Genomic DNA, 53292 nt, shown 5'->3' on the forward strand with positions numbered 1-53292 from the left:
ACGTTGAAACAGTTGCGCAGCAAACTGCGCTCTCGTGCCCCGGATGCAGCGCAGCGCTTCTTAGCGGTGCGCTGCAAAGCCGGGGCCCACGTTGCAGCGGATGCTTGGCTTGCTGGGTCCCGGCTCAGCGCCGCAACGCAGATGCGTTGCAGCGCGTCCGGGACACGAGAGAGTCGCTCGCCATCGCCACACACTCCGTCATTGCGAGGAGCTCTTGCGACGAAGCAATCCAGACTGCCACCGCGGAGGGATTCTGGATTGCTTCGCTGCGCTCGCAATGACGACGTTGATGCAGTTGCGGCGACGCCGTCGCCAACGTCTCAGCACGCTTCGAAAACACAACCGTCATAGTCTCTAACGCCGACTAACCAATACCTGACTTAAAACTGTCATAATCACCGAACGGACCCCACGCCTGTGCGCTCTTTACACGCCGTTAAGCGCAGCTGCATTGGATGCGCCGGGATAGTGCGTTGGGGACTGCCATGAGTGCCGCGAAGAAAGTGTCGGGAAAACCGGCCGCCGAAATGTTCGATGACATCCCGGTGCTTCAACGCAAATGGCGTGCCGCGTTGAAGCCGGGCGAACGGCTGCCGCGCTATGAGGACGTGATGCTCGGCAGCCTCGGACGGCTCGCCGACCATATCGCGCTGCTCAGGGGTGACGGCGCGCTCGAACTGTCGCGTAGCGGACGTTACGTGCAGAAATGGCTCGGCGAGGAGCGCTGGGACCTTGCCGTCGCAGAGCTGTCGCCCGATTGCGCCACGGCGCTGACGGAAGCGGCGGCGATCGCGCTCGCAACGGGGCAGCCGCATCACGCGAGCGCGCATTGCGTGCGCGACGGCATGGTCAGGACCTACGATGTGCTGGCGCTGCCGACCGCCTCGCGCTGGGGCGCGACGCTGGTCGGCGCCTACATCAACGAGCGCGGCACGCAATACAATCTCCTCGACGCGATTTTCTCCGCGACCGAAGACGCGGTGATCTCGCTGGCGACGCTGCGCGACGCAAGCGGCAAGCCGTTCGATCTCCAGATCGTGCACCACAACAAGAGCGCGGCCGCGCTGCTGAAGGCCGCGACCGGAAGCCTGCTGTGGCGGCGGGTCGGTGAGGGGAGCACGCTGCTGGCCGCACCCGAGATCATGGACTTCCTGCTCAAGGCCGTCTCGGGCGGCCGCGGCGAGCAGCTCGAGATCGAGAGCGATGGACGACACCTCCGCCTCGGCGCCACCGCCTTCGCCGACGTGGTCTCGCTGACGATCTCCGACGTCACCGCGTTGAAACGACGCGACGCCTCGTTCCGCCTGCTGTTCGACAACAACCCGATGCCGATGTGGGTGTTCGACGCCGAGACCAAGGAATTCCTCAGCGTCAACGACGCCGCGGTCCAGCATTACGGTTACAGCCGCGCCACCTTCCTGCGCATGAAGCTGCACGAGATCTGGCCAGAGGACGAGTGGGAGAGCCACGCCGAGGCGCTCGAACGTCTCGGCGATGCCTATCATTCCTCGCGCAACTGGCGGCACTTACGCGCCGACGGCAGCGAGATCGAGGTGCTTACCTTCGGCCGCCGCGTTGCCTTCGATGATCGCGATGGCTATCTGGTCGCAGTGGTCGACATCACCGAGCGGCGCAAGGCCGAGGCGCGGATCGCCCACATGGCCCATCATGACGGCCTCACCGATCTGCCGAACCGCGAATATTTCCAGGAGCGGCTGAAGCAGGCGCTCGACCAGGCCGGAGGAAAGCGGGTCGGCGTGCTCTACATCGATCTCGACCTGTTCAAGAACATCAACGATTCCTTCGGGCATCCGGCGGGCGACCGCCTGCTCAAGCAAGTCGCCGAACGCCTGACCACCGCGATCCGCGGTGCCAATCTTGCGGCCCGGCTCGGCGGCGACGAATTCGCCGTCATCCTGGCGGCCGACGTCTCGCCGAACGAGGCCAGCGCTTGCGCGGCTTTGCTGATCGACATGCTGAAGGCGCCCTATGACATCGACGGCCAGGAGATGGTGATCGGCGCCAGCATCGGCATCGCGCTGTCACCGGGTGATGGCACGACGTCCGAGGAGTTGATGCGCAACGCCGACATGGCGCTGTACCGGGCCAAGTCCGACGGCGGCGGCGTGCATCATTTCTTCGAGCGCGAGATGGACCTTCAGGCGCAGAGGCGCCGCGACATGGAGCTCGATCTGCGCCGCGCCTTTGCCAATGGCGAGTTCGAGCTGCACTACCAGCCGCTGGTGTCGATCGCCTCCGACCGCATCTCCGGCTTCGAATCGCTCTTGCGCTGGCGCCACCCGGACAAGGGCATGATCTCGCCCGCCGAGTTCATTCCGGTCGCCGAGGACATCGGCCTGATCTCGCAGCTCGGCGAGTGGGTGCTGCGCGAGGCCTGCGCCGAAGCCGTGAAATGGCCTGTCGACATCAAGGTCGCGGTCAATTTGTCGCCGGCGCAATTCCGCAGCCGCAACCTGGTTCAGGTCGTGATCTCGGCCCTGGCGCAGTCCGGCCTGTCGCCGAGGCGGCTCGAGCTCGAGATCACCGAGTCGATCTTCCTGGCGGAGACCGAAGCCAACCTCGCCACGCTGCATCAGTTGCGCGAGCTCGGCGTCGGCATCTCCATGGATGATTTCGGCACCGGCTATTCCAGCCTGAGCTACTTGCGCAGCTTCCCCTTCGACAAGATCAAGATCGACCGGTCCTTCGTCAAGGATCTGGCGCAGCGGCCCGATTGCAGCGCGATCGTGCGCGCGATCTCCGGTCTCGGCCGCAGCCTCAACATCACCACCACGGCGGAAGGCGTCGAGACCGAGGATCAGCTCGACTGGCTGCGCGCCGAAGGCTGCAACGAGGTGCAGGGCTTCCTGTTCAGCGCGGCGCGGCCCGCCGCCGAGATCGGAAAGCTGCTCGCCGATTTCGGCCAGCGCGCCTCACGGGCGGCGTAGCGGAGGCGGGTAGCAATCGTAGACCAGCGCTTTGAACGCCGGCGTGATGCGGCCGCGCTCGCTCTGAGTCTGTTGCATCATAAGGTAGACCATGTCGAGCTTGGGATCGACGCCGAAATAGGTGCCGCTGCCGCTGTCCCATTTCAACTCGCCGATCGAACCCGGGGGCGGCGGTTTCGCGTTGCCGGGATCGGTGCGCACCGCAAGGCCGTAGCCATAGCCAAAACCGTCGCCGGGGAAATAGAAATAGTCGCGTCCGACGCCGGATCCGGGCCCGATGTGATCGGTCGTCATGGCCTTGAACGCAGCACGGCTCAGATAACGCTTGCCCGCGAACTCGCCGTCATTGAGCAGCATCTGCGCGAAGCGCTGATAGTCGGTGATGGTCGAGAGCAGCCCGCCGCCGCCCGACTGCCATTCGGGATGGTCGAGGCGCTCGCGCTCGGCGGCGAGCAGGATGAAATCGTTCGGCAACGGCCGCGCCATCCGCGCCAGCTCGTCCTCCGTCGCCAGCGCGAATTTGGTGCTGCTCATGCCGAGCGGATCGAAGATGCGTGCTTTCAGGAATTCGTACAGCGTCTGGCCCGAGATGATCTCGATGATGGCGCCGAGCACGTCGGTGGAATGACCGTAGCGCCACAGCGTTCCCGGTTGCCGCGCCAGCGGCAGCTTCGCGATGCGGTCGGCGAATTCCCTGTTGTTGAACTGATCCTCGAAAATGTTGGCGGCCTTGTAGGCCTGCTCGACCCATTTGCCGCCGATGTAATCGTAGCTGATGCCGGACGTTTGGCGCAGCAGATCCTCGATATTGACAGGACGGAGCGGCGGCACGAGATCGAGCTCCAGCTTGCCGTCCGGCTTGGTGATCTCGAGGCCCACCTTGGTGTCGGCAAAGAGCGGGACGTATTTCGATACGGGGTCGGCAAGTGCGAGCTTACCCTCGTCGATCAGCATCATCGCGCTGAGGCACGTGATTGGCTTGGTCATCGAGTGGATGGCGAAGATCGTGTCCGGCGTCATGGCAAGGCCGGTCGTGACGTCGCGTACGCCGAACGTCTTGAGGTAGACCGGCTTGCCGTGCTGCTGGACCAGGATGACGGCACCCGGCAGCCGGCCGCTCGTCACCTCGTTGTCGAAGAATGCCGTGATGCGGTCGAGGCCATCGGGTGTGGGGGCGGGAATATCGGCGGCGCGGCTTCGCGCCATGGTGCCGGCCAGCAGCGCAGCCCCGACCAGAAATTCACGGCGCTTCATCCGGGCTTCCTCCCTAGGCGGGATCAAAGCCGCAAGACGCTGAAGGCGTCAACAAGACATCGCTTAAAAACGCGTCACGATTTCCGAAAGGAACGGTCGCGGACGGTCTTCGCTCGGCTTGGTCGGCGTACCGATGTGGACGAAGCCGGCGAGCTTTTCGTCCGGCTTGAGGCCGAGGCCGTCAAGCACGTCGCGATCGAAGGCGAACCAGCCGGTCAGCCAGCAGGCGCCGTAGCCGAGGGCGGTTGCGGCCGTGACGATGTTCATGGCGCTCGCGCCGGCCGACAATTCCTGCTCGAAGGCCGGCACCTTCGGATGCGGCTTAGTGAAGCTGACGATGCCGATCACGAGCGGCGCGTCGGTGAGGCGCTTGCGCTCGGTCTCGACGTCGGCGGCAGGCGCGCCTGGGTTCTTCCGGGCGAAGACTTTTGCGATCACCTCGCCGGCGCGCTGGCGGGCATCGCCCTCGAAAATGATGAAGCGCCAGGGCGTCAGCTTGCCATGGTCCGGCACGCGCGCGCCGATGGTGAGGATGGTCTCGAGCTCGGCTGCGGAGGGGCCGGGTCCGGTCATCTCGCGCGGCTTGACCGAGCGGCGGGTCTTCAGGAGTTCGATGGCATCTCGCACTGCGATATCCTCTTCAACTGGTCGGCGGACGTACAGACCCGAGATAGGCATGCACGCCCGCAACCGGAAGCGAATTTAGATCGATTTCAGGGATCAGACGGTGCCACGCGCCCGCTGGACGTCCGGCGGGGTCGCCTCGTCGAGGAGGGCGGCGATCGCCTCCTGCGTCGTCATCACCTTCTGGCCGTCGCTGCCGAGCCGGCGGACCGAGACCGAATGCGTCTCGGCTTCCTTCTTGCCGACCACGAGCAGCGCCGGGATCTTGGCCAGCGAGTGCTCGCGGACCTTGTAGTTGATCTTTTCGTTCCGCAGGTCGATTTCGACCCGAAGGCCTGCGCGCCGTGCCTGTTCGACGACCTGCTTGGCGTATTCGTCGGCCTCCGAGGTGATGGTGGTGACCACCACCTGCACCGGCGAGAGCCAGAGCGGGAAGTTGCCGGCATAGTGCTCGATCAGGATGCCGATATAGCGCTCCATCGAGCCACAGATCGCGCGGTGCACCATCACCGGCGGCTTCTTGCCGCCGTCATGGTCGATGTAGAACGCGCCGAACCGCTCCGGCAGGTTGAAGTCGACCTGCGTGGTGCCGCACTGCCAGTCGCGGCCGATGGCGTCGCGCAGCACATATTCGAACTTCGGGCCGTAGAAGGCGCCTTCGCCTGGATTGATCTCGGTCTTGATGTGATTGTTCTGCGACTGGATCTCGCGCAGCACGGTCGCCATCACGCGCTCGGCGTGATCCCACATCGCGTCGGTGCCGACGCGTTTCTCCGGCCGGGTCGACAGCTTCACGGTGAGATCGCCGGTGAAGCCGAAGTCCGCATAGGTCGACAGGATCAGGTCGTTGATCTTCAGGCATTCATCGGCGAGCTGGTCTTCGGTGCAGAAGACGTGCGCATCGTCCTGGGTGAAGCCGCGCACGCGCATCAGCCCGTGCATGGCACCGGAGGGCTCATAGCGATGCACCACGCCGAACTCGGCAAGGCGCAAGGGCAGGTCGCGATAGCTCTTCAGGCCGTGCTTGAAGATCTGCACGTGACCGGGGCAGTTCATCGGCTTGAGCGCAAACCAGCGCTTGTCTTCGGCCTCGTCACCGGCGGACTGCGCCGCGAACATGTTCTCGCGATACCATCCCCAATGGCCCGAAGTCTCCCACAGCACCTTGTCGAGGATCTGCGGCGCGTTGACCTCGCTGTAATCGCCGGTCAGGCGTCGCCGCATATAGGCGATCAGCTGCTGGAAGATGGTCCAGCCCTTCGGATGCCAGAACACGACGCCCGGACCTTCCTCCTGGAAATGGAAGAGGTCGAGCTCGCGTCCGAGCTTGCGATGGTCGCGCTTCTCGGCTTCCTCGATCTGCTTGAGGTAGGCGTCGAGGTCCTCCTGCTTGGCGAAGGCGGTGCCGTAGATGCGGGTCAGCATCGGATTGTTGCTGTCGCCGCGCCAATAGGCGCCGGCCACCTTCATCAGCTTGAAGGCATTGCCGACCTTGCCGGTCGAGGTCATGTGCGGGCCGCGGCAGAGATCGAACCAGTCGCCCTGGTAGTAGATCTTGATCGGCTCGTTGCCGGGAATGGCGTCGACCAATTCGACCTTGAAGGCTTCGCCCTTGTCGCGGAACACCTGTTTGGTCTTTTCGCGATCCCAAACCTCTTTGGTGAAAGGTTTGTCGCGCGCGATGATCTCGCGCATCTTCTTTTCGATCGCGGCAAAATCTTCCGGGGTGAACGGCTCGTTGCGGAAGAAGTCGTAGTAGAAGCCGTTCTCGATCACCGGGCCGATGGTGACCTGGGTGCCCGGCCACAGCGATTGCACGGCTTCGGCCAGCACGTGCGCGCAGTCATGTCGGATCAGCTCGAGCGCGCGGGGATCCTCGCGATTGACGAGCTCGATCTTCGCGTCGGCCTCGATCGGGTCGTTGAGGTCGGCGAGCGCGCCGTCGAGCGCCAGCGCTACCGTGCGCTTGGCGAGCGACGGCGAGATGCCCTTGGCGATATCGAGGCCGGTGATGCCCTTGTCGAACTGGCGCTGGGCGCCGTCTGGGAAGGTGAGGGTGACCTTGGGGGCGGGGGACACGGGCTTCAGATTGGAGAGGCTGTACTGGAATCCGGATTCGGATTTTGGCTGGTCGGTCATGCTTTTCTCCTGAGGCTCACTCCTGCGAACGAGCGCAGGTAAGCGGGAACGAGCGATATATCAGGCGATTCGGCCTGCGCAATCCGGCATTTCCAAGAAAGTGGCGCGCAAAAGCTGGGACGGTGCACCAACTATTTCAAAACCGCGCCCTTTAACAGACCGCAGCTCTGCTCTACATGCACTTGCATGGAAAGATCGCCTACTGCCCGCCGCTTCGCGCCAACCGCCCTGATGCTCGGCAACATCGTCACCGGCTGCTCGGTGCTGGCGCCGGCGGGCATGCTGCCGGAATTGGCAACCGGGCTCGACGTCAGCATCCATGCGGCCGGGCTCCTGATCACCTTTGGCGCGATCACGCTGTGCATCGGCTCGCCGCTGACGGCCTGGCTGACCAGCCGCATCGAACGGCGCACGCTGCTCACGATCACGCTGGCCGTGCTTGCCGTCGGCAATCTCGCCTCGGCGTTTGTGCCCGACTATGCGAGCCTCCTTGCCATCCGTCTGGTGATGCTCGCCGTCGGCGCGCTCTATACGCCGCAGGCCGCCGGCACCGCGGCGCTGATCGTGCCGGCGGAGCGACGCGGCAGCACCATCGCCTACATCTTTCTCGGCTGGTCGCTCGCTGCCGCCGTCGGCTTGCCGCTGATCACCTTCATCGCCAGCCGCTATGGCTGGCGTGCCGCCTATGGCGAGATCGGCGCGCTCGGCTGCATCAGCTTCCTGTTGCTGCTGCTGCGCCTGCCGGCAGGCCTGAAGGGCGCGCCAGTGGATATCAAGACCTGGGCCGAGGTCGGCCGCAGCAAGACAATTCTGCTCCTGCTTGCGGTCACCATGCTGCAAATGTCCGGGCAGTTCGTGGTGTTCACCTTCATGGGCCCGCTGCTCAACAAGCTCACCGGCGCCGGACCCGATGCCATCGGCGTGGTGTTCGCGCTTTATGGCGTCTGCGGCTTCCTCGGCGTCGCCATCGCGGCCCGCATCGTCGACACCTCGGGCCCTTATCGCACCTCGGTGCTGTTCACCTGCCTGCTGCTTGCGGGGATCACCGGCTGGGCGCTTGGCGCCGGCGCGTTCGCATTGATGGCGGGCGCGGTCGCGGTCTGGGGCCTTGGCTTTGCCTCGACCAATTCGATGCAGCAGGTGCGGCTGGTCGCGGCCGCGCCGTCACTGGCATCGGCGACCGTCGCGCTCAACACATCCGTGCTCTATATCGGTCAGGCGGTCGGCTCGGCCATCGGCGGACTGCTGTTCGCCCGCGAGCTCCTGCACACGCTCGGCTTCGTCGCGGTCGGTTTCGTCGTGCTGGCGCTGCTCCTGGTGCTCCTGACCCGGCCCCGGCGGGTTGCCACCCTAACGGCCTGAATCTCGTGGTATCCCGTGCGCAAGGTGCTTGGCAAACCGCGCGGGAGAGCGCTAGAACGCCCGACATGGGGACCAAAGAGAGTTGACTGAAATGAGGATGATTCTGGCGGTTGCCGCGGTGCTCTATTCAGCGTCCGCATTTGCGCAAGCCGACAAGCCACCGATGGTGGGGGACAAGCCGCTGGTGCAGGTCAAGCCCAAAGGGACCAAAGAGGCCGCGGCCAAGCCCGCCGCGGCGGCGAAGGGCAAGCCGCAATCGATCGCGGCGCGGCTCCAGGCCTGCCTCGAAATCGATGACGGCACCAAGGACCGTCTCAACTGCTACGACGCCGTGATCCCGCCGGCGCCGAAGCCGAAGCCGGCGAAGGCCAAGGGCTACGCGGACTGCCGTTTCTTCAAGGAAGAGGACGAGCGGCTGGCTTGCTTCAACGGCTTTGCCGAGAGCATTCCGAAGCTGCCGAAAACCTAAGCGATAGACCGGGCCCTCAGCGCGCCACGGTCGCGTCCGTTTAACGGCTCGATGCGGATGGATTGGTAGAGGCGACGCGCGTGAGCGCGAGCGCGGGCGTCGCCGACATCTTCACCAGGACGTCCTTGAGCGGATCCCGCGTCCAGGCCCTCGTCACGTAATCGCGATGGGTGATGCCCTCGCCAGTCTCGACGAACACCACGCTGCCGGGCCGCAATGGCCCGTCCATGTCTTCCGCGACGCTGATGCCCTTCTGCCGCAGCATGCTCATCAGCTCGCGGTCGCGCCGCGCGGTGTAGCGGGTGTAGGCACTGACGAAGAAGCCGGAACGGTGGCTCTCGATCCAGGACGCGAACTTGTCCATTTCGCCATAGACCGCGTCGAGCAGCACGACGCCGCGGACGCGGTCGCTGATGCCGCCGACCTCCAGGCTCCAGGCCGTCGGCAGGAAGCCGCCGCTGTAGCCGACGATCGCGATCGGCATGTTGGCGAAGGCCCGCGCGCTGTTGGGATCGCCGGTCAGGCGGGCGAGGTGGTTGGCCGATTCCTCCATGAAGCGCTTGAGGCCGCCCGCCTGCCAGAACTTGCCGGCGCTGGAATCGGCGGCATCGACCGCCATCTGCGGCGCAAGCAGGATGGCATTGGCGCCGGAATCGGTGATCTGTTTCGGCACCAGCTGCCGGTCGCGCACGTCGCGCTCGAGCGTCGCGCCATTGCCGTGGAAGAACACCACGATCACGCCCGGCTTGCGGACGTCGAAATGCTCGGGGACATGCACCAGCACGCGGCTGTCGCTGTAAGTTTCGTCCTGCCAGTAGACGCGCCCCGAATAGCTGCGGTGGCCGCGGCGGTCGCCCTTGGAGATGTTGAGGAAGGGTGCGTCAGAGGCGGGGTTGTTGCCGAAATAGGGGAAGGCGGACGACTTCATGCTGACGAGCGTCGTCAGATCCTCCCGGGGCGGACGCTTGTAGGGGAGCTGCGGCTCGAGCGAAGCGACCTTGTAGGCCGCCTGCTCAGGTTGCGGCTGCTGGACAGCGCGCTTGGGCGAGAAGTCCGACATCTGCCGTTGCAGGAAACTCTCGCTCGCAGAGGGGAAGCGCTCCCTAAACTGCGGGGCAGGGAAGCGATCCTCGAACGTGTCGCCGCTTGCCACCTGCGTATTTGTCTTAGCGACCACCTGCACGTTGGCCTGCGAGTTCGCCGCGAGCGCCGCCGGATTGGGCGCCTTGCCGCATTGAACCAGCGTCAGCGACAGCGGCACCAAGGCTGAGATCAGACCGACCCGGAGCACGCGACCGCGCGCGCCGGACATCGTCCGGTCTGCACGAGAGTCAGCTCTCAATTTCGGAACGGCCCCGACCATCCACCCATGACCCCAAGTCACGTCCATCAAGTCACGTCCATCGGCGATCTTGAAACAATTGAGCCGACTGGCGTTTAGGCGACGTTAAGCGTCCGGTGAAACTTCCCCACATCCGGAACGCTCAAAGGGACCATGCAATCGTGTCCTGATTGTGGGGGAGGAGAACGGGATTGTCTGGGATTTGTGCAGGTTAATTGCCCAGCACCATGCATAAGAGGTGTTAAAATACCCGGTTCGCCTGCCTCATTTAACCCTTGTTAACCCTGCTTGAATTGACTGATCAATCTGCACGATGCTCCCCATGGGGCGAGACGCCTGAGGCTTGAGGACCCGATGACAGCATCAGATGCGGGTACCGCGCCCTGGACTGGCCGGCTGACCGGAAGCGGGTCGGGGGTCTCCGTTCTGGTCGCGACCGCCATTGTCGTCGCCGACATGATCGGGGTCGGCGTCTTCACCAGCCTCGGCTTCCAGGTCAAGGACATCCCGTCCGGCTTCTCGATTCTGCTGCTCTGGACGGTCGGCGGCATCGTCGCGCTGTGTGGGGTGTTCTCCTACAGCGAATTGGGCGCGATGTTTCCGCGCTCGAGCGGGGAGTACAACTTCCTCGGCCGCGCCTATCATCCCGCCTTCGGCTTTCTCGCCGGCTGGGTCTCGGCGACGGTGGGATTTGCGGCGCCGGTCGCGCTCGCCGCGATGGCGTTCGGCGAATACGCCAAATCGGTCGTGCCCGATCTGCCGCCGATCCCGCTCGCCATCGGCGTGGTGTGGCTGGTTTCGCTCGTGCAACTGACCGGCGTCAGGCACTCCTCGACCTTCCAGCTGATCTCGACGATTATCAAGGTCGTGCTGATCGTCGCCTTCCTGGTGGCTGGATTCATCATCGGCGTGCCGCAGCAGATCGCCTTCATGCCGCAGCCGGGCGATCTCGCCCACATCGTCAGCGCGCCGTTCGCGATCGGGCTCGTCTTCGTGATGTACTCGTTCTCGGGCTGGAATGCCGCGACCTACATCATCGGCGAGATGAACACGCCGCAGCGGAGCCTGCCGCGCGCGTTGCTCGCGGGCACGCTGATCGTGCTCGTGCTCTACGTCGCGCTGAACGCGGTGTTCCTCTACTCGACGCCTGTCAGCGCGCTGGCCGGCCAGCTCGACGTTGCCAGTGTCGCCGGCAGCGCCATCTTCGGCGGCCTCGGTGGCAGGATCGTCGGCGCGATGATCTGTGTCGGTCTGATCTCCTCGATCAGCGCGATGATGTGGATCGGACCGCGCGTGATGATGACGATGGGCGAGGACATTCCGGCGCTGCGCGTGTTCTCGCGGAGGTCGGCGAACGGTGCGCCGGCCTATGCCATCCTGTTCCAGCTCGCCGTCGCAACCCTGCTGCTGTTCACGCGCAGCTTCGAGGCGGTGCTCGACTTCATCCAGTTCGCGCTGCTGTTCTGCTCGTTCTTCACCGTCGCCGGCGTGATCAAGCTGCGCATCACCGATCCCGATTTGCCGCGGCCCTATCGCGCCTGGGGATACCCGTTCACGCCGCTGGTTTTCCTGCTCGTGACCGCGTTCATGATGTACTACCTGTTGACTGAGCGACCGGTGCAGTCGCTGTCGGGGATGCTCGTCATGCTCTCGGGCCTGCTGATATATGTTGTTTTCCGCAGGCGGCCGGTTGCCGCTGGCAATTCATCACATCGCGAATAAACATGCTTCGACCCCTGAGAATTGCAGCCGTCGCCCTTGCCGTGCTGGCTGCGGCCGTCTCGTCCGCATGTGCCGCCGAGGTCACCTTCGACGACACCGCGCGCTTCCTTGCGGGCATGCAGCCTTCGGCGGACTCGCCGCTGGTGCCGCTCACGAAAGATCCGGGCTGGCAGCGTCATGCGAAATTCTTCGATGGCGCCTTCGCCCAGCTCGAGCAACGGCAGCTCTCGAAGATCCGCAGCTGGGCCGACGTCAATCTCGCCGCGCCCCGGCCAACCATGTTCTACATGTTCAGTGGCCCGGACTTCCTCTACGCCAACGCCTTCTATGCCAAGGCCAGCACCTACGTGCTCGGCGCGCTCGAACCGGTGGGGGCGGTGCCCGACCTGACGCGGCTGCCGCGTGGTTCGGTCGGCACTGCGCTCTACAACGTCGAGCGCTCGCTCGCCTCGATCCTGAGTTTTTCGTTCTTCATCACCAAGCAGATGAAGGTCGACCTGCACGCCAATCAGGTCAACGGCACGCTGCCGATCCTCTATGTCTTCCTCGCGCGCTCCGGCAAGACCATCCGCAATGTCGAGATGATCGCGCTCGATGACAAGGGAGGGGTGCATACGGCCGGCGACAATCCGGGCCCCAACGCGACGCGCGGCGTCCGCATCACCTTCGCCGGCAGCGATGGGGAAGCGCGCACGCTGTATTATTTCTCGACTGATCTTTCCAATTCGGGTGCACGCACGGCCGGCTTCCTGAAATTCTGCGAGACGCTCGGGCCCGGCAACAGCCTGCTCAAGAGCGCGTCCTATCTGCTCCATTCCGGCAATTTCACCGTCGTGCGCGATTGGCTGCTCGCCAACAGCGTCACCATCATCCAGGACGATTCCGGCATTCCACTTGCGAATTACAGCGCGCGGCAATGGCGGTTCTTCCCGTTCGGCCGTTATCTCGGTCCGATCGATGAATTCCCAGGCCGCTACCAGGAGCGCTACGCCGAACTGTTCACGCGCGCCCAACCGATCGATTTCGGCGTGGGCTATCGCTGGCGGACGCACGAGTCGAACCTGCTGCTGTCGGTGAAGGTGCCGGGCAGCGAGGCCGCGCCGGCGGAGACCACTTCGTCCGCCGAGCCGTCGCCAAAGCCGCCACGGCCGAAGCGGCTACGTCCGCCGGAGTCGATCCCGCCGCAGTCCGGGCGCTTTTTCTGGTTCCGCTAGGCTATTCGCTGAGGCCCGGCGTCAAGGAGTCTGGGCGACGACGACCAGAACCTCAGCCTTCTGCCGCCCGAGGCTCCTGACCTCGTGCGGCGTCTCGCCTGAAAAGTAAAGGCAATCGCCCTTGCCGAGGACGAGTTCCTCGCCGTCCAGCTTGATCGCGATCCTGCCGTTGATGACGAACAGCAGCTCCTCGCCGGCGTGCGAGGCGCGCGTCGCCGCCTTGTGCGGCGGGCTGAGCAGGAACGGTTCCATCATCTTGCGGGTGCGGCCGGTTGCCAGTGGCACCACGCCAAACGTGTCCTGGAACAGCGGCACGCTGCCACCTTCGCGGCGGAACAACGTGTAGCGTGGCGCCGGCTCGGCGTTCGGGTCGAAGAAGTTCGCGACATTGACCTCGAGGGCGGCGGCCATCCGAAGCAGGGCGGCGAGCGAGGGGATTTTGAGGTTGCGCTCGACCAGCGAAATGTAGCCGCGCGTGAGGTCGCTCTGCTTCGCAAGCTGGTCCAGCGTCAGGCCCTTGGCGATCCGCGCCTGGCGGATGTTGGCTCCGACCGCTGTCGCTTTGCTGACGTCAAGCACGCAAGAATCTCCCGAACTGCTCGCGCCTGTTTTGCAACAGATGGCGCCCGACTGCCAGCCCGGCGGCCCAGGCCAGGCCACGCCGGTCGCCTGCAAGCGTATTCCAAGGGAAAACACAAGAGCGAAAATTTCAGGCACGGCCGCGGATATTATGAGCAAGTGAACTAGCATAGCCTGAAAAATAGCTGAATTTAAGTGCAAATCGTCAGCCTTGCCGCGATCGACGGCATTTGCCGCGTTCCGTGGCGTTGATTTCTAATAGTAAACATGGTCGATTTTACCGTCGTGGCTGCCGATGGGCTCCACGCACCTAACCAACTGCTTTTCCCTGGCGCCGGTACCTTTTGGAGAGATCGATGACCGTAGCAGACGACGTAACCCTGAACGTAGCGCCGGACGAGGCGGCGAGCTTACGACGGATCGTGTGGTCGAGCGTGATCGGCACCGCGGTCGAATGGTACGACTTCCTCATCTACGGCACGGCGACCGCACTGGTGTTCAACAAGGTCTTCTTCGCCGCCGGCAATCCCACGCTCGCCACCATTGCCGCCTTCGGCACCTATGCGGTCGGCTTCCTGGCGCGGCCGCTGGGCGCTGCGATCTTCGGCCATTACGGCGACCGGGTGGGACGCAAGGCGATGCTCGCGATCACGATCATGGTGATGGGCATCGGCACCTTCCTGATCGGCCTGCTGCCGACCTATCAGCAGATCGGTATCGCAGCGCCGCTGCTGCTGATCGGGCTGCGCTTCCTCCAGGGCATTGGCCTCGGCGGCGAATGGGGCGGCGCCGTGCTGATGGTGGTGGAGAACTGCCCGACGCATCGTCGCGGCCTGCTCGGCAGCATGGTGCAGGTCGGTAATCCCATCGGCAATCTGGCTGCTATTGGCATGTTCGCGCTGGTGGCGAGCCTGCCGGAAAGCGACTTCATGGCTTACGGCTGGCGCATTCCCTTCCTGATCTCGATCCTCCTGGTTGGCGTCGGCCTGTACATCCGCCTCAACATGGAGGAGACCGCGGCCTTCCGTCAGGTTCAGGCCAAGAAGGACGTTGCGAAGCTGCCGCTGGTCGAGATCTTCACGCATCACCGCAGGCCCTTCTTCACCGCGGTCGGTCTCAAGATTTCCGAGATCGCCTATGCCAGTATCGGCGGCGTGTTCGTGATGTCCTATGCCACCGCCAATCTGGGACTGCGCGGGCGGTGGTGCTGAACGGTGCCTTTGCCGCGTCGATGGTCGCGCTGCTTGCCATTCCGCTGTTCGGCTGGCTGTCCGATCTCGTCGGCCGCAAGACCATGTTCTATGCGAGCTGCGTGTTCTCGGCGCTGTTTGCCTTCCCGCTGTTCTGGCTGCTCGATAGCCGCGATCCCACCATCGTCATCTGCACCATCGTGGTCGCGATCACCTTCGGTCAGATGGTGATGTTCGGCATCGGCGCGCCCTGGTATTCCGAACTGTTCTCCGCGCGGCTGCGTTACAGCGGCGCTTCGCTCGGCTTTCAGGTCGGCGCAGCCCTGAGCGGTGGGTTGACCCCGCTGATCGCGGCCTCTCTGATGGCGTGGAGCGGCGGCGCCACCTGGCCGGTTTCGCTGCTGCTGATCGCGTGCGCTGGCATCACCGCGACGGCGACTAGTTTCGCGCCGGAGATGGCGAACAAGGAACTGACCTGATCCCGCGGCGCGCCGCTACCTGCGGCGCGCCATCGCTTCTGACAAGGATTCCATCATGCTCAATACCGTCAGCGCCGGCTCGGCGCAAAAGGCAGCACAGCTCGGCTGGACCGGGGTGGTGCGCTTCCTCCATCTTGCTCCGCGTGCGTTCCTGCCGATGCGCGCAGCTGAGACGGTCACCCTCGTCGCCGGCAAGGGGATCGAGGGCGACCGCTACATGATCGGCAAGGAGGAAGGGTTTTACTCGCACAAGCCGGAAGAGGGCCGGCAGGTCACCCTGTTCGAGCTCGAGACACTCGTAGCCCTCAAGCGCGATGCCGGCATCGGGCTCGGTCCCGAAGAGCATCGGCGCAACGTCTCGGTCGAAGGCGTGCCGCTCAATCACCTCGTCGGCCGCCGCTTCTGGCTGGGTGAGACCCTGCTGGAAGCGACGCGGCTGTCGGTACCGTGCCGGCATATCGAGGAGATCACCGGCAAGGCGATCTTCGATCCCCTGATCAATCGCTCCGGCCTCAACTGCAAGATCCTGCAGGGCGGCATCGTCAGGATCGGCGACACCGTGCGGAACGCGACATGAGCGCGCGCCCGATCACGACGGTCAAGACGATTGTCACCAGCATCGAGCAGGCGGGGGCAGACATCAAGCTGTTCACGCTGGCCGATCCCGACCGGTGGGAACTGCCGCCGTTCAAGCCCGGCGCACATATCGACCTGCATCTGCCGAACGGGCTCGTGCGCACTTACTCGCTGTGCAATGAGCCCGCGGACAACACGCGCTATGTCATCGCGGTCAAGCGCGAAGCGAATGGGCGCGGCGGCTCGCGGGCGCTGCATGATCAATTCGGCATCGGTGATGTCATCGGCGTTTCATTGCCGCGCGGCGGGCTGGAGCCCGATGCGCGCATCGGGCGCTACGTGTTCGTGGCGGGTGGCATCGGCGTGACGCCGTTCCTGTCGGTGGCGCGGCATCTCCAACGAACGGCGCAGGCCGAAGTCACGCTGCATCTGGTGGTGCGCGAGGAGGTGCCGCTCGCCGTGCCTCTCGGCTCACTGATCGAGGCGGGGACTGTCGTCGTGCATCGGACGTCGCGAGAGAGACGTCCTGATCTCGCGGAGTTGGTCGGCGATCCCGATCCGGAGACCCTGGTGGCTTGCTGCGGCCCGGAAGGCATGACCGCCGATTTCGAGCGCCTGACCACAGCCTGGCCAACGGCCAACGTTCATATCGAGCGCTTTGTCGCGCCGCCACCGATCATCGATCCCGATGCCAAACCATTCACATTGTCGCTTGCGCGCTCGGGTACCGAGATCCAGGTACGCGCGGGCCAGACCATGCTGGCCGCGTTGCAGGAAGGCGGCATCGATATCGCGATCTCCTGTTGCGGCGGCATCTGCGGCGCCTGCAAGGTCGGGTGGCTCGAGGGCAAACCGGTACACCGCGACCGCATTCTGTCGCCCTACGAGCGCCAGCGCTATCTCATGGTGTGCGTCGCCGGATCGGACGCGGAGCGGCTGGTGCTGGATCTCTGAGCTACCAGTGCACGCTCTGGCTCGGCACGATGAACGCCGTCGTGCTTGGCGGCGTTGCGAGGCTCGTCGCCAGATACCAGCCGGAGCCGAGCACGAGCGCCAGCAGGGCGACGATCGCGAGCAGATCCATGGTTCTGGGGTCGTGGTGGCCTCGCCGACCAGGATTTGGCTTAAGCCTGAAGGGAAAATGAGGGCTGATTTTCCAGCGCATTGTTGTTTCCTCCCCTGTGGGAGCATCACATCAACGCGAGCCGAGAGTTCCGGTTCCAGACAAGACAGCGATGCGCAAAGCACCGCAGCAACTTAGGATGCGTTGACCCCGCGCCAACGGCCGTAGCGCCAGGGCAGGTACCAGCGCGCGCCTTGCGGTGCGGTGAGCGGTACGTTGTCGATGCCTGAGGTGCCGAAGGGATTGCAGCGCAATAGGCGCGCAAGCGTCATCCAGCCACCGGCCCAGAGTCCGAACCGTTCGATCGCTTCGTCGCCATAGACGGAGCAGGTCGGCAGGTGCCGACAATTGTAACCGACCAGCGGCGAGAGCGTATGGCGGTAGAGCCAGATCAGAGCGCGTCCGAATCTGCGCGGGAGCCGGAGCGCGCCCGTGATCGGATTGGAACAATGCTCGCAGGCTGATTGCTTCATATGCGCTTTGCTGCGACTTTAAGCGACGGATTGCTCGGTTCCGGCGCAGGGAACTGTAAGCTGTTGTTTGCGCGCCATATTTTGCCTGCTTTCTGGGAGCAGTGCAGCAAGTATCTGTGGACGAGCTGTATTCGCCCGGATACCATTTTTATGACGCCCGTGTGTAGAAACATACGCCTGTATGATGGACTCAGAGGGCGCTACCGGGGATTGTTTGGGGACCTTTGGGGCTTGGGGAAGGAACCAGATTGAGAATTCTGAACTCCCTTAATCTTCGCGGCTGGTTGCTAGTGGGAACCGCCGTCTGTGGAGTCGCGCTGGCTGGCGCCGTCGCGACATTCGGGTCGTCAGCGCGAGCCGGTGCTGCCCTCGAAGAGCGCAAGCTGCCGATGAAGTTCAGCTGGGTGGCCTGTGAGCCGAACTGCCGCGGCTGGGTCAGCGCCGTCGGCATCATCACCGCCAATACGCCAAAGGATTTCGAGGAGTTTTCTCGCGGACGCCAGCTCGGCGGCGCCACCGTGGTGCTCGATTCCAGCGGCGGTTCGGTCAACGATGCGATCACGCTCGGCCGGCGCTTCCGTAATCTCGGACTTCTGACCACGGTCGGCATCAGCCTCCAGAACCGCGGCGGGCAAGGCGCCCGTCCGGCGGTCGCGTCCGGGGCCTATTGCGAATCCATGTGCGTGTTCCTGCTGCTGGCCGGCAAGAAGCGCTACGTGCCGGAAGCCGCCCATGTCCGTGTTCATCAGATCTGGATGGGCGATCGCGCCGACGATGCGAAGGCTGCCAGCTACAGCGCGCAGGACCTGATGATCGTGGAACGCGACATCGGCCGGCTGGCCAAATACACCTTCGACATGGGCGGCGCCGGCGATCTGCTGTCGCTCGCGCTCAGCGTGCCGCCGTGGGAAGATTTGCACGAGCTCGACGCCGGTGAGCTCAAGCTCACCAATCTCGTGACGACGGACCTCATGGCCGACGTGCTGCCGCATGTGGACATCTCCGCGCCGGCGATGGCGGAGCTTGCACCGAAGACGCAGGCCAGATTCGGCACGGAACCGGAGCAGCCTGCCAAGTCGACCAAGACCGCGGAAGCCTTGGTGCCGACCGCCGGCGGCGTGGCCACACCAGCCGCGGCGACGCAGAAGTAAGTTTCCTCTACCGTCGAAACGACGAACCCGGAATCTAGAGATTGCGGCACGAGATTCCGGGTTCGCGCTGACGCGCGCCCCGGAATGACATTGATGAAACTAGCCCTGCGCCGCCGCCGGTTGCTTCGCCTTGGCCTCGATCTGGCCGATGGCATCGACCACGGCGTCGAAGGTGAGAAGGGTCGAGGCATGCCGCGCCTTGTAGTCGCGGACCGGTTCGAGGAACTTGATCTCTTCCCATTTGCCTTGAGGAGGCGCACCGTTCTCCTTCAGCATCTTGCGAACGGTTTCGCGTAACTCACGGAGTTCGCTCGCAGTCGAGCCGACGATTTGACTTGCCATGATGGATGAAGAGGCTTGTCCGAGGGCACAGGCCTTCACGTCATGGGCGAAGTCCGTGACGGTATCCCCGTTCATCTTGAGGTCGACCTTCACGGTCGAGCCGCACAGCTTGGAGTGGGCGGTGGCGGAGGCATCGGGGTCCGACAGCCGTCCGAGGCGCGGAATATTGCCGGCCAGTTCGATGATCCGCTTGTTGTAGATGTCGTTCAGCATGTGATGGAGTCCAACACTTCCGCACCGGATCGGCCTTGGCGCGCGCCGTCCACGGTCCTATATAGGGGCGGAACCGGCGGAAAAATAGTCCAGCGGGGTGGCCCAGACCATGCGGCCGACGTTGGTGGAGAGGATCTTTTCCACCAGGTTCAATTATTCTGTTCAGGCGTCCGGCGGCTTGCCGCCCCGTCTGCCGGTGACACTCCGGCCGCAAGGCCGTCGAACGGAGTCGATATGGACGCCACGATCAAATCCATCCGCCCCAACAAGCCTTCCGACAGGCAGCCCGAGAGCCGCCCCGCCGAGCTTGATCCTGCCGAATTCCTCTCGGTCGCCGTCCGCGCCGACCAGCCGCGCCCGGCGCGCGCCGAGGCGGAAGCGGCGGTGAAGACGCTGCTCGCCTATATCGGCGAGAACACCGAGCGCGAAGGCCTGCTCGACACCCCGCGCCGCGTGGTCGAGGCCTTCGACGAGCTCTATCAGGGCTATCACCAGTGCCCGGCCGAGGTGCTCGACCGGACCTTTGGCGAGACGGCGGGCTATGATGATTTCGTCCTGGTGCGCGACATCGAATTCACCTCGCAATGCGAGCATCACATGATGCCGTTCTACGGCAAGGCGCACATCGCCTATACGCCGGTGGAACGCGTCGTTGGCCTGTCCAAGCTCGCGCGCCTGACTGATATCTTCGCCCGCCGGCTCCAGACCCAAGAGCATCTGACGGCGCAGATCGCGGCGGCCATCGACGAGATCCTCAAGCCGCGCGGCGTTGCGGTGCTGATCGAGGCCGAGCATACCTGCATGTCGGTGCGTGGCGTCGCCAAGCATGGCGCCTCCACCTTCACCAGCCGCTTCACCGGCATGTTTCGCGACAATCCCGCGGAGCAGGCCCGTTTCCTGTCCCTGGTGCGAGGCACGACGCGCTGACCTCGCAAGGCCTAATTTTTTGAGCTTTTCGGAAAACCGCTTCACACTTTTCCGGATCATGCTCGAGCGAGGGTCCTGTGTCCGCTCACTCCCATGAGATCGAGGAAGGCCTCGCCTTCCTGCCCAAGTTCGACGCGAGCGGTCTCGTGACCTGCGTCGCGACCGATGTCGCCACGGGCGATGTGCTCATGGTCGCGCACATGAACGAGGAGGCGCTGCGCAAGACGATCGCGACCGGCGAGGCCTGGTATTTCAGCCGCTCGCGCAATGCCTTGTGGCGAAAAGGTGAGACATCGGGTCAGACCCAGCGCGTCGTCGAGATGCGCACCGATTGCGACCAGGACGCGATCTGGATCCGCGTCGAGCAGATCGGCGCGGCGTGCCACACCGGGCGCAGGTCATGTTTCTACCGCAAGGTGGACGGAGAGGGCGGCGGCGCCAAGCTCGTCTTCGTCGATGCGGAGCGGCTGTTCGATCCGGACGCGGTCTATAAGAAATAAGCAAGCTGTCATTCCGGGGCGCGCGTAGCGCGAGCCCGGAATCCATTGCAGGGCATCACGCGGCTCAATGGATTCCGGGCTCGCACCTACGGTGCGCCCCGGAATGACCGTGAGGGCTAAATTAACCCGGCATTAACCATACCTGTCCCACGGTGAGACGACAGGGCGCCGAATTGCCGGCGCCGCTCAACGCCGCGCGGGGCGGGCACTTCATCATGTCGGTCGACAATTTCAGCGCGACGCAGACGGCCGGTCTGGATCCGTCGCGGGCGCGCGTCGCCGGCGCGATCAAGCAGGCCTCCAATATCTCCGGCGTCAGCTTCCAGTACATGTTGACCACTGCCAAGATGGAATCGGATTTCGATCCGACGGCCGGCGCCACCACCTCGTCCGCGCACGGGCTCTACCAGTTCATCGACCAGACCTGGCTTGGCACCGTGAAGGAGGCCGGTACCCAGCTCGGCTATGGCAGCTATGCCGACGCCATCACCAGGACCTCGTCGGGCACCTACAGCGTCGATGATCCCGTGATGAAGCGGTCGATCATGAAGCTGCGCGACGATCCGGACGCTGCATCCAGCATGGCTGCGGCGCTGACGCAGTCGAACAGTTTCAAGCTCACCGGCCTGCTCGGGCGCAGGCCGAGCGACAGCGAACTCTACATGGCCCATTTCATGGGCGTCGGCGGCGCCGCGAAACTGATCGCCAATGCGGAGGACAATCCGCAAGCCGTCGGTGCCCGGCTGTTCCCCAACGCGGCCGCCGCCAACCGCTCGATCTTCTACGCCAATGACGGCCGCGCCCGCAGCGTCTCCGAAGTCTATTCGGTGCTCGACGCGCGCTATGCCAGCGCGGCCAATTCGAAAGTGACCCGCAGCGCGATGGCGATGTATGGCGATACGCCATCGACGACGCAGGTCGCGAGCGCGAATGGCGTGCAGCCTGCCGCGCCTGTCATCGATAACGCCGCTTATCTCCAGACCTTCCCGAATACTCGCGCCGTGACGCCCGTCAGTGCGACGTCGCCAACGACGCTCGCGGACAATGCGCCAATCACGCCGGCGTTTCGTTCGATCTATCAGCCCGGCGATGCCACGCAGCCGGTCTCGACCACCGTGCAGAAATTGTGGGGCAACAACGTCTCACTCACCTCGGTCGCATCTGTGACGCCGGACGTGCGGCCGCCGCAACCGCTCGATCTCTTCAGCGATCGCAGCGGCACGTTCTCGAGCTAACTCACTGATCGGAGAATAAATCGCTCGCGTCCCGGACGCGCCGCGCTGCGTCCGTGCACGAGATCCAGATCTTTGTGCGCAACTGCGTCAACACCGTCATTGCGAGCGCAGCGAAGCAATCCAGAATCTCACCGTGGATACATTTCTGGATTGCTTCGCTGCGCTCGCAATGACGGAGCGTGGGCGAGGGCTCGCGCTCTCTCGTGTCCCGGACGCCGCGGCCTCTGTTCCCTTAACAAAACGTCAATAAAACCAGCCAGTTATGGTGAACGCTTTGTTAAGCGTCGTGGTTTATTTTGTATTGCAGGTGACAAGCCGTCACCATTTTTCGTTTTCGTTGCGTAAGCCGGAAGCACCATGATTGTTCGGCAGTTCATTAATTGGATCAGGACAGCGTCCGCCGGCGAGCGGGCCGAGGCGACGCGGGCGTTGGCCCGGGCCTGGCTGATCTCGGACCTTTCTCATGACGATCGCGTCGCGGCCGAAGGCGCGCTCTTGATGTTGCTCGACGATCCCTCGCCGCTGGTGCGACAGGCGATGGCCGAGGCCTTTGCGCGCAGCACCGAGGCACCGGCTGCAATCGTGCGGGCGCTGTCGGCGGATCAGCCGACGGTTGCGCTGCCCGTGCTCGAACATTCTCCGCTGCTGATCGATGCCGATCTCGTCGACATCGTCGCCACCGGCAATGACGAGGTGCAATGCGCGGTCGCCCGCCGTATCGCGCTGCCGGTCTCGGTCTGCGCCGCCATCGCCGAGGTCGGCTGCGCCGCTGCGGCGCTGGAGCTGATCGAAAATCCCCATGCCGAGCTCGCGCCGTTCTCCTGGAATCGCATTGTCGAGCGCCACGGCCATCTCGCCGCGATCCGCGAGGCGATGCTGGTGCTGGAGGATCTGCCGGCCGCAACGCGCGCGGCGCTGGTGGCCAAGCTTTCCGAGACGCTTGCGCAGTTCGTCGTGGCCCGGAACTGGCTGAGTGCCGACCGTGCCGAGCGCATCACGATCGAGGCGCGCGATCGCTCCACCATGAACATCGCAGCGCGCTCGCGTGGTGAGGACATGCAGGGCCTGGTGCGGCACCTGCGCATCACCGGCCAGCTCACCGCGGGCCTGATCCTGCGGGCGCTGCTGTCGAGCAATCTCGATCTGTTCGATGCAGCGCTCGCTGAGCTCGCCGATCTGCCGCTGGCGCGCGTCTCGGCGCTGCTGCACGATCGCGGCGGCAACAGCCTGCACGCGCTGCTCCGCCGCGCCGGGCTGCCCGAGGCGACATTCGCGGCATTCCAGGTCGCACTCGATGCCTGCCACGAGCAGGGCTTCGTCGACAGTGATGATGGTGCGGCGCGGCTGCGCCGGCGCATGGTCGAGCGCGTGCTTACCCATTGCGAGACCGACCGCGGCGCCACCGAACCGCTGATGGTCCTGCTCCGCCGCTTCGCCACCGAGTCCGCGCGCGAAGAGGCAAGGCTGTTCTGCGATGAACTGGTCGCGGACGATGCGATCGATCCGGTTTACGACGATCTGATCGCGGCGTAGCTCAAGCCGGGTGATAGAGCCGCGCAGGATCCACAAGCTCCGTCATTGCGAGCGCAGCGAAGCAATCCAGACTGTTCCCGCGGAGGGATTCTGGATTGCTTCGCTGCGCTCGCAATGACGGGAGGAGAACTACTCCGTCGGCGCAATGCTTGGCGCCAGGATCACCTCAAGATGCTCGGGGCGGTCGCGGTTGACGTGGGCGAGATATTCGTCGGCGACCTTGCGCAGTCGTCGGCTGAGCTCGGCGGAGACGCTGATGCTGTCGAGCCTGGTGTTCTCGTGCACGATGGCGAGGATCGCGTTGATGTGATGCGTGAACAGCTCGGCCGGCACCTTCGAAAGATCCGGCGCATGCTCGATGACGCGGCACAAGCTCTCGGCGATTCCCGCTGCCGAAGCAAAGCCGAACGTCGCCGCATCGCCCTTGATGTCGTGTGCGGCGTGGAACAGCTCGTCGCGCAGCTTCTTGGTGAAACCATCCTGCTGCACGGCGGTCCAGGCGGCGGACAGTCTCTGGACTTCGATCGTCATCCAGTTCCTGAATTCGCCGGACAGGCCCGCCAGCGCCTGCTCGGCGCGGGCGACCGGATCGTCCATGTCCTTGTCTTCGACCCGGCGCAGCACCTTTCGCAAGGGATTGGGCTGCCTGATGACGTGATGCGTGGCGAAGGCCGTGACCTCGATGTCCTTTGCGCTGTTCTTCGCCATGATGCCTGCCTCGTGTGCGCTAGATGGAGGAGCGGGCCTTGTCGAGCAGCGAGGGCTGCTGGAGCACCTCGTGCTTTTCGCCGACGCGGCGCTCCGGGCCCATATAGGCGGAGTTGGTGTTGCGGCGCCGGTCCGGGCCGAAATAGGTCTTGGTCTTGATGAAGGGGCGGGGATTGGCAACTACGTTGAGAATGCGCTGGTAGAGCCCCTTGGCCGAGATCGGCTTGGCCAGGAATTCGGTGACGCCGGCATCGCGCGCGACCGTGACGCGGCGCTTCTCGGAATGGCCGGTCAGCATGATGATCGGCGCATAGGGATTACCCTTCGACTCCGGCTGGCGGATCATCTGCGCGAGCTCGAGCCCGTCGAAGATCGGCATCGCCCAGTCGGTGATGACGATGTCGGGCACGTAATGGCTGTACATTTCCAGCGCCGTGGCGCCGTCCTCGGCCTCGTAGACTTCGCGTGCGCCGAACGAATGCAGCAGCGTCCGCAGGATGCGGCGCATGTGCGGATTGTCGTCGCAGACGAGGAAGCGCAGCTTGTTGAAGTCGATACGGAACATGACGCCCGGGCCAAAGCGGTCAACCTTCGTTAACCATATCGTGGCGGGGGTTAACGAAGGGTTGCGATCGGCTCTCCGGACGGGGCTGGCCGGCGGCTCAGTAGCCGAATTGCTCGCGCAGAATCCGCTCTTCCAGGCTGTGGCCGGGGTCGAACAGCATGCGCATCGAGATGGTCTTGTCGGAGAGGACCTCGACCCGGAGGACGTCGCGCACCTCGTCGTGGTCGGCGACCGCCGCGACGGGGCGCTTGTCGCCCTCGAGCACCTCGATCACGACATAGGCGGTGTTGGGCAGCAGCGCGCCGCGCCAGCGGCGCGGGCGGAAGGCGCTGATCGGCGTCAGCGCCAGCATCGCGGCGTTGATCGGCAGGATCGGCCCCTGGGCGGACAGGTTGTAGGCAGTCGATCCCGCCGGCGTCGCCACCAAGATGCCGTCAGCGATCAGCTCGGACATGCGCTCACGCTCGTCGATCAGGATCCTTAAGCGTGCCGCCTGATAGGTCTGGCGGAACAGGGCGACCTCGTTGATGGCGTGATGCAGGTGGACGCGGTCGTTGACGTCGGTCGCCCGCATCAGGAGCGGATTGATCTCGGATTCATGCGCCGCCTCGAGCCGCCTGCGCAGATCGTGCGTCGAGTATTCGTTCATCAGGAAGCCGACCGTGCCGCGGTGCATGCCGTAGATCGGCTTTCCCGTGTGCATGTTCTGGTGCAGCGTCTGGAGCATCAAGCCGTCGCCGCCGAGCGCGACGACGACATCGGCTTCCCTGGGGTCGCAATTGCCATAGTCCCGGGTGAGCTGGCCGAAGGCGGCCTGCGCCTCGCTGCTCGGGCTGGCGACGAAGGCGATCCGGTCGTATCGCGAGGGCTTGGTCATGGCTTCCCGTGCAGGTGCCGCTGGCTCGAGTAAGTTCCGCCCGGCTCGTCTATACGACCTGGGCCTCGATTGTCGAGGAGGACCGCCTTTCAAGGCAAACGGGCGACCGCCGGGTTCAGGACAAAACAGGGTCGTTTCAAGCCCGATCGGCCTCTTCGAGGGGCGCCGGACCGATGATCCCCCAAACCGTCGCAATTTCGCGCTAGCCTTTCGGCACGCACCGGCTTTCAGAGCCGGGCACGGAGAACGATCATGGTTTTGAGTTTGCCGGTGCTCCGCCACGCGATGCTGGTGCTGGCGGTGTCGGCTTTCGGGCTCGCGGGATTGGCGCGCGCGGATGATCCGCCGCAGCCCCGCTCCGAGGCGCTGTCGCCAGCCGGACAGAAGGGCGGGCGTGGTGGTGGCGCGCAAAGCGCTACGCCGGCTTCGCCGTCGGTGGCCGAGCTGCACCGTCTGCCGCCGGATTCGACCACGAAGCAGACGCTCGAACTGCCTGGCCGAACCCTCAACTTCGCCGCGACCGCCGGCTCGATCCGGGTATTCGACGGCAAGGGCGAGCCGCTGGCCGACATCGCTTACACGTCCTACGAGCTTGATGGTGCCGACCGCGCGACGCGGCCGGTGACGTTCCTGTTCAACGGCGGGCCCGGCGCGTCCTCGGCATGGCTTCAGTTCGGCGCCGCGGGGCCGTGGCGGCTGCCGCTCGACGGCGAAGCCCTGTCGCCATCGGCCTCGCCCGAGGTGAAGCCGAACGCGGAGACCTGGCTCGACTTCACCGATCTCGTCTTCATCGACCCTGTCAGCACCGGCTACAGCCGCTTCGTCGCGAGCGGCGAGGACGCGCGCAAGTCCTTCTATTCCGTCGACGGCGACGTCAATTCGATCGCGCTCGTGATCCGCCGCTGGCTCGAAAAGCACGACCGGTTGACCTCGCCGAAATACGTCGCCGGCGAAAGCTATGGCGGCATTCGCGGACCGAAGGTGGTGCGCCAATTGCAGCTCCAGCATGGGGTCGGCGTCAGGGGATTGATCCTGGTCTCGCCGCTGTTCGACTTCCGCGAGTTCGCCGGCACGAGCCTGCTGCAATATGTCGCGACACTGCCGAGCTATGTGGCGGTCGCGCGCGAGGCCAAGGGACCGATCACGCGCGCCGATCTCGCCGACGTCGAGGCCTATGCGCGCGGCGAATTCCTGGCCGATCTCGTCAAGGGCGAGGCGGACAGGGACGCGACCAACCGGCTCGCCGACAAAGTCGCCGAGCTCACCGGTATCGACCAGGCGGTGAGCCGCAGGCTCGCCGGCCGGTTCGACGTCGGTGAATTCCGCCGCGAATTCGATCGCAAGAACGGCAAGGTGACGGGACGCTACGACGGCTCCGTGCGCGGTTTCGATCCCTATCCGGATTCCGGCAGCTCGCGCTTTGGCGATCCCTCGGGCGATGCACTCCAGGCGCCACTCACGAGTGCCGCGGTTGATGTCCTCACGCGCAAGCTCAACTGGCGGCCGGACGGGTCCTATGAAGTCCTGAACGGCAGTGTCGAGGGGCACTGGGATTTCGGCCGCGGCCTCAACCCGCCGCAATCGGTGTCGGAGCTGCGCCAGATTCTCGCCACCGACGCGAAGCTGAACGTGTTGGTCGCGCACGGCCTGTTCGATCTCGCCACGCCCTATTTCGGATCGAAGCGCGTGCTCGACCAGTTGCCGGCCTTCGTCACGCAGCGCGTGAAATTCGTCGTTTATCCCGGCGGCCACATGTTCTATTCGCGCGACGGTTCGCGGCAGTCGATGCGGAGTGAGGTCGAGACGTTGATCAGGGAATAGAGCATGATCCGGAAAAGTGCGTAGCGGTTTTCCGATAGGATCATGCTCCGGCTAAATAGGCCGGCGCTTGCGCGGCTGATATCGACGGCCGATCTCGCGGGCGACGACTTTTTCCGGCTTGACGTTGGCACCGGCGATCCAGATGTCGCTCACCTTGCCGCGCTTGTCGCGGACGCGGCGAACCGGCTCGCCATGGCTGGAGTAACCGGCGGCCCAGGCGAGCTTGCCGGTGTCGCGGCCGGTGACCTCGATCTCGGCGGCATCCATGAATGGGTTATTGAACTGCGGATTGGCGACGAGCACGCGATTGCCCGCGGGCACGAGATCAGTGGCTCCCCAGATCGTCCACCAGCGGCCAGTCCAGTCGCGCACGCGCCGGTCCGGCGCGCCGCGTGTCTTGAACACGCGCAGGATCTGCAGCGCGCCGTCCATCCAGAACGGCGCAGCGCCGTCGATGGAGTTGCTGAGGATGCTGATCGCGAGCTCGCAATCAGGAATGGAGCAGGTCCGGGAGATGTAGCCCTGGAAACCGCCACCATGGCCGAACCAGTCCCAGCCGTCGGTTTTGCCGGCGTTGACGCCGAGCCCGTAGTAGCCCTCGAAGCTCTGCGGGATGCGCCAATGGTGTCGCGTCATCTCGCGGCGGCTCGCGACCGAGAGCACGCTCTTTTTCGCATTGGGTGCGAGCTGCGCGAAGAAGCGGGCGGTGTCGCCGGCAGTCGCGACGAAGCCTGCGGCGGAGGCCATCGCGTGCGCGGGATTGTCGCCGGGGATCACGCAGCGTGCGCCGAACGGCACTTTTCGTGTGTGGCCGCACGCGAATGGCTTGCCTTTGGCAAGGGGGGCATTCGGTTCGGTCTCACGTAAGCCGGCCGGCTCGATGATCTCGCGCTTGATCCAGGCGGGGTAAGGCTCCTTCGTCACGGCCTCGATGACGACACCGAGCAGGCCAAAACCATGGTTGGAATATTTGAAGCGCGTGCCGGGTTCGACCGCGGTCGGCAGCTTCAATTCCGCGAGCAGCTCGTTCGCGTTGAGATAGGGGCGGGTGTCGATGAACTGGCCGGAATCGGCGCCGTCGCGCGTCAGCCCCGCGCTGTGCGAGAGCAGTTGCGCGATCGTCGTCTCGGCGACGCGCGGATGCAGGCCGCCGACATATTGGCCGACCGGATCGTCGAGCCGGAGCTTGCGCTGCTCGCGCAGCTTCATGATGCCGGCGGAGGTGAAGCTCTTCGAGTGCGAGGCGATGCGGAAACGGTGGCGGGGCGTGAGCTTCTCGCCGGTGTCGAGATTGGCAAGGCCGAATGCGTGCTCGGCGACGACCTCGCCGCGATGGGCGAACGCGACGATGACGCCGGGCTGTTGGATGGTCGTCAGCTGGAATTCGATCCAGGAGCTAATGTAGTCGATCGCGGATCGCAGCCACGGGTCCATTGCGCACCAATTTGCGAGGGAAAGATTTGGTGCGGGAGGCTAGCCGAGAAAGTGGAACGGGCACAACCCCAAGGTTGTGCCCGTTCAATTCATTCGAAGATGCGAGGTCTCAGTAGACCGACGGCTCAGTAGATCAGCGTCGCGCCGGTCGGCTTATCGAGCGCGGCGGCGAGCGAGCGATATTCGGAGCTGTCGGTGCCGGCGAGCGAAGCGACCTTGTTGAGGTGATACTGCGCCTGTTCGCGGTTGCCCTGCTCGAGCTGCCAGAGGCCGTAATACTGCCAGGTGCGGACGTGGTTCGGATCGTCCTTCAGCGCCAGCTCGTAATAGTCCTTCGAGGACTGGTAATCACCGAGCTTGCGATAGGAGTAGCCGATCAGGTTTGCGACATCGGCGACGTCGTCGCGCTTGAGCGATTTCAGCTGATCGATCGCGCCCGTGTAGTCGTGACGGTCGTAGATCGCAGTATAGGCGGTGCGATAGGCCGCAAGGAATTTGGGATCGCTGACGGAGGAGCTCTTCTTCTTGCCCTTTTTGGACGAGCTGTCCGACTTCGGCGGCGAAGAGGGCTCGTCGCTGCCCGCGGCATAGGCGCTGGACAGCACCGGTGCAGCCGCCAGCGTCATGGCGACAAGTCCCGGCACAACAAGCATTGAGAGTTTGCGCATCTAAGTTCTCCGGTATGGAACGTGGCGATCCTACACGATTGCCCGAAGACCGGAACACCCGTGGGGCAAAAACATTCCCGCCTCGCACGATCTATTCGTCCTGCCGCAGATGACAAACTTGTCATCGAGATGAACGGAAGCCTGCAACGGCCTTCAGACCGGGTTCAGTGCGCAGCCCCTAGGCTCCCACCCACGATCGAAGAGGTGACGAGAGGGCGCCGCCTCAAGATCCTTCCAAGAGGAGACCACCATGTTGAAGACCATTTCCGCAGCCTTGCTCGCCGCTTCCGTGATCGCAGCCCCGGCCTTCGCCGCTGAAGCCGGCAAGACCACCACGACCGCGCCGGTGATCAAGGCGGACCAGAGTCAGACCAAGGCGGCGAACACTGCCGTCAAACCGGATGCGGGCGTCAAGGCCGACACGAAGGCTTCCGACGTCAAGGCGGACGCCAAGGTGGACACCAAGTCGAAGGCGATGAACGCCAACGCCGCCGCCACCCCCGACGAGCACAAGTCCGTGCGCAAGCATCGCCATCACCACAAGCAGGTCACGGCCAAGGAGACGCTGAAGGCGCAGCCGGACGTGACCAAGCCGGTGACATCTGACAAGCGCAACTGACGACTGATCCCGCGCGGCGGCATCCCTGGCATTGCCCCGCCGCCGCGTGCGGAATTCAGGCCCGGTCCGTTCGCCGTGCCTCGCGCGAAAGCTCGAGGTGTCGGCGGCGGGCCGGTGCGTCGTTGCGCCGCTGCAGGCGAACTCCCTTCATGCAGGGTTGGGATCGTGCGGGCTTGGGTTCGTAGAAGCTTGGGGCTAGAACATCTGCGAATCTGATCGAGCGGAGAGCGGGGCCTGTGGGGCGATTGGCGAGATGTGCGGTGATCCTGGCGTTGCCGTTGGCGCTTGCGGCATGTTTCGGCAGCGACGGTGATCGTCCAACGCTGTTGGGTGGGACCCAGGCCGGAGGGCCGCAGCCGTTTCCCGACAATTTCCGCGGCGACACGCTGGCCTTGATGCGCAGCTATCTGAACAATCCGGTCGGAGTGCGCGACGCCAGCATGGCTGATCCGGTGCTGCGCGAGGTTGGCGGGCGCCAATTCTATGTGAGCTGCCTGCACTTCACCCCGCGCGAGACCGATGGCGGCTACAAGGGCATGCGCGAGCGCGCCGTGATTTTCGTCAATGGGCGGAGCGACCGCGTCGTCGATCGGACGAGCGAGCTCTGTGCCGGTGCGGTTTACGCACCCTTTCCGGAACTGGAAAAGATGACGCGGTAGCGCAAAGCCCGCCTTCATCGCCTCGTGATAGGACGGATCGCGCCGGAGCCGCTGGATCACATTTTGGCGAGCTTTGAACGGGGCGGTTTCGTCTCGCGACAAATCCTCACGGCAGGCCCTGCGCAGGCGACGAGAGCAGCCGGCGCAAGGCGACGTGACGGAACAAAATCGCGCTGTTGCCACCCCGTCACAGTAACGAACGATCAACGTTCCGGCATCGTCGCGAAGCAACCAAATTCACGCCACGTTGTTTGCTGAGGGTCGAATTTGAAAGCACGGGGATGATCATGAAGAGGTTTTTGCTCGGAGCAGTCGCGCTGCTGGCGCTGGCCGCGCCGGCCGCTGCTGCCGACATGCAGCCGCGTACCTACACCAAGGCGCCGGCCTATACGCCGCCGCAGGTGATCTACAATTGGACCGGTTTCTACATCGGCGGCCATGTCGGCGGCGCCTTCGCCGGCGACAACAGCTTCCAGTCGAGCGACGCCCGCTTCCTCGGCGGCGTGCAGGGCGGCTTCGACTACCAGTTCGCGCCCAATTGGGTGGTGGGTATCGAGGCCCAGTATTCCTGGCTGCCGACCAACAACAACGGCGTCACGTTCCCGCTGGGCACGCAGGTGACGTCCAACACCGACCAGCTCGGGTCGGTGACCGGTCGCATCGGCTATACCTGGGGACCAACGCTGCTCTACGCCAAGGGCGGTTATGCCTGGCGCAATAACGGTCTTGGCGTGAACATCGCCGGGGTGCCGCAGACCTTCACCACCACCGGCAACAGCAAGGACGGCTACACCGTCGGCGCCGGCCTCGAATACATGTTCGCGCCGAGCTGGTCGGCCAAGGCCGAGTACCAGTATTACAACTTTGGCAGCACCACCTTCACCTCCGGCCCGGCGACATCGTCGGCGTCCGTGGCCGGGAGGACGAGCATACCGTCAAGGTCGGTGTGAACTATCGGTTCGGCTGGGGCGGGCCGGCGGCCTCGCGCTACTGACCTACCGCTCACGACCAGGATCTGACAAAGGCCGGCTCCCGCCGGCCTTTCGTTTGTCCAGATCCCGTTGCCGGCCTTCCGTTTGCTTTACGTGAACCATCTGGCGCGTCATTTGCTTGCAAACAGCGCGGGCGCGCCTTCTCACGCGCGTCATGGGGCCGGGGTAAAGCAAAAATAATTTTTGCGATTTACGGAACTCGCGCTCCGGAACGCGTTATATGAGAATTATCGGGCTGGTGGGACGACGGACATGCGTATCTTTGTGTCGGCAGTGGTGCTCTCGTGCTTCACCTGCCTGCCGTGCTCTGCACAGACAATCCTCAAATCCGAACCCCTGATGCTGGCGCCCTATGAGGTCGCCTTCGTCAAGGACGCCTCCTGTCCGTCGGGCAAGGTGCTGAAGGTCACTGGCGCGATCCGCGGGCTGCATCGCCGCAAGGCCTGCGTGGCCCTGGCGGGCGAGCAGGCGTCTCTCGCGACCGCGACCCCCTGACTCAAGATAACAGCTCAAGCTCCATCCTCGACTGCTGGTCGGCCTCGGCCTTGTTCTTGGCGGGGTCCTCGCCCTGAGCTGCCTGGCAGGGCGCAATCTCGTAGTCGTTGTCGAGCACCCGGCGCGGTCCCCGCTGCTCGTCGTCCGCGATCACGTCGACGACGAGGCCACTTCGCTGCGCGAGCTTCCAGACGTCGGATTCGCTCGGATAGGCCTTGCTGATCTGGGCCTCGTTGCAGAACAGGGCGTAGGGCATTCTTCCCACTCCAGGAAAGCCCGTTAACGACTTTGCGGGTGAGGGGTTCCGGCCGGCGGCCGGATCACGGCGCCGTGATCGGAGCGGTCGGGCCCTGAGTCCTTAATGAGTCCTGAATTCCCAAAAAAAGAATCCCTGGGACTCTCCGGCCGGAATCAGCGGATGTTTTCGGCCATGACGAGCGACCTGAAAACCTCCTGCGGGCACATGCTCCTGCCCCTGACGCTGGCGCTGTTTGGTGCCTGCGCGGCCAATCTCTGGCTGGTGTGGTCCTGGCTATAGGCTCCCGACTGGAGAACCGGCCCTACTTATCGGCCGGTGGACGGGGGGAGGGGTCGCGGATGGCGGCGCACAATTTGGTCAGGGTGGCCGTGCAATATTCCTCGCGCTCGCGCTCGAACCGCTCCTGATGCTTGCGGAAATTGGCAATCCGGGCCTGCATCTCGCTGCGGAAGTCGCCGCTTGCCCGCGCCGGCGGGAGCTTGACGGGCTGAGGCTGCGGAGAGGACTGGGGCGGCTCGATCTCGGCCGTGACGGGCTCGACGGCGACGATCTCGACGGTCGCCGCCGGCGAATCCGACGGCGCGCCCGGCTGAAGGAAATCATCCTTCTTGCCAGTCACCGATTGGACGAAGGCCAGTGTCTGCGCGATCAGTGCGTCGCGTTCCCTGATCCACTTCATGATCCACCTCAGCCGCGCCCCCCATTCCAACAAAGCGGCCGCGCCGAATCAAGGGTCCGTTTGCAAAGGGGATTGCATATTTTTCCCGATCGCCCGACATTGGTCGGATGAATGCCGAAGACAAACGGATGGACGAAGCGGAGGGCTTGAGGCTCGTCCGCGCATTCCTGTCGCTGCCGCCCGACAAGCGGGCGGAGGTGATCGCGTTTGTCGAGGAATTGGCGCGTGCCCATGGCCGGCCCGAAAAGGGCAACGAGGTATCGCCGCAGTGACGGCTAGCGCTGGCGCGGATTGACGTTGGGCTCGAACGGCGCGCCGACCACCCGAACCGGTGTCTTCTGAGCGCTGACGGCGGTCGCCATCCGCTGGGCGACCTGCTTTGCCGGATCAGGTGTTGGCGCCGGCTCGAACAGCGCAACTGTGCCGGCCACGGCGCCACAGCACAGCGTCACCGTCGCCAGCAAAAACATGTTTCGGTTTTCTTCCCTGATCCGCATGGGTCGAGAACGAGCGACGCACGTCTTTGGTTCCGGTCTGGCCCTATGGGATCGGCCATCTCCGAGACGATTGGATCCTGTACACTGGCTTGCCACTTGATTTGACCTAGTCCGATGATCTCCAATCGTCCTCCCGTGCTCGCTCACGAACGTTTCCTCGCCGACCGCGAGAATTTCGCCGGCCTCGATCTCGCTGCCCGGTTCGAGCGGATCGAGCGGACCAACCTTGGGGCGCGGCGACTTCGGTGTCGGGCCTCGGCTCGGAGGACCCCGCGACCGCCGCGATCCGGGAGGCGCTTGCTCCCCTGCTGCAACGGCTCGGCGCGCGCTCGCTGCTCGATGCGCCCTGCGGCGATGCCGGATGGATCGGCCGCCTGAAGCTCGATGTCGATTACACCGGTATCGACATCGTGCCGTCGCTGATCGAGGCCAACCGGCGGCGTGTGGCAGGCGGCGGGTCGTCGGGCCGGTTTCTCGTTGCCGACATCACGCGCGATACGCTGCCGCGTGCGGATGTCATTCTCTGCCGGGACTGTCTGGTGCATTTGAGCCTTGCGAATATCGATCGCCCCCTCGCGCGGTTCCGGGAGAGCGGCGCGCGCTTCCTGCTGACCACCACCTTTCCGGAATGGGATGCAAATCGCGATTGCGAGGACGGCGACTGGCGGGCGCTGAACATGGAGAAGTCGCCGTTCGACTGGCCGGCGCCGCACGCGCTGATCAACGAGCGTTGCGAGGAGGGCGGTGGCGGCTGGCGCGACAAGAGCCTCGGGCTCTGGCGGCTGGATCAATTGCCCGAAGGCGGCTGCGTTCCAAGAACCATCTCGGCCGATCGTAAAACATACTGAGTGCGCAATTACAGGTAGCATGAGCAGAATCGCCGGTGATTTCAAGACGCTGGGATGCAAGTGATGTTTTGCACCTCGCGTTGGCGATGCGACGGATGTGAATCTGGAGTATTCCGATGATCGATGCCAAATGCAGTTGCGGCGCTCTTGCGCTGTCGCTTCCGGGGCCATCCAGTCTGGTCGTCGCCTGTCACTGTATCGATTGCCAGCGACGAACGGGTGCGCCGTTCGGCATCGGTGCGTTTTATCCTGCTGACGTCGTCACGATCTCAGGAGCGCCCAAGGCGTACGTTCGGACAGCGGCAAGCGGTGGCAAGGTCCGCAGCTATTTCTGTGCCGACTGCGGTTCGACGGTCTATTGGAAAGCCGACAATCTACCCGCGATGATCGCTGTTGCCGTCGGTGCGATCGCGGACCCAAACTACCCGGCTCCCGTCAGATCGATTTTCGAGCAGTCGAAACACGCCTGGGCGGAAATCGCCGGCGCCGAGCGTTTCCAGCAAAGCAGTGTGCCGAAGCATTCGAGCTGAGAGCCGTGCGTCAAAAGCTGGTGCCGGCTGAGGGGATTGAACCCCCGACCTTCGGTTTACAAAACCGCTGCTCTACCGCTGAGCTAAGCCGGCGACGCCTGAGAAAGCGGGCAGGGGCCGTTACATGCCGGGGCCGTCCACCCTTGCGCGCCGCAATATCAGACTTGGTCGGAAAGTGCCAGAACCGCGATCGTCGTCGCAAGACATGAATCAGGCGGCCTTGCGGGCCGCCTGATGTGTCGCGTTCGACGTGAGCCGCTTACTGGCAGATGTGCCGGCGGCCGTCGTCGCCCTTGAAGTAAGTGCCGGGCGTGCAGACGAAGCCGTTACGCTGGGCATAGGTGCGGGTGTCCCAGCCGCGATTGTCCCACGAACGGTCGTAGGCGTAGGAATTGTCCCAGGCGCGGAACGGAGCGGTTGCGATCGCGCCCGCGGTGCCGATCGCGGCACCAGCTACACCCGCCGCGACATCGGTCGGCCAGAAGCCGGTGCGGCTCCTGTTCCAATCGTTATTCCAGTCGCCGCTGTTGGTCTGCCGATAGGACATGCGGCGATGGCGATAACCCCTGTCGGTGTACGGGTTTCCCGGTCCGAGGTTCTGGCAGTTGGCATCCGGGAACTGGGCCGAGCAGCGGGCAGGATTGTTGACCACCGCCTGTGCCATCGCGGGGCCCGCGAGAGTGGTGGTCGCGATCGCGACGGCGCCGAGGAGTTTGATATTCATGATTGTTTGGCTCCCGTTGTGATTGAACGGGGGCTAAATGCCGAGCGCGTCGGACGTTCCGGTGAAACCGGTCGATTTTCGCAGCTGGACGGTCAAACGGATGTGAGCATGGTTCCGGCCGGTGCGCTCGATGCCGTTAACGCTTCGCTAGTGCGGTTTGCAGCATTTGAGCAGCGCGCAATCCTTGCACATTAGGCTTACCGGAAATTGGTGAGCGGGCCTTAACCCTCTCTGCGTCGCTATCGGATAGGTTGTCGCCGGATAACCGGGGGCCTCTCATGCGCGCTGCGGCGCTCGCTGCCTTTTTGATCGGACTGCCTGCGACGGCGCTTGCCGACGGCGGCTTCGATATCGTCGTTCCCGGCCGTCCCGGCGTGCCGATCATCATCAACAACATCGACGCGTCCTATAGCGTCGTCGAGGGCGTCTGGGGCCTCGGCAAGAACCAGCAGGTGCAGCCTACGATCTATGGCGGGCGCTATATCGCCGAGCGGCAGCCCGACGACGTCGGCCATTATTATCCGACGCTGGGCCTGCGGCCCGGCTACGGCCGGCTCGAGGTCGAGCCGCCTGCGAACCGCAAATTGCCCAAGCCAGCCGAGAGCTACCACCAGAGCTGGGGCGCGCAATCGGCGCCGCTGCCGCCGCAGATGGACGTGCCCGTCGATCCACCGCCGGTGATCTTCGCGCCCGAGATCAACGACCATCCTCGGCGCCCTCGGCCACGGCCGCATACAGAGATCCCCGGCAAGCCGCCGGGTTAGCAAACGTGAAAACCCAAAAAACGGAAATCAACAGGAGAGAGTAATGCGTCAGATGATTTCGGGACTGGTCGCGGCGGCTGCCGTGATGTTCGTCGCTACCGCGCCCGCCGCGGCCTGCGGCTTCACCACGTGCGCGCCGGTTGCGCCGGTCTATTCCGGCTGCAACACCGGCTGCGGCGGCTATGGTTATGGGTACGGCTACGGCTATGGAGCCTATGAGCGCCTCGCCGAGCCGACCACGCAGTATTATTACGTCAACCAGGGGCCGACCTACACCGGCCCGGGCGCCTTCGCGCCGTATCCGACCTATCGTGAGGACGCGGTCGTCGCGCCCGCCAATTATGGCTATGGTTACGGCTATCGTGCCGCTTATCGCTATCACCGCCCGTACTATCGTCCGTATCGCTACGGCTACGGCCCGCGCTATGGCTATCTGCCGCGCGTGCACTACGGCTACGGTCCGCGCTATGGCTACGCTCATCGCCGCGCACCGTACTACGGCGGTCACCGCGTGTTGCGCCGCTATTACTGATCTCAGATCGGCTCAGCCAACGAGGCGCCCGTTCGCGTGATGCGGACGGGCGTTTTGCTTTCGGTGAGCGTGCCGTGGCCGCGATCAATCAGGTCGATAGCCCGCCTACGCCTACCGGCTACGGCGTGGAGCCTTCGCTGGCTTCGCATCATGATGTTCTGAGCTGGCTTGCCCAGCCGTAGCTCGCGAAGCGAGCGAAGGCTGGTGGGGGAGGCAGGACTCGAACCTGCGAAGCCATGAGGCGGCTGATTTACAGTCAGCTCCCTTTGCCACTCGGGACACTCCCCCGCTCGATGGCAGCACTATCGGGCCGGACCTTGCCGGCGGACCGAAGACGGCCATGGAACGTGAAGGCCGCGACAACCCGTATCGGGGCGCGACCGGGCGCGTTTATGGGCGAAGCAGTGGGGCAAAGTCAACCGAGGCGAACAGCTAAAATCGCCCCTGAAGGCACCGAAATTGCCATATTCCGGGACCCGTGACACAAGCGAGCCCATGAAGGATCGAAAATTCGGCCCCAAGGGGGCTCGCGGCGGGGCTAAGCCCTTCAACAGGCCCGGGAAATCGGCCGGCCGTCCGGCCTGGCGCGACCGCGATTCGCACCCCGACGGGCCTGTCATCCTCTATGGCTGGCACACCGTCACGATGGCGCTCGCCAACCCGCAGCGGCGGATCCGCAAGCTGACGCTGACCGAGAACGCCGCAAGGCGGCTCGCCGACGAAAACATCGCAACCCGCATCGCGCCCGAGATCGTCCGGCCCCAGGAGATCGACCGTCTGCTGTCGCCAGACGCCGTGCATCAGGGGTTGCTTGCGGAAGCCGATCCGCTGCCTTCGCCTGACATCGAGACCTTGAAGCAGGAAGGCATGGTGCTGGTGCTCGACCAGATCACCGATCCCCACAATGTCGGCGCGATCCTACGCTCCGCCGCGGCCTTTGCGGTGAAGGCGATCGTCACCACCGCGCGTCACAGCCCGGAAGCCACCGGCGTGCTCGCCAAGGCAGCCTCCGGTGCGCTCGAGCTCGTGCCGCTCATCACCGTACAAAACCTCGCCCGCGCGCTCACTGCGCTGAACGAGCGCGGCTTTCAGACCGTCGGGCTCGACAGTGAGGGCAGCGAGGATCTCAGCGACGTCGCGCTGCGTGAGCCGCTGGCGCTGGTGTTAGGGGCCGAAGGCAAGGGCCTCAGGCAGTTGACCCGCGAGACCTGTAGCGTCGTGGCGCGGCTCGACATGCCCGGCGAGATCAAGAGCCTCAACGTCTCGAACGCCGCCGTGCTCTCGCTCTATGTCGGCGCAAGCAGGCTCGGGCTGATGAAGCAGGGCGCGAGGTCGTAGACCGAAGGCAGACTTTACCCGATCATCTCCCGCACCATCGGCACCACCTTGCGCCCATAAAGCTCGATGCTGCGCATCAGCTTCTCGTGCGCCAAGGGACCTGCCGAATATTTCAGCTGGAAGCGCGAAATGCCAAGCGCCTTTGCAGTCTTGGCGATCTTGCGCGCAACGGTCTCGGGCGAGCCGACATAGAGCGAGCCGTGCTCGGCTTCGCTGACGAACTCGTCGCGGCCCATCGGCGGCCAGCCGCGTTCCTTGCCGATGCGGTCGCGCATGGCCTTGTAATCGGGCCACAACTCTTCACGCGCCTGTTCGTCGGTCTCGGCGATATAGCCGGGCGAATGCACGCCGATCGGCTGTGCCGGGCGGCCGAACTCTTTGAACGCGCGGTGATAGAGCTCGACGTAGGGCGCAAAGCGCGCGGGGTCGCCGCCGATGATCGCGAGCATCAGGGGCAGGTCGTAATGCGCGGCACGCACCACCGATTGCGGGCTGCCGCCGACGCCGATCCAGGTCTTGAGCGTGCCGTTCTCGACAGGGGGATAGACGAGCTGGTCCTTCAGCGGCGGACGCAGCTTGCCCTCCCAGGTCACCGGCTGCTGCGACAAGAGCGCGGCGAACAGGTCGAGCTTCTCTTCGAACAGCTCTTCGTATTTGCGCAGGTCGAAGCCGAACAAAGGAAAGGATTCGGTGAACGAGCCGCGGCCGAGGATCACCTCGGCGCGGCCATTCGAGAGCGCATCCAGCGTGGCAAAGCGCTGGAACACGCGGATCGGATCGTCCGAGCTCAGCACCGTCACCGCCGAGCCGAGATGGATGCGTTTCGTGCGCGCCGCGACGGCCGCGAGTACGGTCTCGGGCGAGGAGATCGCAAAATCGGCGCGATGGTGTTCGCCGAGGCCGATGAAGTCGAGACCGAGCTCGTCGGCCAGCACGGCTTCATCGACGACGTTGCGGATCACCTGCGCATGCGGAAGCATCGCGCCGGAGGCGTCCTTGGTGACGTCGCCAAAGGTATCCAGTCCGAATTCGAGCGGTGCGGTCATCGATGAGGTCTCTGTGGGCGCAGCTGGTGGCTGTCATTGAGGGAGGGGTCGTTTGCGGTGGAGCTAGGCCGCGGCGGCCGGTGCAACAATGCTGCTTCGAGAAACGCACCGTTTCCTTTTTGGAGGGTGTTAGATGCGTGTTCAGTCGGCCTCGGCGAACATCCCGACCAGAGTCTCGCGCAGCCAGCGCTGCGCCGGCACGGTGTCGTTGCGCTGGTGCCAGAACAGGCTGACGATGCGCGGCGGCGCGCGAAGCGGAAGCGGCATGGCGTGCAGGAACGGTGCATGCCGGGATTGCGAGCGCAGGTCGCTCGGCAGCACGGCAATCAGGTTGGACTGGCGAACGACCTCGTAGGCGGCGCTGTAGTGATTGACGGTCGCGACCAGGTTGCGCGATAGGCCACGAGAGGCCAGGAAGAGATCGTAGGACGGCAAGGTCTTGCCGGCGAGACTCACATCGACGTGCCCCGCGTTGAGGAAGGCCCGCGTGCTGAGCCGTTTCTGGGCCGCGAGCGGATGGCCGCGCCGCATGAAGCAGGCGTAGTCGACTGTCCAAAGCGAGCGCGAGCGGATGGCGGCCGGCTGCTGCGCTTCGTTGACATAGACGCTGAGCACGCAATCGACCCTGTTGTCCTCGAGCTGATCGGCGATCTCGACGACAGTATTGGGCACGGTGTGGACGCGCGACTTCGGCGCAACCTTGCCGAGATGGCCGAGCAGATTCGGCATCACCAGCGAGGAGACGTAGTCCGACATCGACAGGCTGAATTCGGTCTGTGCACGGGCAGGATCGAACACCTGCTCGTCGAGCGCACCGCGCACGCTTTCGAGGGCCTCGCCGATCGGCTCCCACAGCACCACGGCGCGCTGGGTCGGGCGGATGCCGGTGCCGGCTCGCACGAACAGGGGATCGCCGAGCGCGTCGCGCAGCCGCGCGAGCGCGTTGCTGACCGCTGGCTGGGTCATCCGCAACGCATTCGCCGCGCGCGTGACGCTGCCCTCGGTCATCAGCGCCTCGAAGACTTTCAGGAGGTTGAGGTCGAGCGCGCGGAACGACACGAACATTCACCACAGTGATATATCAGATCATAATTATAAATTATGACGATAATGTCACTTTGTCTATGGTTCCCTCCCGAGCGGCGCGCCGGGCCCGTGACAATCGAGGGGGACTTTCATGTCGATGATATCGGCGCGCATCGAGCGCCTTCCATTCGCGCGCTTCCACACGCATCTGCTGTTGATGGGCGGGCTCGGCTATATGTTCGACGCGATGGACGCGGCCGTGCTGGCGTTCATCCTGCCGGTGCTGCGCACGGCCTGGAATTTGTCGAGCGTCGAGATCGGGGTGCTCGGCAGCAGCACCTATATCGGCTTCCTGTTCGGCGCGTTGCTGGCGGGCACGCTGGGCGACCTGATCGGCCGCCGGGCGGTGATGATGTCGGCGCTGGCGCTCTATTGCGCGGCATCGATCGTGAGTGCGGCGGTGGACACGTGGCCATCCTTCTTCGCCGCCCGCGTCGTCGCCGGCATGGGCACCGGTGCCGAGAGCGCGATCATCGCGCCCTATCTCGCCGAGTTCGTCGCGCGGCGCTTCCGCGGCAGCTTCACCGGCGCTCTGGCCGGCTTCTTCTCCTTCGGTTTCGTCGCGGCGGCCTTGCTCGGCTACTTCATCGTTCCCGCCTATGAAAACGGCTGGCGCATCGTGCTGGTGATCACCGCCGTGCCGGTCGTCATGCTGTTGTGGTGGCGCAGGGCGCTGCCGGAATCGCCGCGCTGGCTGGAAAGCCGCGGCAGAGGCAAGGAAGCCGAAGCCGTGCTGGACAGGATCGAAGCCGGATTCGCCCGTGAGGGTCACGCGCTGTCGCAGCCGGTCGTCGATGCGGTCAGTCCGCCCGTCACCGGGGGAACGCTGCTGGCCAATTTCGCCGCGCTGCTCGCCGGCCGGCAGGCGCGCATCACCATCATGACCTGGATCATGTGGCTGGCGATCACCTTCAGCTACTATTCCTTCTTCGTCTGGATTCCCGGCCTTCTGGTCCAGAACGGCATGAGCATCACCAAGAGCTTCGCCTATTCGATCGCGATCTATTGCGCGCAGATTCCCGGCTACTTCAGCGCCGCCTGGTTCAACGAGCGCGTCGGCCGGCAGGCGACGATCGCGTCCTACATGGTGCTCGGCGGCGCCAGCGCGCTCGGACTCGCTTTCGCGCACAGCGACCAGCAGATCATGCTCGCGGGCATCTGCCTGTCGTTCTTCATGAACGGCACCTATGCGGGCGTCTATGCCTATACGGCGGAAGTGTTTCCGACGCCGGTCAGGACCACCGGCGCCGGCCTCGCCTCCGCGATCGGCCGCATTGGCGCGATCGTCTCGCCGATCCTGGTCGGTTATCTCTATCCCAATTTCGGCTTTGCCGGCGTGTTTGGCATCACCACCAGCGTTCTGCTGATCGGCGCGGTGGCCGTCGTTCTGATGGGCGTGCGGACGCGGGGCCGCTCGTTGGAGGAGATTGCGGCGGGTGAAGTCGCATGAGGAAGGCGAGACGCCAGGCCGATCCGCTGCTCTGCAATGTGGCGGCCGCGCAGGGCAGGGTGGAGCAGCCGAATGCCCTGTTCTCGGCGCTGGACGACGCGTTGAAATCGGCGATCGGGCACAAGCTGTTCACCATCCTGACCTATGACGGCGACAGCGGCGAAGCAGCGCGGGTCTATTCCAATCTCCCCGGCCCGTATCCGACCGGCGGACGCAAGCGCCTGGCGCCAGGCCCGTGGACCGAGGTCGTTCTCGATCGCGGCGAGGCCTATATCGGCCGCACCCAGGATGATTTGCGCAACGTCTTTCCCGACCACGAGCTGATCGCCTCGCTCGGCTGCGAGAGCGTGCTCAACATGCCCGTGCGCTGGCGCGGGCGCACGCTCGGTTCGCTCAATCTGCTCCACGAGTCAGGCTGGTACGGCGCGGACGACGTTGCGGCGTGCCTTCCGTTTGCCCAGCTCGCGCTGCCCGCGCTGCTCACACAGTCCTGACCAGACAGGAAACGACCATGCCCAGCACACTTTTCACGAACGCCGCTCTGCTCGATCCGCTCCAGCCGGACCTCTTAGAGGGACATCACGTGCTGGTCGAGGACAATCTGATCAAGGAGGTCTCCGACCGGCCGCTCCAGGTCTCGGCCGATCGGACGATCGACCTGAAGGGCAAGACGTTGATGCCCGGCCTGATCGACCTGCATGTTCACGCGGTGGCGGTCGAGCTCAATCTGGCGCAGCAGGTGCACATGCCGAACGTGCTGGTGACGCTGCGCTCGACGCTGCTGCTGCGCGGCATGCTCCGGCGCGGCTTCACCACCGTCCGCGACGCCGGCGGCGCCGGCCATGCGCTGAAACAGGCGATCGAGACCGGCCTGACCGACGGCCCGCGGCTGTTCGTCTCCGGCCGTGCGCTGAGCCAGACCGGCGGCCATGGTGACATGCGGGCGCGCTCGGACTACCTCGCCAGCGACGCGCCGTGTCCCTGCTGCGTGCGTGTCGGCGCGCTGGCACGCGTCGCCGATGGCGTCGACGGCGTGCGCAAGGCGGCGCGCGAGGAGCTGCAGATGGGCGCCGACCAGATCAAAATCATGGCGTCGGGTGGCGTCGCCTCGCCGACCGATCCGGTCGGCGCCTTCGGCTACTCCGAGGACGAGATCCGCGCCATCGTCGAGGAGGCGCGCGGGCGCCAGACCTATGTGCTGGCCCATGCCTACACCGCTGCTGCCATCGCACGCGCCGTTCGCTGCGGCGTGCGCACGATCGAGCACGGCAATCTGGTCGATGCTCCGACCGCGCGCTTGATGGCCGAGAAGGGCGCCTATGTGGTGCCGACGCTCGTCACCTATGAGGCGCTGGCGAACGAGGGTGCGCAATATGGCCTCCCGCCCGAGAGCGTGGCCAAGATCGCCGATGTTCGCGACGCCGGTCTGCGTTCCCTCGCGATCTACCGCGACGCCGGCGTCAAGATGGGGTTCGGCAGCGATCTGCTTGGACCGTCCCAGCGTCTCCAGAGCGACGAATTCCGCATCCGGGCCGAGATTCTCGGTCCGCGCGCCGTCATCGCCAGCGCGACATTGATCGGCGCCGAGGTGCTCGGCATGGAAGGCAAGCTCGGCCGGATCGTGCCCGAATCCATCGCGGACCTCTTGGTGGTCGACGGCAATCCGCTGCGCGACGTTTCCTGCCTGCTCGGCCAGGGCGAGCACATTCCGCTGGTGATGAAGGCAGGCAATGTCCAGTTCGACAGGCTGAACGCCTAGAGCATGATCCAGTGTGAAGCGGTTTTCCGAAAGGATCATGCTCAGACAAAAACCTAAAGCGCGATGACGATTCATCCCAACCTCATCGCGCTTTAGCTCTACCGCCACATCCCCCGCATCCTCGCCCCGATGTCGATCTTCGGGCCCTGCGCCGCGGTGCGGGCCGCACCGGGGGCGGCCTTCGGCCAGGCGGTGCGCTCGAACAGATAGACCAGTTGCTCCGGGATGAAGCGGGTGCGCGAGGCGTAGACGTGGCGGTCGCCCTTGGCGGCCTGGCCGTGGACAAAGAAGCGCTGGGGAACGACGAGGTGGAGATCGTCCTTGGCGCGCGTCATCGCGACGTAGAGCAGGCGGCGCTCCTCCTCGAGCTCGGCGCTGGTGCCGGCGCCGAGATCGGAGGGCATGCAGCCGTCGACGACGTTGAGCACGAACACCGACTTCCATTCCTGGCCCTTGGCGGAATGGATGGTGGAGAGGATCAGGTAATCTTCGTCGCGCAGGGGCGGACCGGATTTGTCGCTGGTCGCATCGGGCGGATCGAGCGTGAGCTCGGTCAGGAACTTTTCGCGCGAGGCGTAGCCGCTGGCGATCTGCTCGAGCTGCATCAAATCGGCACGGCGCGTCTCGGCATCCTCGTGGATGCGGTCGAGATGCGGCTCGTACCACAGCCGTACGCGTTCGAGATCAACAGGCCATTCCGAGTAGCGCAAATTCTGCGTCGTGCGGACAAAGTCGGTCCAATCAGCGCCGGCGCGAGCTGGCGCCGGGAGCTGGCCGAGCGCGGCGAGCGGATCGGTGCTCTCCGCCATCTGGTCCAGCACGCGCTGCGCGGTGGCGGGGCCGACGCCCGGCAACAGATGCAGGATGCGGAAGCCTGCGACGCGGTCGCGCGGATTTTCGGCGAAGCGCAAGAGGGCCAGAACGTCCTTGACATGAGCTGCGTCGAGGAATTTTAGCCCGCCGAATTTGACGAAGGGGATGTTGCGGCGGGTCAGCTCGATCTCCAGCGGGCCCGAATGCGAGGAGGTCCGGAACAGCACCGCCTGGTGCTTGAGCAGTGCGCCTTGCTCGCGATTGGCCAGCACCTGTTCGACGATGTAGCGCGCCTGGTCGGCCTCGTCGTGCACGGTGACGAGCTGCGGCTTGTGCGACGAGGTGCGGTCGGTCCAGAGATTCTTGGTGAAGCGCTCACGCGCAAGGCCGATAACGCCGTTGGCTGCCGCCAGCACCGCTTGGGTCGAGCGGTAGTTGCGATCGAGCGTGATCATTTCCGCGCGCGGCGAAAAGCTCTGCGGAAAATCCAGGATGTTGCGCACGGTGGCGGCGCGGAACGAATAGATCGACTGCGCGTCGTCGCCGACCACGGTGAGCCCGCGTCCATCAGGTTTCAGCGCCAGCAGGATCGAGGATTGCAGGCGGTTGGTGTCCTGGTATTCGTCGACCAGCACGTGATCGAAGCGGCCGCCGATCTCCTCGGCGATCAGCGCATCGCTCATCATCTGCGACCAGTAGAGCAGGAGATCGTCGTAATCGAGCACGTGCTGGGCCTGCTTGGCCTCGACATAGGCCGCGAACAGGCCTTTCAGCTCGGCCGCCCAGCCGGCGCACCAGGGATAATGCACCCCTAACACCTTCTCGATCTCCATCTCGGCATTGACGCAGCGCGAGTAGATCGACAGGCACGTCCCCTTGGCCGGAAAACGGCTCTCGGTCTTCGACAACCCGCGCTCGTGCCGGACCAGGTTCATCAGGTCGGCGGAGTCCTCGCGGTCGTGGATGGTGAAGGCGGGATCGATGCCGATGCGCTCGGCATATTCGCGCAAGAGCCGCGCGCCGATGCCGTGGAAGGTGCCGGCCCAGGTGAGCGCATCGCGCATGATCGCGGCGTTGTTCTCGCCGAGCACTTTTCGGGAGATGCGTTCCACGCGGCCGGCCATCTCGGCTGCGGCGCGGCGGGAGAACGTCATCAACAGGATGCGGCGCGGATCGGCGCCTGCGACGATCAGATGCGCGACGCGGTGGGCGAGCGTGTTGGTCTTGCCTGAGCCGGCACCGGCAATGACGAGCAGGGGGGCGCCCACGGTCGCGCCTTCGGCCACGCCATGCTCGACGGCGCGGCGCTGCTCCGCATTGAGCGTGTCCAGATATGTCGCCACGAATCGCCCCGGTGAAAGGGGGAGAGTCGGCGATCCCGTCGCGAATCGCAATGCAGCTGGACGAAACCGGGTTTAGGATTTAGGGGGAAAGACGGCCCGAAGTTCCAGCCCGAGAAACGTGTCCCTGGCATGACCGAGCTCAAGCCCGACCAGTTCGAGATGCGGCGGCTGGAATCGCTCAGCAACACCATCTTTGGTGTCGCGATGACGCTGCTCGCCTACGACCTGCCCAAGGCCGCGGTGTTCACAAGCGCCCCCGGCTGGAGCGATCTTGCCCATGTCTATTCCGGCAAGCTCGCCGGCTTTGCGCTCAGCTTCATCATCGCCGGCGTGTTCTGGATCAGCCATCACCGGCGGCTGGCGCGCCAGCCGGTCGGCAGCCGCGGAGTGGTGATCCTCAACCTGTTCTTCCTGCTCTCGATCGTGCTGCTGCCGGTGACCAACGGCCTCTATACCAATTACGCCACGAGCAACGCCGTCGCCGTGCTCTATGGCCTGAATCTGACCGCGATCGCCGGGCTCAATGCCTGGCTGTGGTGGACGATCCTGGGCGGCTGGCGCCACGAGATCATGGCTTCGCTGTTTCCGCTGCTCGTGTTCATCCCGGGCACGATCGTTGCCGCGTTCGCGCCGCATGTCGCGCCCTTCGTCTGGTTCATCGCCTTCGGCGGGCTCCTGATCCAGCGCTTCTATATCGGGCGGACCGAGCCAGGCGCGTAAGGCGGCTCACGCTGTTGTCGCGCCGAACCCATCGGCCGGCACGTAAAGCTTGACCGGGCGGATTTCGTAGACCGCCGTCGGATTGACTGCACGCAGCTTCCGCGCCGCCGCGATCGCCTCATCCTCGGTGGCGCATTCCATCAGGTGGAAGCCCAGCAACTGCTCCTTGGTCTCGGCAAACGGGCCGTCCAGCACCATGCCCGCGCCGGGGCCGCGCAAGGTGCGGGCTTTTCGGGTCTCATCCAGACGGGCCGCCGGCCCGAACTGTCCGCTTGCCCTGAGGGGCGCTTGAACCTCGATGACTTTGGCGACGACCGCGGCGTCCTCCTCGGGCGTCCAGGACAAGACCTCGTCTTCCACGTGATAGGCCAGGATGGCGTACAGCATCGTCACCTCGTTCTTTTCTGCGCAAGCCCTAAGGACGTAGCACGGCAGCCCGTGCCGACAATCCCGAAGCAAAATATTGCGCGGCCGGCAAGCGACGAAACCGTCCTGAAACCCGATTGCGGCCATGCCGTGTGAACGCGCCCGGAAATGGTCGCGACTGATGACCACAAACAACAAGGTTTTTGCTGGAGGCGGCAATGTCGGGTCACACCATCAAGATTATCTGCGATGCGCGTCGGGCGGGGCAATCGGAGCCGACCGATCTGCACGATCAAGCCGGCCATCACCGCTATTACGGCAGCTCGGCCGAGAACGGCGGCGAGCGGATCGTGGAGAGCCGGCGCGGCAAACGCCCGCGTGCGCTCAACATCTGCGGCTTCTGAAGTCTTCGATGGACGCTGGTCCAACATGGCCGTCCTGCAAATATCGATCGCGGCGATGCCGTTCCTGCTCTCGCTGGCGAGCCGGACCGGCAAGGCCATCGCGCCGTGCTTGCTTGCGAGCATCTTCACTGTGCTCCTCTCCGGAGAGCCCCACCGCGCCGTCATGGCCTGGTGCGTCGGCATGCTGATCGCCGCCATCGCCCTGCGCGAGCGGCTTCGCACGGGCTGAGCCGGCGGGCGATCTCGAACCTTCCCGATCAAGGCAAATCTGAAAAGGAAAAGGCGCGGCGGGGAGTGCCCCGTCGCGCCCGATTTCTTGCTCGCTGGTCCAGGGCTGAGAGCGCCCCGATGCCAAGCTTTGTCTAGAGCTTAGCGGGCGATCCCAGCGAGGTGACAGCGCTTGAGATAAGACACTGGATCACCTCCTTTCGTTGGTTTCGGGAGATTTCAATATAGGCTGTAGGGCCGCAGCTGTTAAGGGCGGGCTGATCGGCCGGAACCGAGGCCTGTTCGTAAGGCCGGCAAGCTGCGAAAAGTCACCGTCGCGGCAGTTGAGACCGCCGTCCGGCCGTGTTAGGGAGCCCGTGACGCGGGTGTAGCTCAATGGTAGAGCAGCAGCCTTCCAAGCTGAATACGAGGGTTCGATTCCCTTCACCCGCTCCAATATTCTCAACAGCTCACGTCGCGCTTCGTCGACGATCATCGGCATTTGCCCCTGTGCTTTCGGCATGACGGCCACACACGTGGGTCAAAGAAAACTATCGCAATGGTCTGAGCAGCGGGCGTCCCTGCTGGCATGATCGATGACGTGGGCCTGGCTCAGGCTCTTCGGTGGTTGAGGTATCGAAGAGCGAGCCTGATGAAATTGTGCACCACCATCGACGTCTCGTCCTCCCTGAACACCAGAAACACATCGGCCGTGGGCGGCGAGGGCCTGATCGGGCGGAACACGATGTCGGTGGTTGTGAACCGCGCAATCGACTGCGGCACGAGTGCCACACCAAAACCTGCGGCAATCAGACTCGGGATCGACTGGGCGTCGACGACTTGCTGGGAAACCTTTGGGAGGAAGCCGGCGTCGACACAGCACTTCTGCACGTAGCGGGCGAAATCCGAGCTGTCCGGATCCAGGACGACGTGATCCTCGGAGGCGAGATCACCGAGGGCAATGCGCTTGCGGTGCGCCAGCCGATGGGTGCGGGGCACGGCAAGGACGACCTCTTCGCGCCACGCCAGCTTGCTGGTCAGGTCGCGTTCGGCGGGAATGCCGCGAATGAGACAGATGTTGGTGGTACGGCCAAGGAGCGCGGCGATCTGCAGTGCCGGCGCCTGCTCATGCACCGTCATCTTGACCTGCGGAGCGATCTTCCGGTAGGCCGCGAGCAACTCGGCGAGACGCCCGCGCAGGATCGAGCCGGTCGCCCCGACATCCAGCGTTCCGACCATGCCGGCGCCTATCGACCGGACTTCGTCTTCGGTGGCTTTGACCTGCTGCAGGATCGCGCGCCCCCGCACCAGCATGGCTTCTCCGGCCTGCGTCATCTCAACCCTGCGGCTGGTCCTGTAGAGGAGCTGGGTCCCGAGTTCGGCCTCGAGCGCCTGGATATGCTGGCTGAGCGGCGGCTGCGAGAGGTTCAGCCGTCGGGCGGCGAGGGTGAAGCTGCGCTCTTCGGCAACCGCGATGAAGTACCGGAGCTGGCGCAGATCCATAGTGAAACCCTATCAATCGTGTCATTCTATATATTGGACTTGGCAACGAGGCTGGTCAACGAATGACCGGCGGAGACCTCGCGCGTGCTGCCGCGACCGAATAGCTCCGTCCGCGGCGACTTCACGTCGCCGCCAACGATAAGAGTGGCGAAGGCTAAAGGCCGACCAAGCCAGACAAATGGAAGCCCAGCGAGCGAGGAAAGCCATGCCCAAGATTTTCAAGTCACTCTTCTTCCAGGTGGTCGTTGCCCTCGCGGCCGGGATCGCTCTCGGCATGGCCTATCCGGACACCGCGCTGCAGATGAAGCCCCTGGGCGACGGCTTCATCAAGCTCATCAAGATGCTGGTGCCCGTCATCGTGTTCTGTGTGGTGGTGCAGGGAATATCGGCGGCCGGCGACCTCTCAAAGGTAGGAAGGGTCGGCATTCGCTCGCTGCTCTATTTCGAGATCGTCACCACCATCGCCCTGATGTTCGGCATTGCGCTTGCCTATTATTTCCAGCCCGGCGCCGGAATGAACATCGATCCGAGGACGTTGGACGCCAAGGCGCTCAGCGGATTCAGCCAGACCGCGGCTCAGGTCGCCGGCGGGGGCGTCTCCGAATTCCTGATGAAGCTCATCCCCTCGACCATCGTCGGTGCCTTCAGCTCCGGCGATGTTCTGCAGGTCCTGATCGTGTCGATCATGTTTGGCTGCGCCATGTCGTTGTGCGGCGAGCGCGCGAGGCCAGTCGTCGATTTCGTCGAGCGGGTGAACGAGATCATCTTCAAGATGATGAACTTCGTCGTCCGGCTCGCCCCGCTCGGAGTCTTCGGTGCGATCGCCTTCACTGTCGGCAAGTACGGCATCGGTTCGCTCAAGCAGCTCGGGGGGCTGGTTGCCCTGTTCTATCTGGCGGTGTTCTTCTTCGTGGTCCTCGTGCTCGGAGCGATCATGCGGCTCTCGGGCTTCAGCCTGTTCAAGTTGCTCGTCTATCTGCGTGAAGAACTGATGATCGTTCTCGGCACGGCCGCAGGCGACAGCGTACTTCCGCAGACCATGCGCAAGCTCGAACAGCTCGGGATCAAGCGGTCGACGGTCGGTTTGGTCATCCCGACGGGGTACTCATTCAATCTGGATGCCTTCTCGATCTACCTGACCTTGGCGGCGGTCTTCATTGCACAGGCGACGAACACGCCGCTCGCCACGGGCGATCTCCTGGCGATCCTCGGCGTCGCGCTGCTCACCTCCAAGGGGGCTCATGGCGTCCCGGGCTCGGCCATTGTCGTTCTCGCGGCGACGCTGGCTGCCATTCCGGCCATCCCGGCGATCGGGCTGGTGCTGATCCTGTCAGTGGACTGGTTCATCGGCATCGCCCGCGCGCTCGGCAACTATGTCGGAAACTGCGTTGCCACGGTCGTCGTCGCCTCGTGGGAGGGGGACCTCGATCGCGCGAAGGCGCATCGCATCCTCGATGGTGAGATCGTTCCTTCAAGCGAGAACGTGCAGATCGATCCGGCACGCGCGAACGCTCCCGTCGCGGGCCTGCAGACGAGCTGAACGCAGAGGCATTGGGTGACGATGGCGACACTCTCGATTGAGCCGTTGACGAGGCAGGCGTTCGCTCCGTTCGGAGACGTCGTCGAAACGGCAGGGTTGACGGCCCTGTCGATCAACCAGGGCTATGCCGAGCGCTACAACGAGCTCGCCAATATCGACGTCGGCGCGGAAGGCGGACAAATCAACATCAGCTGGTTTGTCGCCTCTGCGCGGCCCGCGCCGATCGCCATTCGCCTGATGGAGCGCCATCCACTTGGAAGCCAGCTGTTCATGCCCTTGAACGGACGGGACTGGCTGGTCGTCGTCTGCACGGACCCGCACACACAATCGAGCTATCGGGCGTTCGCTGCCAAGGGCAACCAAGGCGTGAACTATGCCCGAAACTGCTGGCACCACCCGCTTCTGGTTCTCAAGGACGCAAGCTCGTTCCTCGTCGTCGATCGAAAGGGTGGTGGTAACAATCTCGAAGAATATTGGCTGGACGAGACGCTGCAACTCGATCTCAGGACAGCCGCAACCTGACCACGATAACGTCCACGAGGCTTGATGATGTCATCGCAAACCTATCACATCCCGCGAGGAGGCCTTCCGCCCCAGACGGATCTTCTGAGTGGCCGGGCGGTCTTTACGAACGCCTACGCCGTCATCCCCAACGGCGTGCAGCGCGATATCGTCGTCAGCCACCTGCCGCACTGGGACGACACGCGCATCTGGGTCCTGGCGCGACCGCTGTCCGGTTTCGCCGAGACGTTCTCCCACTATCTCATGGAAATCGCGCCGGGTGGAGGAAGTGAAGTTCCCGAGCCGGACAAAGACGCCGAGGGCGCGTTGTTCGTCGTGGGCGGTCAGTTGGTCCTCACATTGGCGGACAGGGAGCGTGAGCTCAGGCCCGGCGGCTTCGTCTATCTGCCACCTGGCTGCGCCTGGAGCATTCGCAACCGGGACCAGAGCCCGGCACAGCTTCACTGGATCCGCAAGCTGTATCAGCGCGTGCCCGGATTGGCCGAGCCCGAGGTGATCGTGACCCATGCAGACTCGGTTGAACCGGTAGCGATGCCGGGCACCGAGGGAAGGTGGGCAACCACGCGCTTCATCGATCCGGCCGACATGCGGCATGACATGCACATCAATATCGTCACGTTCGAGCCGGGTGCGACGATCCCCTTTGCAGAGACGCACGTCATGGAGCACGGATTATATGTCCTCGAGGGCAAGGCCGTGTACCGTCTTAATCGGGACTGGGTCGAGGTCGAGGCCGGAGACTATATGTGGCTGCGCGCCTTCTGCCCGCAGGCATGCTACGCAGGAGGCCCCGGTCGGTTTCGCTATCTGCTTTACAAGGACGTCAACCGGCACATGAATCTGCGGCAGGGAGCTCCGCTGATTTGACCTCGAGTAGCGTCGGCTTCGTGTAGCGCCCGACAATCCGGCCCGGACCGCCGGCTTCCACGCGGCGCGGCTGCCGACTTGCAGGCGCGCCCGCACGATCGATCCGTCCAGGAACCATCACGGCAAGCATGAGTTGGCCGGTCGGGCAGGGCGAAAGTCACGAGGCTCAACCGTGCAAGACGACATGCGCGTCCGTTCCACCGCGCAGATCGCGGGGCATCCGATTCATCCGATGCTGGTGCCGATCCCGATCGTGTGCTTCATCGGGGCGCTGTTCACTGACATCGCCTATGTCGCGAGCGCCGAGATCATGTGGGCGGATTTTTCCGCCTGGCTTCTGCTCGTCGGCGTCATCTTCGGCGTGCTCGCGGCGATCGCGGGCCTGACTGATTTCCTCGGCAACCGGCTGGTGCGGACGCAAGCGCCGGCGTGGCCGCATCTGATCGGCAACGCCGTGGCGCTGGTCCTTGCGATCTTCAATACGATGATTCACATGCGCGATGCCTGGACCTCGGTGTGGCCGGCGGGGCTCGTGCTTTCGGCGCTGACCGTGCTGATCCTGCCCGTCACCGGCTGGCTCGGCTGGGCCATGGTGTATCGCCACGGCGTGGGAGTTGCGCGATGAAGTTCTCGATTGCCCGCGCGCTGTTGTGCTCTTCGTTGCTGTGTCTGGCCGGCTGCAATGACGGCAGCGGCGATCCGAAGGCGCAAATCGGCGCCAATCCGACGCTGCCGGACATCCAGCAATATCTGCTGCCGCCGGTCCACATCGCCCGCATTGTCGGTTGGAAGAAGGACGAGACGCCGGCCGTTGCGCAGGGCTTGCAGGCCAAGGCGTTTGCGACCGGCTTGCAGCATCCGCGTTTCCTCTACGTGTTGCCCAACGGCGACGTGCTGGTGGTGGAATCCAAGGCGCCGAAGGGAGCCGCGATCAAGCGGCCCAAGGAGATCGTCATGGGATATATCGAGTCCTGGGCGACATCGGGCGGCGGCGACACCGGGCCGGGTAACCGCATCACGCTCCTGCGTGACAGCAATGGCGACGGCGTGCCTGACACGCAAAGTGTCTTCCTCGACCATCTCAACTCGCCGTTCGGCGTCGCGCTGGTCGGCAACGATCTCTATGTCGCCAACACCGATGCGATCGTGAAATATCCCTACACCGAGGGCGACACCAAGATCACCGCACCCGGCACGGTGCTGACGCCGCTGCCGGGCGGGCCGATCAATCATCACTGGACCAAGAGCCTGGTCGCGAGCCC

The 53292-nt window shown here is 64.4% G+C and carries 55 protein-coding genes, 3 tRNA genes and 3 pseudogenes (1 of these 61 only partly in view); 37 read left to right on the forward strand and 24 right to left on the reverse strand.

Features of this window, described 5'->3' with window-relative positions:
- Positions 1 to 485: 485 nt before the first annotated feature.
- Positions 486 to 2948 carry a putative bifunctional diguanylate cyclase/phosphodiesterase gene (locus tag CWO91_RS01710; RefSeq protein ID WP_130211986.1) on the forward strand — a complete coding sequence of 821 codons (2463 nt, stop codon included), beginning with the start codon at positions 486 to 488 and terminating at the stop codon, positions 2946 to 2948.
- Here the strand turns inward: CWO91_RS01710 and CWO91_RS01715 are convergent.
- The 3 genes from CWO91_RS01715 to thrS all read right to left on the reverse strand — a co-directional run bounded on the left by CWO91_RS01715 (position 2934) and on the right by thrS (position 6965).
- The gene (locus tag CWO91_RS01715) at positions 2934 to 4202 is read right to left on the reverse strand and encodes a serine hydrolase domain-containing protein (protein WP_130211987.1); all 1269 of its coding nucleotides are present in this window, start codon (positions 4200 to 4202) and stop codon (positions 2934 to 2936) included. The genes CWO91_RS01710 and CWO91_RS01715 overlap by 15 nt on opposite strands.
- A gap of 63 nt (positions 4203 to 4265) precedes the next feature.
- Entirely contained in the window at positions 4266 to 4829 is a 564-nt protein-coding gene (locus CWO91_RS01720; RefSeq protein WP_128933029.1) for a nitroreductase family protein, read from the reverse strand.
- A gap of 93 nt (positions 4830 to 4922) precedes the next feature.
- Entirely contained in the window at positions 4923 to 6965 is a 2043-nt protein-coding gene (gene thrS, locus CWO91_RS01725; RefSeq protein WP_130211989.1) for a threonine--tRNA ligase, read from the reverse strand.
- Positions 6966 to 7151: 186 nt separating this feature from the next.
- Here thrS and CWO91_RS01730 point away from each other — a divergent pair, with 186 nt between their 5' ends.
- Both CWO91_RS01730 and CWO91_RS01735 read left to right on the forward strand, forming a co-directional pair.
- Positions 7152 to 8327 (forward strand): MFS transporter, encoded by a 1176-nt coding sequence (locus CWO91_RS01730; protein WP_130211990.1) that lies wholly within the window; start codon positions 7152 to 7154, stop codon positions 8325 to 8327.
- A gap of 91 nt (positions 8328 to 8418) precedes the next feature.
- Positions 8419 to 8796, forward strand: coding sequence for a hypothetical protein (locus tag CWO91_RS01735; RefSeq protein ID WP_091889385.1), 378 nt, complete (start codon positions 8419 to 8421; stop codon positions 8794 to 8796).
- 40 nt (positions 8797 to 8836) lie between these two features.
- Here CWO91_RS01735 and CWO91_RS01740 read toward each other — a convergent pair whose 3' ends face one another.
- Positions 8837 to 10159, reverse strand: a complete 1323-nt coding sequence (locus CWO91_RS01740) for an alpha/beta hydrolase (RefSeq protein WP_165405180.1) — start codon at positions 10157 to 10159, stop codon at positions 8837 to 8839.
- A gap of 333 nt (positions 10160 to 10492) precedes the next feature.
- Here CWO91_RS01740 and CWO91_RS01745 point away from each other — a divergent pair, with 333 nt between their 5' ends.
- Complete coding sequence (locus CWO91_RS01745; protein WP_130211992.1) at positions 10493 to 11860, forward strand: APC family permease; 1368 nt, start codon at positions 10493 to 10495, stop codon at positions 11858 to 11860.
- A 2-nt stretch (positions 11861 to 11862) separates the two neighbouring features.
- On the forward strand, positions 11863 to 13074 hold the full coding sequence (locus tag CWO91_RS01750) for a hypothetical protein (RefSeq protein ID WP_130211993.1): 1212 nt from the start codon (positions 11863 to 11865) through the stop codon (positions 13072 to 13074).
- A 21-nt stretch (positions 13075 to 13095) separates the two neighbouring features.
- Here CWO91_RS01750 and CWO91_RS01755 read toward each other — a convergent pair whose 3' ends face one another.
- On the reverse strand, positions 13096 to 13653 hold the full coding sequence (locus CWO91_RS01755; protein WP_130211994.1) for a helix-turn-helix domain-containing protein: 558 nt from the start codon (positions 13651 to 13653) through the stop codon (positions 13096 to 13098).
- Positions 13654 to 14009: 356 nt separating this feature from the next.
- On the opposite strand from CWO91_RS01755, the pseudogene CWO91_RS01760 reads away from it, so the two are divergent.
- From CWO91_RS01760 to CWO91_RS01770, 3 genes and pseudogenes are all read left to right on the forward strand, one after another.
- Positions 14010 to 15322 (forward strand): annotated as a pseudogene (locus CWO91_RS01760) (MFS transporter).
- A gap of 55 nt (positions 15323 to 15377) precedes the next feature.
- A complete protein-coding gene (locus CWO91_RS01765; protein WP_130211995.1) occupies positions 15378 to 15899 on the forward strand; it encodes an MOSC domain-containing protein in 522 nt (173 codons plus the stop codon).
- The gene (locus CWO91_RS01770) at positions 15896 to 16852 is read left to right on the forward strand and encodes a PDR/VanB family oxidoreductase (protein ID WP_130211996.1); all 957 of its coding nucleotides are present in this window, start codon (positions 15896 to 15898) and stop codon (positions 16850 to 16852) included. Before CWO91_RS01765 ends, CWO91_RS01770 begins: the two co-directional genes overlap by 4 nt.
- 1 nt (position 16853) lies before the next feature.
- Here CWO91_RS01770 and CWO91_RS01775 read toward each other — a convergent pair whose 3' ends face one another.
- Both CWO91_RS01775 and yidD read right to left on the reverse strand, forming a co-directional pair.
- The gene (locus CWO91_RS01775) at positions 16854 to 17063 is read right to left on the reverse strand and encodes a hypothetical protein (RefSeq protein WP_130211997.1); all 210 of its coding nucleotides are present in this window, start codon (positions 17061 to 17063) and stop codon (positions 16854 to 16856) included.
- 92 nt (positions 17064 to 17155) lie between these two features.
- Positions 17156 to 17494, reverse strand: coding sequence for a membrane protein insertion efficiency factor YidD (gene yidD, locus CWO91_RS01780; protein ID WP_130211998.1), 339 nt, complete (start codon positions 17492 to 17494; stop codon positions 17156 to 17158).
- A gap of 248 nt (positions 17495 to 17742) precedes the next feature.
- Between yidD and CWO91_RS01785 the strand changes: the two genes are divergently transcribed.
- Positions 17743 to 18645, forward strand: coding sequence for a hypothetical protein (locus CWO91_RS01785; RefSeq protein WP_130211999.1), 903 nt, complete (start codon positions 17743 to 17745; stop codon positions 18643 to 18645).
- A 99-nt stretch (positions 18646 to 18744) separates the two neighbouring features.
- On the opposite strand, the gene CWO91_RS01790 is transcribed toward CWO91_RS01785, so the two are convergent.
- A complete protein-coding gene (locus CWO91_RS01790; protein WP_130212000.1) occupies positions 18745 to 19200 on the reverse strand; it encodes an iron-sulfur cluster assembly scaffold protein in 456 nt (151 codons plus the stop codon).
- A 234-nt stretch (positions 19201 to 19434) separates the two neighbouring features.
- Between CWO91_RS01790 and folE the strand changes: the two genes are divergently transcribed.
- The 4 genes from folE (at position 19435) to CWO91_RS01810 (ending at position 23395) form a co-directional block, all read left to right on the forward strand.
- Entirely contained in the window at positions 19435 to 20127 is a 693-nt protein-coding gene (gene folE / locus CWO91_RS01795) for a GTP cyclohydrolase I FolE (RefSeq protein ID WP_130212001.1), read from the forward strand.
- Positions 20128 to 20204: 77 nt separating this feature from the next.
- Positions 20205 to 20627 carry a phosphoribosyl-AMP cyclohydrolase gene (gene hisI / locus CWO91_RS01800; RefSeq protein WP_130212002.1) on the forward strand — a complete coding sequence of 141 codons (423 nt, stop codon included), beginning with the start codon at positions 20205 to 20207 and terminating at the stop codon, positions 20625 to 20627.
- Between the two features lie 173 nt (positions 20628 to 20800).
- Entirely contained in the window at positions 20801 to 21862 is a 1062-nt protein-coding gene (locus CWO91_RS01805; protein WP_165405182.1) for a lytic transglycosylase domain-containing protein, read from the forward strand.
- A 357-nt stretch (positions 21863 to 22219) separates the two neighbouring features.
- Positions 22220 to 23395 carry a DUF2336 domain-containing protein gene (locus CWO91_RS01810; RefSeq protein WP_130212004.1) on the forward strand — a complete coding sequence of 392 codons (1176 nt, stop codon included), beginning with the start codon at positions 22220 to 22222 and terminating at the stop codon, positions 23393 to 23395.
- 129 nt (positions 23396 to 23524) lie between these two features.
- Here CWO91_RS01810 and CWO91_RS01815 read toward each other — a convergent pair whose 3' ends face one another.
- From CWO91_RS01815 to CWO91_RS01825, 3 genes are all read right to left on the reverse strand, one after another.
- Positions 23525 to 24103, reverse strand: coding sequence for an Hpt domain-containing protein (locus CWO91_RS01815; protein ID WP_130212005.1), 579 nt, complete (start codon positions 24101 to 24103; stop codon positions 23525 to 23527).
- A 19-nt stretch (positions 24104 to 24122) separates the two neighbouring features.
- Positions 24123 to 24668: a response regulator gene (locus tag CWO91_RS01820; protein ID WP_008549760.1), complete on the reverse strand. Its 546-nt coding sequence runs from the start codon at positions 24666 to 24668 to the stop codon at positions 24123 to 24125.
- 97 nt (positions 24669 to 24765) lie between these two features.
- Positions 24766 to 25545, reverse strand: a complete 780-nt coding sequence (locus CWO91_RS01825) for an NAD kinase (protein ID WP_130212006.1) — start codon at positions 25543 to 25545, stop codon at positions 24766 to 24768.
- Positions 25546 to 25797: 252 nt separating this feature from the next.
- Here CWO91_RS01825 and CWO91_RS01830 point away from each other — a divergent pair, with 252 nt between their 5' ends.
- Positions 25798 to 27366, forward strand: a complete 1569-nt coding sequence (locus CWO91_RS01830; protein WP_130212007.1) for a S10 family peptidase — start codon at positions 25798 to 25800, stop codon at positions 27364 to 27366.
- Positions 27367 to 27417: 51 nt separating this feature from the next.
- Here CWO91_RS01830 and CWO91_RS01835 read toward each other — a convergent pair whose 3' ends face one another.
- Positions 27418 to 28800, reverse strand: a complete 1383-nt coding sequence (locus CWO91_RS01835) for a serine hydrolase domain-containing protein (protein WP_130212008.1) — start codon at positions 28798 to 28800, stop codon at positions 27418 to 27420.
- A gap of 125 nt (positions 28801 to 28925) precedes the next feature.
- Complete coding sequence (locus CWO91_RS01840) at positions 28926 to 29468, reverse strand: tetratricopeptide repeat protein (RefSeq protein ID WP_130212009.1); 543 nt, start codon at positions 29466 to 29468, stop codon at positions 28926 to 28928.
- Positions 29469 to 29718: 250 nt separating this feature from the next.
- Between CWO91_RS01840 and CWO91_RS01845 the strand changes: the two genes are divergently transcribed.
- The 4 genes and pseudogenes from CWO91_RS01845 (at position 29719) to CWO91_RS01860 (ending at position 32233) form a co-directional block, all read left to right on the forward strand.
- The gene (locus CWO91_RS01845) at positions 29719 to 30087 is read left to right on the forward strand and encodes a His-rich protein BRANT (protein WP_130212010.1); all 369 of its coding nucleotides are present in this window, start codon (positions 29719 to 29721) and stop codon (positions 30085 to 30087) included.
- Between the two features lie 263 nt (positions 30088 to 30350).
- On the forward strand, positions 30351 to 30746 hold the full coding sequence (locus tag CWO91_RS01850) for a hypothetical protein (protein WP_130212068.1): 396 nt from the start codon (positions 30351 to 30353) through the stop codon (positions 30744 to 30746).
- A 287-nt stretch (positions 30747 to 31033) separates the two neighbouring features.
- Positions 31034 to 31740 (forward strand): annotated as a pseudogene (locus CWO91_RS01855) (outer membrane protein).
- Positions 31741 to 31990: 250 nt separating this feature from the next.
- Positions 31991 to 32233 (forward strand): DUF6719 family protein, encoded by a 243-nt coding sequence (locus CWO91_RS01860; protein ID WP_027560017.1) that lies wholly within the window; start codon positions 31991 to 31993, stop codon positions 32231 to 32233.
- Position 32234: 1 nt separating this feature from the next.
- Here CWO91_RS01860 and CWO91_RS01865 read toward each other — a convergent pair whose 3' ends face one another.
- Positions 32235 to 32489, reverse strand: a complete 255-nt coding sequence (locus CWO91_RS01865; RefSeq protein ID WP_130212011.1) for a hypothetical protein — start codon at positions 32487 to 32489, stop codon at positions 32235 to 32237.
- Between the two features lie 105 nt (positions 32490 to 32594).
- Here CWO91_RS01865 and CWO91_RS42625 point away from each other — a divergent pair, with 105 nt between their 5' ends.
- The gene (locus CWO91_RS42625; protein WP_165405175.1) at positions 32595 to 32771 is read left to right on the forward strand and encodes a hypothetical protein; all 177 of its coding nucleotides are present in this window, start codon (positions 32595 to 32597) and stop codon (positions 32769 to 32771) included.
- 22 nt (positions 32772 to 32793) lie between these two features.
- Here the strand turns inward: CWO91_RS42625 and CWO91_RS01870 are convergent, their stop codons facing one another.
- Positions 32794 to 33171, reverse strand: a complete 378-nt coding sequence (locus tag CWO91_RS01870; RefSeq protein ID WP_130212012.1) for a hypothetical protein — start codon at positions 33169 to 33171, stop codon at positions 32794 to 32796.
- A 128-nt stretch (positions 33172 to 33299) separates the two neighbouring features.
- Here CWO91_RS01870 and CWO91_RS42630 point away from each other — a divergent pair, with 128 nt between their 5' ends.
- Complete coding sequence (locus CWO91_RS42630) at positions 33300 to 33443, forward strand: hypothetical protein (protein ID WP_165405176.1); 144 nt, start codon at positions 33300 to 33302, stop codon at positions 33441 to 33443.
- Between the two features lie 3 nt (positions 33444 to 33446).
- Here the strand turns inward: CWO91_RS42630 and CWO91_RS01875 are convergent, their stop codons facing one another.
- The gene (locus CWO91_RS01875; protein ID WP_208752966.1) at positions 33447 to 33641 is read right to left on the reverse strand and encodes a hypothetical protein; all 195 of its coding nucleotides are present in this window, start codon (positions 33639 to 33641) and stop codon (positions 33447 to 33449) included.
- 141 nt (positions 33642 to 33782) lie between these two features.
- Here CWO91_RS01875 and CWO91_RS01880 point away from each other — a divergent pair.
- Both CWO91_RS01880 and CWO91_RS01885 read left to right on the forward strand, forming a co-directional pair.
- Positions 33783 to 34516, forward strand: a pseudogene (locus tag CWO91_RS01880) (class I SAM-dependent methyltransferase).
- A gap of 116 nt (positions 34517 to 34632) precedes the next feature.
- The gene (locus CWO91_RS01885) at positions 34633 to 35046 is read left to right on the forward strand and encodes a GFA family protein (RefSeq protein ID WP_130212014.1); all 414 of its coding nucleotides are present in this window, start codon (positions 34633 to 34635) and stop codon (positions 35044 to 35046) included.
- An 18-nt stretch (positions 35047 to 35064) separates the two neighbouring features.
- Here the strand turns inward: CWO91_RS01885 and CWO91_RS01890 are convergent.
- Both CWO91_RS01890 and CWO91_RS01895 read right to left on the reverse strand, forming a co-directional pair.
- Positions 35065 to 35139: transfer RNA gene (locus tag CWO91_RS01890), tRNA-Thr, on the reverse strand.
- Positions 35140 to 35305: 166 nt separating this feature from the next.
- Positions 35306 to 35770 carry a hypothetical protein gene (locus tag CWO91_RS01895; RefSeq protein ID WP_130212015.1) on the reverse strand — a complete coding sequence of 155 codons (465 nt, stop codon included), beginning with the start codon at positions 35768 to 35770 and terminating at the stop codon, positions 35306 to 35308.
- A 278-nt stretch (positions 35771 to 36048) separates the two neighbouring features.
- Here CWO91_RS01895 and CWO91_RS01900 point away from each other — a divergent pair, with 278 nt between their 5' ends.
- Both CWO91_RS01900 and CWO91_RS01905 read left to right on the forward strand, forming a co-directional pair.
- Positions 36049 to 36534 (forward strand): hypothetical protein, encoded by a 486-nt coding sequence (locus CWO91_RS01900; protein WP_130212016.1) that lies wholly within the window; start codon positions 36049 to 36051, stop codon positions 36532 to 36534.
- Positions 36535 to 36577: 43 nt separating this feature from the next.
- On the forward strand, positions 36578 to 37066 hold the full coding sequence (locus tag CWO91_RS01905) for a hypothetical protein (RefSeq protein ID WP_130212017.1): 489 nt from the start codon (positions 36578 to 36580) through the stop codon (positions 37064 to 37066).
- A 202-nt stretch (positions 37067 to 37268) separates the two neighbouring features.
- On the opposite strand, the gene CWO91_RS01910 is transcribed toward CWO91_RS01905, so the two are convergent.
- Positions 37269 to 37354, reverse strand: a tRNA-Tyr gene (locus CWO91_RS01910).
- 207 nt (positions 37355 to 37561) lie between these two features.
- Between CWO91_RS01910 and rlmB the strand changes: the two genes are divergently transcribed.
- Positions 37562 to 38404, forward strand: coding sequence for a 23S rRNA (guanosine(2251)-2'-O)-methyltransferase RlmB (rlmB, locus tag CWO91_RS01915; RefSeq protein ID WP_165405178.1), 843 nt, complete (start codon positions 37562 to 37564; stop codon positions 38402 to 38404).
- Between the two features lie 14 nt (positions 38405 to 38418).
- Here rlmB and CWO91_RS01920 read toward each other — a convergent pair whose 3' ends face one another.
- A complete protein-coding gene (locus CWO91_RS01920) occupies positions 38419 to 39450 on the reverse strand; it encodes an LLM class flavin-dependent oxidoreductase (RefSeq protein ID WP_130212019.1) in 1032 nt (343 codons plus the stop codon).
- A 141-nt stretch (positions 39451 to 39591) separates the two neighbouring features.
- Positions 39592 to 40515: a LysR family transcriptional regulator gene (locus CWO91_RS01925; protein WP_130212020.1), complete on the reverse strand. Its 924-nt coding sequence runs from the start codon at positions 40513 to 40515 to the stop codon at positions 39592 to 39594.
- A gap of 112 nt (positions 40516 to 40627) precedes the next feature.
- Here CWO91_RS01925 and CWO91_RS01930 point away from each other — a divergent pair, with 112 nt between their 5' ends.
- From CWO91_RS01930 to CWO91_RS01940, 3 genes are read left to right on the forward strand one after another with little or no spacing between them, the layout of a single operon-like run.
- The gene (locus CWO91_RS01930; protein ID WP_130212021.1) at positions 40628 to 41986 is read left to right on the forward strand and encodes an MFS transporter; all 1359 of its coding nucleotides are present in this window, start codon (positions 40628 to 40630) and stop codon (positions 41984 to 41986) included.
- A complete protein-coding gene (locus tag CWO91_RS01935) occupies positions 41983 to 42480 on the forward strand; it encodes a GAF domain-containing protein (RefSeq protein ID WP_130212022.1) in 498 nt (165 codons plus the stop codon). Before CWO91_RS01930 ends, CWO91_RS01935 begins: the two co-directional genes overlap by 4 nt.
- Positions 42481 to 42497: 17 nt before the next feature.
- The gene (locus CWO91_RS01940) at positions 42498 to 43745 is read left to right on the forward strand and encodes a metal-dependent hydrolase family protein (protein ID WP_130212023.1); all 1248 of its coding nucleotides are present in this window, start codon (positions 42498 to 42500) and stop codon (positions 43743 to 43745) included.
- 98 nt (positions 43746 to 43843) lie between these two features.
- On the opposite strand, the gene CWO91_RS01945 is transcribed toward CWO91_RS01940, so the two are convergent.
- The gene (locus tag CWO91_RS01945) at positions 43844 to 45901 is read right to left on the reverse strand and encodes an ATP-dependent helicase (RefSeq protein WP_130212024.1); all 2058 of its coding nucleotides are present in this window, start codon (positions 45899 to 45901) and stop codon (positions 43844 to 43846) included.
- 129 nt (positions 45902 to 46030) lie between these two features.
- Between CWO91_RS01945 and CWO91_RS01950 the strand changes: the two genes are divergently transcribed.
- Entirely contained in the window at positions 46031 to 46621 is a 591-nt protein-coding gene (locus CWO91_RS01950; protein WP_130212025.1) for a TMEM175 family protein, read from the forward strand.
- Between the two features lie 6 nt (positions 46622 to 46627).
- Here CWO91_RS01950 and CWO91_RS01955 read toward each other — a convergent pair whose 3' ends face one another.
- The gene (locus CWO91_RS01955) at positions 46628 to 47008 is read right to left on the reverse strand and encodes a YciI family protein (protein ID WP_130212026.1); all 381 of its coding nucleotides are present in this window, start codon (positions 47006 to 47008) and stop codon (positions 46628 to 46630) included.
- 197 nt (positions 47009 to 47205) lie between these two features.
- Between CWO91_RS01955 and CWO91_RS01960 the strand changes: the two genes are divergently transcribed.
- The 3 genes from CWO91_RS01960 (at position 47206) to CWO91_RS01970 (ending at position 48054) form a co-directional block, all read left to right on the forward strand.
- Positions 47206 to 47391: a hypothetical protein gene (locus CWO91_RS01960; protein ID WP_130212027.1), complete on the forward strand. Its 186-nt coding sequence runs from the start codon at positions 47206 to 47208 to the stop codon at positions 47389 to 47391.
- Positions 47392 to 47416: 25 nt separating this feature from the next.
- A complete protein-coding gene (locus tag CWO91_RS01965; protein ID WP_130212028.1) occupies positions 47417 to 47620 on the forward strand; it encodes a hypothetical protein in 204 nt (67 codons plus the stop codon).
- Positions 47621 to 47980: 360 nt separating this feature from the next.
- Positions 47981 to 48054: transfer RNA gene (locus CWO91_RS01970), tRNA-Gly, on the forward strand.
- 156 nt (positions 48055 to 48210) lie between these two features.
- On the opposite strand, the gene CWO91_RS01975 is transcribed toward CWO91_RS01970, so the two are convergent.
- The gene (locus CWO91_RS01975; protein ID WP_130212029.1) at positions 48211 to 49101 is read right to left on the reverse strand and encodes a LysR substrate-binding domain-containing protein; all 891 of its coding nucleotides are present in this window, start codon (positions 49099 to 49101) and stop codon (positions 48211 to 48213) included.
- A 205-nt stretch (positions 49102 to 49306) separates the two neighbouring features.
- On the opposite strand from CWO91_RS01975, the gene CWO91_RS01980 reads away from it, so the two are divergent.
- The 5 genes from CWO91_RS01980 to CWO91_RS02000 form a co-directional block, all read left to right on the forward strand.
- A complete protein-coding gene (locus CWO91_RS01980) occupies positions 49307 to 50641 on the forward strand; it encodes a C4-dicarboxylate transporter DctA (RefSeq protein WP_130212030.1) in 1335 nt (444 codons plus the stop codon).
- A gap of 21 nt (positions 50642 to 50662) precedes the next feature.
- Positions 50663 to 51163 carry an ureidoglycolate lyase gene (locus tag CWO91_RS01985; protein WP_130212069.1) on the forward strand — a complete coding sequence of 167 codons (501 nt, stop codon included), beginning with the start codon at positions 50663 to 50665 and terminating at the stop codon, positions 51161 to 51163.
- A gap of 27 nt (positions 51164 to 51190) precedes the next feature.
- Positions 51191 to 52030 carry a bifunctional allantoicase/(S)-ureidoglycine aminohydrolase gene (locus CWO91_RS01990; protein ID WP_130212070.1) on the forward strand — a complete coding sequence of 280 codons (840 nt, stop codon included), beginning with the start codon at positions 51191 to 51193 and terminating at the stop codon, positions 52028 to 52030.
- A 172-nt stretch (positions 52031 to 52202) separates the two neighbouring features.
- Complete coding sequence (locus CWO91_RS01995; protein WP_130212031.1) at positions 52203 to 52655, forward strand: DUF2231 domain-containing protein; 453 nt, start codon at positions 52203 to 52205, stop codon at positions 52653 to 52655.
- Positions 52652 to 53292 carry the start of a PQQ-dependent sugar dehydrogenase gene (locus CWO91_RS02000; protein ID WP_130212032.1) on the forward strand. It continues 697 nt past the right edge of the window, so only the first 641 of its 1338 coding nucleotides appear in the window; it begins with the start codon at positions 52652 to 52654; its stop codon lies off the right edge, out of view. Before CWO91_RS01995 ends, CWO91_RS02000 begins: the two co-directional genes overlap by 4 nt.

The sequence above is a fragment of the Bradyrhizobium genosp. SA-3 genome (assembly GCF_004212635.1).
In the GTDB taxonomy this organism is placed as follows: domain Bacteria; phylum Pseudomonadota; class Alphaproteobacteria; order Rhizobiales; family Xanthobacteraceae; genus Bradyrhizobium.

What these genes read in the sequence shown, in the direction of transcription:
- CWO91_RS01710 (WP_130211986.1), top strand. Translation starts at nt 486, where the DNA reads ATGAGTGCCGCGAAGAAAGTGTCGGGAAAACCGGCCGCCGAAATGTTC.
- CWO91_RS01715 (WP_130211987.1), bottom strand. Translation starts at nt 4,202, where the DNA reads ATGAAGCGCCGTGAATTTCTGGTCGGGGCTGCGCTGCTGGCCGGCACC.
- thrS (WP_130211989.1), bottom strand. Translation starts at nt 6,965, where the DNA reads ATGACCGACCAGCCAAAATCCGAATCCGGATTCCAGTACAGCCTCTCC.
- CWO91_RS01730 (WP_130211990.1), top strand. Translation starts at nt 7,152, where the DNA reads ATGGAAAGATCGCCTACTGCCCGCCGCTTCGCGCCAACCGCCCTGATG.
- CWO91_RS01735 (WP_091889385.1), top strand. Translation starts at nt 8,419, where the DNA reads ATGAGGATGATTCTGGCGGTTGCCGCGGTGCTCTATTCAGCGTCCGCA.
- CWO91_RS01740 (WP_165405180.1), bottom strand. Translation starts at nt 10,159, where the DNA reads ATGGTCGGGGCCGTTCCGAAATTGAGAGCTGACTCTCGTGCAGACCGG.
- CWO91_RS01745 (WP_130211992.1), top strand. Translation starts at nt 10,493, where the DNA reads ATGACAGCATCAGATGCGGGTACCGCGCCCTGGACTGGCCGGCTGACC.
- CWO91_RS01750 (WP_130211993.1), top strand. Translation starts at nt 11,863, where the DNA reads ATGCTTCGACCCCTGAGAATTGCAGCCGTCGCCCTTGCCGTGCTGGCT.
- CWO91_RS01765 (WP_130211995.1), top strand. Translation starts at nt 15,378, where the DNA reads ATGCTCAATACCGTCAGCGCCGGCTCGGCGCAAAAGGCAGCACAGCTC.
- CWO91_RS01770 (WP_130211996.1), top strand. Translation starts at nt 15,896, where the DNA reads ATGAGCGCGCGCCCGATCACGACGGTCAAGACGATTGTCACCAGCATC.
- CWO91_RS01775 (WP_130211997.1), bottom strand. Translation starts at nt 17,063, where the DNA reads ATGCGCTGGAAAATCAGCCCTCATTTTCCCTTCAGGCTTAAGCCAAAT.
- yidD (WP_130211998.1), bottom strand. Translation starts at nt 17,494, where the DNA reads ATGAAGCAATCAGCCTGCGAGCATTGTTCCAATCCGATCACGGGCGCG.
- CWO91_RS01790 (WP_130212000.1), bottom strand. Translation starts at nt 19,200, where the DNA reads ATGCTGAACGACATCTACAACAAGCGGATCATCGAACTGGCCGGCAAT.
- folE (WP_130212001.1), top strand. Translation starts at nt 19,435, where the DNA reads ATGGACGCCACGATCAAATCCATCCGCCCCAACAAGCCTTCCGACAGG.
- CWO91_RS01810 (WP_130212004.1), top strand. Translation starts at nt 22,220, where the DNA reads ATGATTGTTCGGCAGTTCATTAATTGGATCAGGACAGCGTCCGCCGGC.
- CWO91_RS01815 (WP_130212005.1), bottom strand. Translation starts at nt 24,103, where the DNA reads ATGGCGAAGAACAGCGCAAAGGACATCGAGGTCACGGCCTTCGCCACG.
- CWO91_RS01820 (WP_008549760.1), bottom strand. Translation starts at nt 24,668, where the DNA reads ATGTTCCGTATCGACTTCAACAAGCTGCGCTTCCTCGTCTGCGACGAC.
- CWO91_RS01825 (WP_130212006.1), bottom strand. Translation starts at nt 25,545, where the DNA reads ATGACCAAGCCCTCGCGATACGACCGGATCGCCTTCGTCGCCAGCCCG.
- CWO91_RS01830 (WP_130212007.1), top strand. Translation starts at nt 25,798, where the DNA reads ATGGTTTTGAGTTTGCCGGTGCTCCGCCACGCGATGCTGGTGCTGGCG.
- CWO91_RS01835 (WP_130212008.1), bottom strand. Translation starts at nt 28,800, where the DNA reads ATGGACCCGTGGCTGCGATCCGCGATCGACTACATTAGCTCCTGGATC.
- CWO91_RS01840 (WP_130212009.1), bottom strand. Translation starts at nt 29,468, where the DNA reads ATGCGCAAACTCTCAATGCTTGTTGTGCCGGGACTTGTCGCCATGACG.
- CWO91_RS01845 (WP_130212010.1), top strand. Translation starts at nt 29,719, where the DNA reads ATGTTGAAGACCATTTCCGCAGCCTTGCTCGCCGCTTCCGTGATCGCA.
- CWO91_RS01860 (WP_027560017.1), top strand. Translation starts at nt 31,991, where the DNA reads ATGCGTATCTTTGTGTCGGCAGTGGTGCTCTCGTGCTTCACCTGCCTG.
- CWO91_RS01865 (WP_130212011.1), bottom strand. Translation starts at nt 32,489, where the DNA reads ATGCCCTACGCCCTGTTCTGCAACGAGGCCCAGATCAGCAAGGCCTAT.
- CWO91_RS42625 (WP_165405175.1), top strand. Translation starts at nt 32,595, where the DNA reads ATGAGTCCTGAATTCCCAAAAAAAGAATCCCTGGGACTCTCCGGCCGG.
- CWO91_RS01870 (WP_130212012.1), bottom strand. Translation starts at nt 33,171, where the DNA reads ATGAAGTGGATCAGGGAACGCGACGCACTGATCGCGCAGACACTGGCC.
- CWO91_RS42630 (WP_165405176.1), top strand. Translation starts at nt 33,300, where the DNA reads ATGGACGAAGCGGAGGGCTTGAGGCTCGTCCGCGCATTCCTGTCGCTG.
- CWO91_RS01875 (WP_208752966.1), bottom strand. Translation starts at nt 33,641, where the DNA reads ATGTTTTTGCTGGCGACGGTGACGCTGTGCTGTGGCGCCGTGGCCGGC.
- CWO91_RS01885 (WP_130212014.1), top strand. Translation starts at nt 34,633, where the DNA reads ATGATCGATGCCAAATGCAGTTGCGGCGCTCTTGCGCTGTCGCTTCCG.
- CWO91_RS01895 (WP_130212015.1), bottom strand. Translation starts at nt 35,770, where the DNA reads ATGAATATCAAACTCCTCGGCGCCGTCGCGATCGCGACCACCACTCTC.
- CWO91_RS01900 (WP_130212016.1), top strand. Translation starts at nt 36,049, where the DNA reads ATGCGCGCTGCGGCGCTCGCTGCCTTTTTGATCGGACTGCCTGCGACG.
- CWO91_RS01905 (WP_130212017.1), top strand. Translation starts at nt 36,578, where the DNA reads ATGCGTCAGATGATTTCGGGACTGGTCGCGGCGGCTGCCGTGATGTTC.
- rlmB (WP_165405178.1), top strand. Translation starts at nt 37,562, where the DNA reads ATGAAGGATCGAAAATTCGGCCCCAAGGGGGCTCGCGGCGGGGCTAAG.
- CWO91_RS01920 (WP_130212019.1), bottom strand. Translation starts at nt 39,450, where the DNA reads ATGACCGCACCGCTCGAATTCGGACTGGATACCTTTGGCGACGTCACC.
- CWO91_RS01925 (WP_130212020.1), bottom strand. Translation starts at nt 40,515, where the DNA reads ATGTTCGTGTCGTTCCGCGCGCTCGACCTCAACCTCCTGAAAGTCTTC.
- CWO91_RS01930 (WP_130212021.1), top strand. Translation starts at nt 40,628, where the DNA reads ATGTCGATGATATCGGCGCGCATCGAGCGCCTTCCATTCGCGCGCTTC.
- CWO91_RS01935 (WP_130212022.1), top strand. Translation starts at nt 41,983, where the DNA reads ATGAGGAAGGCGAGACGCCAGGCCGATCCGCTGCTCTGCAATGTGGCG.
- CWO91_RS01940 (WP_130212023.1), top strand. Translation starts at nt 42,498, where the DNA reads ATGCCCAGCACACTTTTCACGAACGCCGCTCTGCTCGATCCGCTCCAG.
- CWO91_RS01950 (WP_130212025.1), top strand. Translation starts at nt 46,031, where the DNA reads ATGACCGAGCTCAAGCCCGACCAGTTCGAGATGCGGCGGCTGGAATCG.
- CWO91_RS01955 (WP_130212026.1), bottom strand. Translation starts at nt 47,008, where the DNA reads ATGCTGTACGCCATCCTGGCCTATCACGTGGAAGACGAGGTCTTGTCC.
- CWO91_RS01960 (WP_130212027.1), top strand. Translation starts at nt 47,206, where the DNA reads ATGTCGGGTCACACCATCAAGATTATCTGCGATGCGCGTCGGGCGGGG.
- CWO91_RS01965 (WP_130212028.1), top strand. Translation starts at nt 47,417, where the DNA reads ATGGCCGTCCTGCAAATATCGATCGCGGCGATGCCGTTCCTGCTCTCG.
- CWO91_RS01975 (WP_130212029.1), bottom strand. Translation starts at nt 49,101, where the DNA reads ATGGATCTGCGCCAGCTCCGGTACTTCATCGCGGTTGCCGAAGAGCGC.
- CWO91_RS01980 (WP_130212030.1), top strand. Translation starts at nt 49,307, where the DNA reads ATGCCCAAGATTTTCAAGTCACTCTTCTTCCAGGTGGTCGTTGCCCTC.
- CWO91_RS01985 (WP_130212069.1), top strand. Translation starts at nt 50,663, where the DNA reads ATGGCGACACTCTCGATTGAGCCGTTGACGAGGCAGGCGTTCGCTCCG.
- CWO91_RS01990 (WP_130212070.1), top strand. Translation starts at nt 51,191, where the DNA reads ATGTCATCGCAAACCTATCACATCCCGCGAGGAGGCCTTCCGCCCCAG.